This is a genomic window from uncultured Gelidibacter sp. (assembly GCF_947500795.1).
Lineage (GTDB): Bacteria > Bacteroidota > Bacteroidia > Flavobacteriales > Flavobacteriaceae > Gelidibacter.
On the sequence record NZ_CANMTE010000001.1, the window covers coordinates 980418 to 1038088 of the forward strand.

The window sequence follows — 57671 nt, forward strand, 5'->3', positions numbered from 1 at the left end:
TTAAGTTCTCATTTACCTGCAACTGACCTAGCCAATGCCCCTGCGGGATTTTTTTTGAAAAATCTTTATTACAAGACATCATAGTGAATGCAGATAAAATGATTAGAAAGTACTTCATATAGAATTTGGGACTAATGTTGAGGGACCAATTTAACTAGAAAAACCTAAAAATAATATAATTTACAATTTCCATAACTATATACTATTATTATCTTTACGCCAAATTTAAAACAAGACGCAACACCAGGCCATTTATATTATTCTGTTTGCGAAAATTTGAATTAACCGTAACTACCTTAAGCATAACAATTAAAAAATGAAAATTTCCTACAATTGGTTAAAGCAATTTGTCAATATTAATTGGACTCCTGAAGAAACGGGGGAACTCCTAACAGATTTAGGCCTTGAAGTTGAAGGCATCCAAACTTTTCAATCTGTAAAAGGCGGATTAGAGGGCATTGTTGTGGGCGAAGTATTGACGTGCATCCAACACCCTAATGCGGACCGTCTTAAAATTACCACGGTAAACATTGGTACCGAAGCACCTTTACAAATTGTATGTGGCGCTCCAAATGTTGCGGCCGGTCAAAAGGTACCTGTAGCCACTATTGGGGCAACACTTTACACAGATAAAGGTGAAGCCTGGACCATTAAAAAAGGAAAAATCAGAGGCGAAGAAAGTCACGGAATGATTTGCGCAGAAGACGAATTAGGTCTTGGCAAATCTCACGATGGCATCTTGGTTTTAAATGATGATGTTGCTGTAGGCACTTTATTGGCGGACCTTTACGAAGTAGAAAATGACCAAGTTTTCGAAATTGGCTTAACTCCAAACAGAGCTGACGCCATGAGTCATTTTGGAACCGCAAGAGATCTTAAGGCTGGATTGTTGCAAAAAGACATTCACGTGGAGTTGATTACACCATCAGTAAGCGCTTTTCGTGTAGATAACAATATATTAAAAGTTGATGTTGAAGTTGAAAACAAAGAATTGGCGCCACGCTACTGCGGACTTACCATTTCGGACGTTAAAGTAAGCGAATCGCCGGCATGGCTTCAAAACAGACTTAAAGCAATAGGCCTAACGCCAAAAAACAATATTATTGACGTTACCAATTATGTGTTACACGAATTGGGACAACCGTTGCACGCATTTGATGCCAATAAAATTGAAGGCCATAAAGTAATCGTTAAAACATTACCAAAAGGCACCAAATTCAAAACTTTAGACGGGATTGAACGTGAGCTTCATGAGGAAGATTTAATGATTTGTGACGTTTCTAAACCAATGTGTCTTGCTGGTGTATTTGGTGGCGAAATTTCAGGTGTTACTGAACATACCACCAGTATTTTCTTAGAAAGTGCTTATTTTAATCCGGTGAGCATTAGAAAATCGGCTAAAAGACACGGCTTAAATACCGATGCATCTTTTAGATTTGAGAGAGGTATTGACCCAAACATTACAGAATACGCACTAAAACGTGCAGCCTTATTGATACAGGAAGTTGCAGGCGGTCATGTTACCAGCAACTTGGTGGACTTTTATCCTAAGAAAATTGAGGATTTTCAGGTGCGTTTAACTTTTGAGAACGCACAGAAATTGATTGGTGAGGAAATCCCTAAAGATATTATCAAAAGAATTTTGATGTCCTTAGATATCAAAATCAACAATGTTACGGAAACCGGATTAGGACTTACAGTTCCTGCCTACCGTAATGATGTGGTGCGTGAAGCTGATATAATTGAGGAAATCTTGAGAGTTTACGGGTATAACAATGTCAATACCACAGAAAAACTCAACGCTTCCATTTCCAACACCTCTAAATTTGAGGATTTCAAACTTCAAAATGTGGTTGGAAATCAATTGGTATCCCAAGGATTTTATGAAATCTTATCCAATTCCTTAACCACTCCTGATTATGTAAAATTAACAGACAGTTTAAAGGAAGAACATAATGTGGAGATGCTTAATCCGTTGAGCAATGATTTAAGCGTGATGCGTCAGAGTTTGTTGTTCTCAGGATTAGAAGCAGTAAGCCGAAATGTCAACAGAAGACGTTCAGACCTTAAATTATTTGAATTCGGTAAAACGTACCATAGCTATCCTGACAACCGTGTTGAAAACAAGCATCTGACTTTGTTTTTAACAGGAAACAAAAATGCTGAACGTTGGAATTCTCCTGAACAACCTAGCGACTTTTTCTATTTAAAAGGTCTTATTACAGCAATTTTAGAGCGTTTAGGTTTGAATAAAGTGAAGACTGCACCTATCCAAAATGATGTGTTTAGCGAAGGGATTAGCCTAACATTAGGAAAAAAGACCTTAGTGGAGTTTGGGTTGATCAATAAAAAAATAATGAAACACTTTGATATTTCACAAGATGTTTTATTTGCTGATTTCCATTGGGATCATGTAATCGACATGGCAAAACACAACAGTGTGAGTTTTAAAGAGCTTCCAAAATACCCATCAATCCGTCGTGATTTCGCACTATTGCTTAACGAAGGCATCACTTTTGAAGAAATTGACACCATCGCTAACCAAACTGAAAAACGCTTATTAAAAGAGGTGGATTTATTTGATGTGTATCAAGGTAAAAACCTTCCAGAAGGCAAAAAAAGTTATGCGGTGAGTTTTAAATTTCAAGATGAACACAGCACACTAACTGACAAGCAAGTAGACAAAATTATGAGCAAGCTACAATCCAATTTTGAAGAACAACTTGGTGCGGAGCTAAGATAGATTACTAAACAAAGGCTTTTTAAAGCAAAAGATCGAGATCATTTTCGGTCTTTACAATTGTTAATATTATGTTTTAATTGGTAGTACACATTCAAATTATTCTTAATTTTAACATTTAAACCAAACACGATTAACTATGGCTACTGTAACACTTAAAGGCAAACCGATAACTACCTCTGGAGAACTTCCAAAAATAGGTGCTAACGCTCCTAATTTCAAATTAGTAGCTTCTGATTTAACTTCAAAATCACTAAATAACTATTTAGGACATAAAGTAGTTCTCAACATATTCCCAAGTATCGACACAGGAACTTGTGCGCAATCTGTAAGAACATTTAACAGAAAAGCTAGCGAACTTCCTAATACCAAAGTACTTTGCATTTCTAAAGATTTACCATTCGCACACTCACGTTTTTGTGCTGCAGAAGGTTTAGAAAATGTGGAAAGTCTTTCTGATTTTAGAGATGGTAATTTCGGAAAATCCTATGGCTTAACATTTGTTGATGGTCCTTTAGAAGGCTTACATTCAAGATGTGTTGTTGTTCTTAATGAGGATGCCGAAGTAATTTATACTGAACAGGTTGACGAAACTACAGAAGAGCCTGATTATGAAGCTGCCATAAATTCGCTTTCTTAGTTTTAACTTATGTCCGATAAAAAAGATTCCTTTCTGGTCAATCGCTTAAAAAGTGTGGGTTGGGCATTTAAAGGCGCATGGATTTTACTGCGGACTGAATCGAGCATTCAAATTCAATTTTTCATTGCCATTGCTGTCACAATTGCAGGATTTTACTTTGACATATCCAAAACGGAATGGCTATTTCAAGTCACAATGATTGGATTGGTCATGAGTATTGAAGGTGTCAACACGTCTATTGAATACATTGCCGACTTTATCCACCCAGAACTTCATGCCAGTATTGGACGTATAAAAGATGTTGCTGCTGGAGCTGTATTTATAGCTTCAATAGCAGCGATAATCGTGGCTGCCATCATTTATTATCCGAAGCTTTTTTAATACTATTTCCGTTAGGATTAACGTTAGTAATTTGTATTTTTGTTTCCTTAGGCAAACAAAGCATCCTAACGTTTTTTACTAGTAAAATTAAAAATTAATAGATTTCCGTGGTCACGGAAAGGCACTATGGCGAAGAAGAAAACCAAGACTAAAAGCAGCACTACAACCAAAACTAAAAAACCAAGCTTCAAACTTACAAGTCAACAAAAACTCATTTTTGGTAGCTTGTTAATGATTCTTGGCATTTTGCTTTCTATTGCCTTCCTATCATTTTTCTTCACTGGAAAAGCAGATCAAAGTACACTTACAGAAATTGGTACGCGCGAGGTTGTTGCCGAGAACTGGCTTAATAAATTAGGCGCTTGGGTAAGCGACTTTTTCATTATGAAAGGCTTCGGTGTAGGGTCCTTTATATTTGCTGGACTCGTATTTCTTTCGGGAATTTATGTCACTTTAGATATCAATAAAGCAAAACTAAGAAGCAATTGGATTTGGGGAACATTAAGTGCCATTTGGATGTCCATTTTCTTCGGTTTCTTTGCTCACAAATACGACGCACTTGGCGGTACGATTGGCTTTGAAATGAATTCCTTTATTCAAGATTATATTGGGATTATAGGCACCGCCCTCCTACTCTTTTTCGGATTGATCATTTACGCTGCTGTTAAATTCAAATTGACGGGCGAAGCGATTGTCAATTTTTTCAAATCGGCCAAAAAAGACATTGCATCGGATTATGACACGGATTCACCATCTAAAGAATCCTATACCGCTCTAGATAATGATTTAACTGCAGAAGCAGAAGATATCAAGGCCGCTTTCGATTTAAAACCAGCAAAACAAAAGGAATACGTTGAACCCGTTAAGCCCAAGCCGCAACCTGAAGCTCCTGTAACCGTACCAAGTCTTAATATAGAAGTTCCGCAAGCCAAAAAAGAGCCTGTTGAAATTGAAGAAGTGGCTATGGAAGTTGAGCATGTTGCTGAAGAAGCTTCTGAAAGCGATAATCTTTCCGATAGATTGGTGGCCGATTTCGGGAAATTTGATCCGACGCTTGAATTGAGTAAATATCAATTCCCTCCTTTAGATCTCCTTAAAAAATATGATTCTGAAGGCATCACCATCGATCAAGATGAGCTTGAGGAAAATAAAAATCGAATTGTTGAAACGCTTAACAATTACAATATTGGTATCAGCAGCATTAAAGCGACTATTGGCCCAACAGTCACCTTATATGAGATTGTTCCTAATGCTGGTGTCCGCATCTCAAAAATCAAGAATTTAGAAGACGATATTGCTTTATCATTAGCCGCTTTGGGGATTCGTATTATTGCGCCAATTCCGGGAAAAGGAACTATTGGTATTGAAGTCCCTAATAAAAACTCGACCATCGTTTCGATGCGCTCGGTTATCGCCTCACAAAAATTCCAGAAATCAGAGATGGAATTGCCAATTGCTTTTGGGAAAACCATTAGCAATGAAACTTTTGTGGTCGATTTAGCAAAAATGCCGCATTTATTGATGGCTGGAGCAACTGGTCAAGGTAAATCTGTAGGTTTAAATGCCGTATTAACGTCGCTACTTTACAAAAAACATCCTGCAGAAGTGAAGTTTGTTTTGGTCGATCCTAAAAAAGTGGAGCTTACTTTATTCAATAAAATTGAGCGCCATTATTTAGCAAAATTACCAGATAGTGAGGATGCAATTATCACTGACAACACTAAGGTGATCAATACGTTGAATTCGTTGTGTATTGAGATGGATAACAGGTATGAGATGTTGAAAAATGCCATGTGCCGTAACATTAAAGAGTACAACGATAAATTTAGAGCACGTAAACTCAATCCTGAAGAAGGGCATCAATTTTTACCATATATCGTACTTGTTGTGGACGAGTTTGCTGATTTGATTATGACGGCGGGGAAAGAAGTTGAAACGCCTATCGCTCGTTTGGCGCAATTAGCACGTGCTATTGGTATTCACTTAATTATTGCCACCCAAAGACCATCTGTAAACGTTATTACGGGAATTATTAAAGCGAATTTCCCTGCACGACTTGCATTTAGGGTGACATCAAAAATCGATTCAAGAACTATTTTAGATAATTCTGGTGCGGATCAATTAATTGGTCGTGGAGATATGTTATTTACACAAGGAAACGAATTGACTCGTATTCAGTGTGCATTTGTTGATACCCCAGAAGTGGAAATAATCACAGAATATATCGGAAATCAGAAAGCTTATCCAGACGCTTATTTGCTCCCAGAATATGTTGGTGAAGAGAATGGCACAAGTCTTGATGTAGACATATCCGACAGAGATAAACTGTTTAGAGAAGCCGCTGAAGTTATCGTAACAGCACAGCAAGGATCGGCTTCTTTATTGCAACGTAAATTGAAATTAGGGTACAATAGAGCGGGTCGATTGATTGACCAATTGGAAGCTGCCGGAATTGTTGGACAATTTGAAGGCAGTAAGGCACGACAAGTGTTGGTTCCAGATTTGGTAGCTTTAGATCAACTATTGGCCAATGAAATTCAATAATACGTTTCATAACAGCATTAAATCAGATAAAGGATTTTAAAAAACAGAATAATGAAAAAACTATTTGTATTAGCGATTGCCTTATTAACATTTTCAACCTACGCTCAAGACGCAGCAAAAGCAAAAGTCTTGTTGAATGAAGTGAATGCTAAAGTTAAAGGCTACCAGAACATCGGAATTGATTTTAAATATGTTCTTAAAAATACGAGCGAGAATATCAATCAAGAAACCCGTGGTGACGTGGTCATTGAAGGAGACAAGTATTTATTGAATATCCTTGGTGTGACACGTATTTATGATGGAAAAACACTTTACACCGTCAATCCTGAGGATGAAGAGGTGACTATTTCGAAGAACAACACAGAAGACGAGAACACCATTACACCTAGCAAAATGCTATCCTTTTATAAAGAAGGCTACAACTACGCGATGGACATTGTTCAAAATGTAAATGGCCGTAAAATTCAGTATGTAAAATTGACACCAATAGATACAAAATCTGAAATTAAGCACGTGTTATTGGGGATTGATGCACAGACAAAACACATTTATAATTTGATAGAAGTAGGCAAAAACGGCACACAAACTACTTTAACTGTAAATAGTTTTAAAACTAATGAGCCTATTTCAAAAACCTTATTTACTTTTGACGCCAATAAGTACAAGGGCTATTATATCAATAAGCTCGACTAGATAAGGCGTACACTTTATGAAAATACTGGATAGGTATATACTTAAGACCTACTTGAAAACATTTTTGAGCGTGTTTATTATACTCATGCTCATTTTTGTTTTACAAGCTGTTTGGCTTTATATTTCAGAATTGGCAGGAAAAGATTTGGACATAGATGTCATCTTCAAATTCCTCCTCTACATTACACCTACCCTAATCCCATTAATCTTACCACTGACCATCTTATTGGTTTCCATTATGGTATTCGGCAGTTTTGCTGAAAACTATGAGTTTGCCGCTATGAAATCGACTGGGATTTCATTGCAACGCGCCATGAGAGGCCTCAGTATCTTTATTGTTTTACTTTCCGTAACAACCTTTTTATTTGCTAATAATGTTATTCCGTGGGCAGAATTCAATGCCTATAATCTGCGAAAAAACATTGCTAAGGTAAAACCTCAAATGGCCATTGCCGAAGGTCAGTTTAATGAACTTGGCGATTTCAATATTAAGGTGGATAAAAAAAGTGGCGACCGCGGGCAGTTTTTATCTAAAGTGATTATGCACCAAGCCAAAAGTAACAGACCAGGAAATTACACGGTCATTATTGCTGACTCTGGCGAATTGAAAAGTAGTCCAACTTCCAATATTCTTCAATTAGTATTGTTTAACGGGAACTATTACGAGGAAATCTACAGTAAGAAGCCTAAGGAAATTGAGAAAAAACCACATGCCAAGAGCTATTTTGAGACCTACACGATGAATGTAGATCTTGAAGCTTTAAATGATGTGGATTTAGATGAGAAAACCTATACCACCCGATATAATATGTTGGATGTTAGCGGACTTAATTACACCATAGATAGTTTGTATAATAACAAATCTGTTGAATATAAAAACTTCGCACAGACGTTGTATACCAGAACTTCTATCAGCACGATTAATTCCAACCTACTTCCTGATAGAAAGATAATTCCAGAAACCGTCCCAGAATCAGACAGTATTTCGAACAAGGACACAACTCCAACTAAAGTAGTTCCTTTTGAAGGTAACGTCACTGATCTTTATGACACTAAGACCAAGCTGCAATTAATAAATTTGGCTTTGAATACTGTTAATAGTACTTCCCAAATTATTGACACCAAAAAGCAATTTTTAGAGGTTTCAGAAAAGAACTTGAACAAACACCTTATCGCATTACATGAAAAGTATGTGTTAGGTTTTGCTTGTTTTATATTGTTCTTTGTGGGTGCACCCTTGGGCGCATTAATACGCAAAGGCGGAATCGGATTGCCATTGGTTATTGCCATCCTCCTATTCCTTACCTATCATTTTATAGGGATATTTGCCAAAAACAGTGCTGAGGACGGAACTTTGAATCCGATATTAGCCACTTGGCTTTCCACATTAATTATGCTGCCGCTCGGCGTTTACCTTACCACACGTGCCACTAACGATAAAGGTCTGTTCGATTTTGACAGTTATCTCAATCCGATTAAGAACTTCTTAAATCTACGTCCTAAAAACTCCGTTATGGTTGATGGCGAATTGGTGCAATATAGTTTTCTGGATGGTTATAACAATGAAAAGTTAATCGACATCATCAAGAATCACGATGCATTGGATTTTGATAAAAGCGTAAAACCATTCGCCTTAAATCAATTATTAAAGCGCAATCAAAGTATTGAAGACCTTCAAAAGCAGGGTATCGATATCAACGACACCTTTATCAACTCCCAAAAAAAAGCGACAGACACTATAGGGTATTCTAAGTTTGCGGTTACTTTCTATTGTACAGGAATCGCATTGATTGTTGTACACTTTATTCTTAAAAATAATGGACTTCCTGAAATAGCGAATTCGGCTAAAGATTTAGGCTTCATTTCCCTTTTAGTGTATGCGTTATATTATGTTGTGACGTTCATTAAAGCCACGGCATTCTATAAACATCTTGGCTTAAACATCAAACCTTTAAACCCATTATTAATGCTCATCGGACTTCCATTTTATGGCGTGTCCCACTTTTTACTCAAAAATAAAATCAAAGAAGACTTAGATAGAAGCGCTATCCTAAATGTAAAATAAGCCATATCTTTGCATATAATTTCAAAAAAACATGACTACAAGTACATACACATCACCAATAACGTTACATACCATTGAGGAAGCCATTGAGGATATCAAGAAGGGTAAAGTCATAATTGTTGTAGATGATGCCGATAGAGAAAATGAAGGTGATTTTGTAGCCGCTGCAGAAATGGTAACGCCAGAAATGATCAATTTCATGGCCACCCATGGTCGCGGATTAATTTGTACACCCCTAACTGAAAAGCGTTGTAAGGAGTTGGATTTACATCCGATGGTACACAACAATACAGATCCGATGGAGACTGCGTTTACCGTTTCGGTAGATTTACGAGGAAATGGAGTGACCACAGGAATATCAGCAAGTGATAGAGCTAAAACAGTGAAAGCACTTATTGATTCAGATACCAAACCTCACGATTTAGGTCGCCCTGGCCATATCTTTCCACTGGTAGCAAAACAAGGCGGTGTTTTAAGACGTACAGGACATACTGAAGCTGCAATAGATTTCGCACGATTAGCGGGCTTAAAACCTGCTGGAGTGATTGTGGAAATCATGAATGAAGATGGTACAATGGCACGTTTGCCACAATTAATGAAAGTTGCTGAGAAATTTGACCTTAAGATTGTCTCTATTGAAGATCTTGTGGCCTATAGAATGCAACACGACTCTTTAATTGAAAAGAAAGAGGATTTTGAAATTGTGACGCGTTTTGGAAAATTCAGATTGAGAGCTTACCAACAAACCACCAATAGCCAGGTGCACATTGCACTTACCAAAGGTGCTTGGAAAACGAATGAACCGGTGTTAACCAGAGTGAATTCAACTTTGGTAAACAATGATGTTTTAGGGACACTAACCAATAACGCGGATAAGAAGTTGGATAACATGTTCAAGTTGATTAATGAGGAAGGCAAAGGCGCCATTCTTTTCATCAATCAGCAACACCAATCTACCGACTTATTAAACCGTTTAAAAACGTTAAGACAAGGCCAGAATCACACCGATGTTATCAAGGCACCGAGCATTGCCATGGACAATAAAGATTTTGGAATTGGCGCTCAAATTCTACACGATTTAAACATTCATAAACTACTTATAATGTCCAATAGCGAACATACAAAACGTGTTGGGATTATAGGTTATGGATTGGAAATTGTGGACTACATGACGTACTAATTCTTAGTGCAAAATACCTTACCCGAGTATTAAATAAAAGTGATTCCTAGTTTGAATTTGCAATTTTGCAAGTTCAAACTAGCGCTTCATTGTGCCCTATAAGTTTCAATAATTTATCTGATAGGTTATGAAAAAAGGTCACAACCTAAAAGCAAAATAGCTTCAACTATTATCAATAAAAAATTGAAATCAAATACTTATCAATCAGCAACTTGGTTGTATTTATCTAAATTGAAGATTTAATGATTTCCACCATCTTTTGAGCGCGTTGCAGCACTTCTTCTTCCGTCCACGACAGCTTTATGAGACACGAAATATTTCGCCCTATAAAGTGATCCGACTGATCGAAAGTTTTGGTTTCAAGATACGTCAAACCATCCTTTATTTCTTTTGAAATTGGGAACAAACTTTTAACATTTTTTAGATGGTCCCACTTGCGCACGTAGTGCCAATTGTTATCAAAATAATGAAAACAACCATCAACCCCACCTTCTTTTAAATTCTTAGAAGCGATACGTGCAGTTTCCAAATCAGGAAGGAAAAAATTCAAAAATGCATAGCTTTCTTCACCTCCATCAGGTACCGTTCTAAAGGTTACTTCTGGTAGTTCCGAAAGTGCATTTCTTAATACTGTATAATTTTTCTTTTGGATGGCTAAAAAGTCAGGTAAGCGTCTTACTTGCGCCAACCCAACAGCGGCATGAAGTTCTGAAATCCTAAAATTATAACCTAAAAACGGATGCCCTTCAGCACCTCTATCGTTTCCTTCATGGTCATGTCCGTGATCAGAATAGTGGTCTGCATTAACATAGTAATCCTTATTATTGGTGATAACGGCACCGCCCTCTCCACTTGTAATGGTTTTAACAAAATCGAATGAAAAACACCCTAAATGGCCAATCGTACCAAGTGCCTTTCCTTTATAAGTAGCACCAATGGCCTGACAAGCGTCCTCAATTAGAATTAAATCATGTTCCGAACTGATTTTTTGCAAAGCATCCATGTCGCCCATACTACCACACATCTGAACCACCATAATGGCTTTGGTTTTGGACGTAATGGCATTTTTAACAGCCTTTGGATCGAGCGCTAAGGTATCATCAATATCAACCAACACCGGTATCGCTCCTACCATTAAAATAGCTTCAAAACTCGCCACAAACGTGAACGACGGCATAATCACCTCGTCACCTGCACCAATACCTGAGGCTGCAAGCGCGACAGAAACTGCTGCTGTACCACTAGATACCAATTGGACATATTCGGTTTTAAATGTTGATTGCAATTCCGCTTCCAGTTGCTTGGCCTTCCAATGTCCGTTACGCATGCCGTCAAAGCCGTAGCGCATCAGCACACCACTTTCTAAAACATCATTTACTTCTTTACGTTCAGCACTTCCAAATAATTCAAATCCTGGCATAGCAATCAAATATTATAATTAAATCAAATTTAGTAATCTTAACTCTGTCTTTAAGTTTTAGGAACTATAGTTCCAACACTGCATCATTCAGTTTTTTCCTAACTTTTTTGAAACCAGAAAACATATCATCAGCAGCCCTATACCCTACTGGCAATAATAAAACAGATTTTAGTTCTTTTTCCTCAAGTTGCAATATCGCATCAAATTGCGCGCGATCAAAACCTTCCATCGGACAGGAATCGATATGTTCTACAGCACAAACAGTCATTAAATTCCCAAGCGCAATATAAGCCTGTTTAATGGACCACTCCTGCTGTTGCTCCTGAGTCATGTTGGTCATCATCGATTTTAAGTCGTTCCTATAAGGCTCTAAGATGGTTTCAGGTGTATTCCTCAGCTCACTTACATTATTAAACAAATCATCCACATCATCCGTGTTAATATGGTCTTTGATACACAGCACCAATAAATGCGACGCCTCAACAATTTGACGCTGGCCATAAGCCGCCGGCAACAATTTAGTGCGCAATGCTTCGTTCGAAACGATGAGCATTGAAATGGTTTGCAACCCAAAAGAGGTCGCGGTTAGGTTAAAAGCCTGTTTAAGGGTATGCAACTTCTGTTTGGTCAGAAGTTTGGTAGGGTCAAATTTTTTAGTTGCATAGCGCCACTGTAAACGTTCTATTATATCCATTGGTAATCATTTCAAATTAAGACAAAAATAAGGGATGTGCTTTACAATTATAGTCCATTTTGATCATTAAATTCTATGGTGAAATTTATTTGATTAAAAAATTGTGATTTTATTTGAAAGAATAAAAAAAGGGTTCTATATTTGCACCCGCATTCAGGGCATACCTGATGAGACACTCGGAGAAATGGCAGAGCGGTCGAATGCGGCAGTCTTGAAAACTGTTGAGGGTCACACCTCCGGGGGTTCGAATCCCTCTTTCTCCGCAAAAGGAAACCCACGACTTTTAGTCGTGGGTTTTTTATTTATAGCAACGACTCAAGCCCCTTTAGCTTGAAGGAGTGGCTATAAATAAAAAAATAGCATCGTCTTTTTTGACGATGCGAGGGTTTCTATGCTTGCTCAGGATTTCCTTTTGGGTTCAATTTATTAATCCTCTTTCTGCGGAACGGTGCTGATATGGGATACCTCCTGAACGCAGTAATATCAAACCCAAAAGATTGATAATGAACGTCATTCACATTTTTGTCATGTCGAATGTAATGAGACATCACATCATCTTTTTACCATAGAGCCTCCACTGTAATGGGATTCCTCCTAAAGTCGGAATGACAAATTGGAATGGAATGAGAGAGCATATAAATCCCCCAACTTTATGGAATTCATCCCTCTTTATCCGCAATAAAAAAATAGCATCGTCTTTTTTTGACGATGCGAGGGTTTCTCTGCTTGCTCAGGACTTTTTCTGGGATCAATTTATCAATCCTCTTTCTGCGGAACGGTGCTGACATGGGATAACTCCTGAACGCAGTAATAACAAAACCACAAGGTTGATAATGAACGTCATTCACATTTTTGTCATGTCGAATGTAATGAGACATCACATCATCTTTTTACCATAGGGCCTCCACTGTAATGGGATTCCTCCTAACGTCGGAATGACAAATTGGAATGGAATGAGAGAGCATATAAATCCCCCAACTTTTTGGAATTCATCCCTCTTTATCCCCAATAAAAAAACAGCATCGTCTTTTTTGACGATGCGTGGGTTTCTATGCTTGCTCAGGATTTCCTTTTGGGATCAATTTATTAATCCTCTTTCTGCGGAACGGTGCTGATATGGGATACCTCCTGAACACAGTAATAACAAAACCACAAGATTGATAATGAACGTCATTCACATTTTTGTCATGTCGAATGTAATGAGACATCACATCATCTTTTTACCATAGGGCCTCCACTGTAATGGGATTCCTCCTAACGTCGGAATGACAAATTGGAATGGAATGAGAGAGCATATAAATCCCCCAACTTTTGGAATTCATCCCTCTTTATCCGCAATAAAAAAACAGCATCGTCTTTTTTGACGATGCGTGGGTTTCTATGCTTGCTCAGGATTTCCTTTTGGGATCAATTTATTAATCCTCTTGCTCCGCAAATAGAAACCTGTAACGAAAGTTGCAGGTTTTTGTTTTCCATACCACACCTAAACCTTTAGTCATCAAGAACAATTCTAATAAATCTGCTGCAAATTTTATAATTCTAAAAATGTTGATCATTAAATGAAATGGATACGGTCAGTTTAGTAGCTACAAATAAATTACAAACCACACTCGACATCGCTATCATACAGCATCTTAACAAAACCACATCAAAAGCAAAAGATTGGGCAACAACTAAATATTTTCATTAAAGATATAATTACCTTTGCATCAATTATAACAACTCTAGTCTTAAAGGGTCGGATTCAACATTGATTAGCATTTAGATATTATGGAACAGTTTTTTTATGAAAATTTCGGCGTGAGTGAGAATATATTAAACTACGTCATTATTCCGCTATTAATATTTTTAGCTAGAATTTGTGATGTTTCCATCTCTACCATCAGAATCTTATTTGTGATGAGTGGCAAAAGGAACATTGCGCCTTTTTTAGGGTTCTTTGAAGCATTAATCTGGTTGTTGGCCATAGGGCAGATTATTAGCAATATAGATAATGTGTTCTCCTACGTGGCTTATGCGAGTGGCTTTGCTGTTGGAACTTTTGTGGGGATGTACATTGAAGAGAAACTGGCCATTGGCCGTGTGGTATTAAGGTTAATCACCAAAGAACCTGTACATGAATTTATAACCTTCTTGCATGATAACAATTACCGTTATTCCATATTGGATGCGGAAGGCAGAAACGGAAAAGTTAACGTGGTATTCCTGGTATTAAAAAGAGAAAATTTAAAACACTTAACAGACGCTATTAACACCTATCACCCAAGTGCATTCTACACCATTGAAGGCGTTAAAATGGTAAATGAAGTCAACCTCATCGATGACAGTCCAAGGCAAATAGGTTTATGGGGCCTACAATTGAAACGAAAATAGCTAGAAGTAAAACTGCTTAAGACATGAGCGTTTCAAATAGCAGAATTTAGCCCTCGCTTATGATGTTTTTTATGACATTAGAGTACTACGTCTTTTTTGAAATTAGCTTACTGACTACAAAAACAATAGGGTTGTGAATTAAATCCCTTGCCATGCGAAGTATGCCATCTATAAAAGCAAGTTTAATTGCTGAATTTGTTTATAAAAAACATTGTCCCAGTATAAATTGTATATTTTATATTCCGTCAACAAACTCCAAGAACACCTTCTTATGACGTTCTAAATTCAATTGTGGCGACAAGGACACACGGACGATATAATCTTTATCCCCTTCTTTAGTAGTGCCCTGTGTAGAGGTGGCTGGTATGGTCCAGTAACTTCCTTGTAATTGCCCATAACTCACACAAAATTTACTTTCATCAGGAATTTCTGTAATCATTAAATTAATCAATTTCAGGTTCAATGCGCGTTTGTAGTCTTCTCGCTCTTCATCTGTAGCTCCTTTAGTAGGAAGCCCTAGTGAAAACACTGATGGCGTAAACCCTTGAGATGCTAAGTCGTCTGAAACAAAATTAATTTTCGCTTCTGGCAACACCTCATTAATAAAGTGTACAAACTCACGCGTATGGTCATAAGCATCCTTGATGCGTTGATTCATTGATGGCAACTTTGCTGCTAAGATTTTATATTGTAATGGTGTCGCTTCGTTATCACAAAGCGTCAAATGAGTTGCTATTTTGTCCATCAACCCTTGAGTTTTTTGATTTCCTACACAATAGCCAGCAGTACATTTTCCACCGCTCGGGAATTTAGAACCACTCGCATAAGAGAGCGCTCTCACTTCGGAAAGAATATCACCTTCACCTAAAAAATGGATATTAGGGCAAAATGTTTGATCCAAGACAAATACCGGATCTATTGCTACAGTTCCGGAAGCCGTATGTCGGACTTTACTTAAAGCAGCTTGCAAAGCTTCCAGGTTTGGAACTTCAACCCTAGGATTGGTCGGAATCTCAGCAATGATATAGGGCACAGCATCTTCCTTAGCAACCTTAGTCAATATGGTTTCAATACTGCTTACCATATCATTAGTGCCATCCACGGGTAAATCTACCACCTCTACAATATCAAGAACTTCTGCCACACGTCTAGCCTGATCATTGGTACCGCCATAACAGTTTGGCGGGACGATAAACTTAATGGCTTTTCCTTTATGATGCTCCATTGCATCGTGGACGAGACCCATCATTATTGCATATTGCATCGATAGTCCGCTAGATGCTACCAAAGCGGTAGTTGGTGAATTAGTGACTTCTTTAATCGTCTCTAAAACCAAAGCCTTGTTAGTCTGTAAATGAAGCTCGGGAGCATCTTTCATTTCCGATGTCTCAACGAATAATTTCAATGCTGTCAGACAGTTATATGGCGTCATGGCAATGGACTCTCGTCTTCTGACATGTTGGATATCTGAAACATATTTGTCATTCTGACTGCCATTAACCATCAATATACTGCCAAGTTGAGCATAAAGACTTATGTAAAAGTCAATAGCTTCTGAATGTGCCAAAACGCCGAGTTTATCGTACTGTGCTATAAAAATTGTGCTACCATCAAAACTATCTACAGATGCAACGTCATCAACTCTTTCTACATGAAAATTGTAGCCATACACAGATTTCAAAAGATCAAGATCCAAGGCCTGTGGTAAAGCGTCAGTATATAAAATTCTGGTGCTTTTACCGTCTAATGCATTCGTTCTTAAGATGGCTAGCACAGGCATTGTCTGAGAAGAAAACGTGGTCACATTTTTTGCCTCGATCCCATCCAAATTAGCAATCCCCCACTCCAAAATACAGGATAACGGGTGTCCCAATCGAATATAATCATATGCTGTTGGGAGTTGGCTTAATGCAGAAGTTTGAGAGTTATTGTGGTTAAATAAGTTTTCAAATTCCTTTAAAAATTCCGTTTTGGCTAAGTCTTCATTGTAAATATCTAACCGGTGTGTCGTTAATGTCAGCCAATCAGAAGGCATATGTTCTATAACCTCCTTTATATAGTGTAGCATTTCAGTTGCTTTCATAAGTATCCGCTTTTAATAAGTTGGCAAGATACATCAATTAGCGATTTCTGAAAAAATTTAGAAGTCTCCTTTAGCTGATAATTTAGACTGAAAAGTTATCTATAACCATTCCAGTGCCCATGTTGCAATGCTTAATCCCATAATTTTTCCCATTACGGAAATCACATTATACCCTACCAATTTGACAATATACTTACTCATCCAAAAGGTAATGTTGGTTAATTGCCAAAGAACCCGTGCATGAATTTAAAACCTTTTTGAACGATAACATTTCCCGCTATTCCATATTGGATGCTGAAGGCAGAGTTAAAATCACTTCTGCCCAGCAAATGTAAGGCATTCTATACCAAGCACTATGAGAAATGGGGTGTTAAACACCCCAATACATAATTTCATTTCTGACTTCTGCAGTACTTCTTTTGGTACGCGTGGCAATATGAGATAACATTTTATCAAATTCACCTAAAAGGTAGTCGGTATCTCTTTCAGTTACATTGGGGTATTTACGCATAAAGTCATCCTTTATTTCCGCCCATTTTTTCTGCAAATCGCCAACGGGCTCTTTATTTGAACTGACGATTGTTTGGTAATCATCGTTTCTATCTGGATCTTTTGGTTTTGTGCTCATAACAGTTTTTTATTTAGAGAAAAGATAAGACATAAACCTCAGTCCGATTAACTCAATTGCTAATATTTTGAATCTATAAAATCCCTTAACCTTAATTTCATAGTTTGCAATCGAAACAAAGTAGGAACAAAATACCTAGAAACAAAAAACCCCATCTCATCAGATGGGGTTTCTATATCAAAGGTTGCAAATGCTTTAACAGGGTAACTGTAAATTCCTTTGATATTCTAGATTAATGATTCGGCCAGTTTATAATTTCGTCCACAACCTCATCCTGAGTCCTGTTGGTACGTTTAGCAATCTGGTCCGTTAGCGTATGAAATTCGCCCTCTCGAAAGTTGACATCCATATCCGTAAGGTTTGTATGACGTCTTCTATAATCGCTTTCAATATCCATCCATCGACTTTCAATATCGCGAGAGTCCATGCTACCTGAGCGGTCTCGTTGCTCTTCATTTTGCCTTCCGCCACGGTGTTCATCACGTGATGAATAATCTTGGTTTTGGTTTTGGCCTTGATTCTGGCTTTGGTTTTGGTTTTGATCGCGATCGTTTCCTTGCTGATCGTAGTCACGATCATAATTACGGTTATCATTGTTTGTGCTCATAACTTATTTTTTTAGAAATTATTAAATCCTTTATTCGAATTTATAACTTCTTCAAAAAGAAGAATGGCCCTAAATGGAGTAATAATTGCCCAATAAAAAGCGAGTGCCTTTTCTGTAAAAATTACTTTAAGAAATCCGAAACAATTAATAATACAATCTAAAATCGAGTAACTTACAGAGACTATAATGTTTTTGAAACAACTCCTCTACCACTTCCTTGAGGTCATCATTATCTTGATACAAACTAAAAAAGACCCTATCTAACGTACTTGCACTAGAAATTTCGCTGACGTCAACACCATAACCCGATATGGCTCGCGCACCTGTAACATCTAAAAAATACTGCGATTCTTCATCGGTAAGGTCCAGCATCTTTCTATTCGCAAAATGAATCACCTTTCCTTTCATTTTACCTTCAAAAAGTTCAGCGATTTCCTCCATACTATAATAATAGTCATTCAGACGAATAGTGTTTGGTTCCCCAGGCAATACAAGGTAGATAATTTCATAATCCTTAAAATTATGATCATCATAAAGCAACGTACTTAAACTCTCCTCCATACTTTCGATGGTATCACAAGCTTTGTAGATACTAGCAATACCTTGTCGCATAGCAATGTCTTCTAAAATTTTGACTACTTCAGTGGCATCAGAACTATCAACATCCGGAACGGCTTCGAGACAGAAAATAAACTTTTCGCTCTCCATGTAAATTGCTGCTTTCATTTTGCAAAATTCTTGCTTTTGATTGTGATTCACAACTATTTTGTTAACTCAAAAGATTTGTAGCAGGTGTTCAGAATTAGGAATTAAATTGTGAAAGGCCATATAAATCTTCACGTTCATATCATTATATCCATGTAAAAAATTATCTTCATCCTCGGTAACAATTAGAAACATCTAATATGTATATTTAGCATTAACCCCTATCAGAGTAGTACAAAAAAATATAACGACTTTAAACTTTCGGCTTGACCACTAATGTGAAATCAAATAGAATCCGCACTATAGATATCTTGCGAGCATTGACGATGTTCCTAATGATTTTTGTAAACGACATTTGGTCTTTAACAGGAATCCCGGTGTGGTTAGGCCATACCGAAGCCACTGAAGACGGGATGGGGTTTTCCGATGTCATATTTCCATTGTTCCTATTTATTGTTGGCTTATCAATTCCTTTGGCCATCAATATCCGACTTCAAAAAGGCGATTCCAAAATTAGCATTCTAGCCCATATTTGCGGACGAACAGCCGCTTTACTAATCATGGGATTTTACATGGTTAATTACGGTGTGATTTATGATACCGACATGCCAATAAATAAAAATATTTGGCAGATGATGATGGCTTTAGGAATCTTTCTCATCTGGATGGATTATAAGCGACTTCCCAAATTTAAGAAAGGTCTGGTTTGGGGCTTAAAATCCATTGGCGTGCTATTACTAATGTATTTAGCGTGGATTTATCAAGGTGGTCGTCCGCCACAATTAACAGGCATGCAAGTCCGATGGTGGGGAATTTTAGGCTTGATCGGTTGGGCATATTTGCTCAACAGTGCACTCTACCTCTACCTTGGACAAAGAGTCTGGTATCTTATCGTAATATTTTTAGGCTTGCTCTTTTTAAACATCCAAGAAAACCACTATTTTGAAAGTATTCCGGCATTTAAATTAGTCATCAGCGCCTCCAATCATGTGCTTATTATGTCAGGCGTACTTTGCACTATATTTTATCTGAAGTTTAATAAACATGCATTTCCTCAATTCCAATTTCTTTCCATAATCTTTGGATTAGGACTTCTTTTTATAGGCTTTGGTTTATTTTTAAGACCTGAATTTATTATCTCGAAAATCTTAGCGACACCTTCCTGGACATCCATTTGTATTGGCATTAGTTTAATTTCCTACGTTGCATTATATCTTCTTGTTGATGTATTAGGAATCTACAATTGGACTCAACCTATAAAGCCAGCGGGAACAAGCACACTAACATGTTACCTAATGCCTTTTTTCATCTATCCTATTATAGCGTTGACAGGATTTCAGTGGCCAACGCCATTAACAGATGGCCTCTTGGGCATACTAAAATCCTTATTATTTTCATTAGTCATCATTCTACTTGTAGGCGTTTTAGAAAAAAGAAACCTCCGATTAAAAATATAGTGGCATTGTAGAATATAACCCTCAACATCATCCTTATACAATGGTTTTTTAAAGGTCTTTGCCGAGCCCTTTCTACCTATCAAATTAAGGACATCGAAAGGTCATAAATAAATCTTAAATCGGCGCAATCATTATAAAACTTACCCTAAATTCAGTATCTTGAGGGGTTGAAATTTCAATACATTGTAAACCTATAAAAACGTAGGTATTACACTACATGTATTTTTAAAAACACTATAAGAATCATTAAACATCCAAGATTAAAACGATATATAAAATGGAAAAACAAACCAATCCGCTATTATGCGATATAGAAACCGGAATGTGTGAAACAACAGAAGGCACTACAGACACAGCACCTCAAAGCTCTGTAAAGTCTACTAAAAAATCAGTGAAAATTATTTACTATACTGATCCTATCTGTTCTTCTTGCTGGGGAATTGAGCCACAATTGCGTAAACTAAAGTTAGAATATGGTGATGCGGTTGAAATCGATTATAGAATGGGCGGTTTATTGCCAGATTGGAGCTACAACAGTGGCGGCATCGGAAAACCTTCAGATGTAGCACACCATTGGGACGAAGTGAGTGTTTATTACGACATGCCTATTGATGGCGATTTATGGTTAGAAGATCCTTTGGACTCCTCTTATCCACCATCCATTGCATTTAAGGCCGCACAAATGCAGGATCAGGACAAAGCAATTCTGTTTTTAAGAGAAATTAGAAAATTGGTATTTTTAGAAAAGAAAAATATTACCAAATGGGAACATATTGAAAATGCCGCTAAAAAAGCAGATCTTAATATAGACCAACTTAAGTCAGATTTTGAAGGTCCTGCAAAGGCATTATTTCAAGAAGATTTGACATTAGGAAGAGAATTGGGCGTGAGAGGATTTCCAACGATGTTCTTCTTGGATGAGGCCGGAAATAAAGAATTCGTTTACGGAACAAAACCGTATGTGTACTACGAAATGGCCATTCTAAAACTTAATCCTAATGTAAAGAAAAGCGAATACAGTAAAAACTGGGAAGCACTCTTCTCCACCTACCATTCGCTTACAGCAAAAGAGTTTTCGGAACTGTCTGGAACTCCTAGAGCCGAAAGCGAACAACAACTAAACGAACTATCCAACACAGGAGCATTGGAAAAATTGACTACGAAAAATGGTTCAATTTGGAGAATTGTCAACTAATCGATTCCTCAAAAGCAACTAATTTATAATGTCGTTGAGAGCAGTTGAAATTTTTAGGTTATAAAGGTTTCGACTGCGCTCAACCTGACATTTGCATTTAGCTGAAAGTGTCGTTAATCTATCGCTATCAACCTATTGATATATTACCCATTATTGGAGTTTATGGCTCTGAATGGCTGTCCTTCTATTTAACTTCCACTAAAGGAATCGCTAACAAAGGAATTTGAAGTTCATCAATCAAATCTTTTTTCTTGTTTTCAGTGAACAGTTCCAAAATCAAATTTCTCTTTTTATGACCCGCCACAATGAGGTCAATATTCTGCTCCTTAACAATCTTTTTTATCGACTTAACCATTGACCCTTCAATCAGGATACCTTCTGCTTGCACATTGTATTGAGCTACAACATCTAATGCTAATTGCTTGATCAATTCAGCGGATTTCTGATTGTCTTCTGTTCGTTTATCATAGATGTATTGAGGTCCCGCTTCACGACTCAGTAAATCTGTCGGGTTGGCTGCCGAAACATGGATGATCCAAATCTTGCCCCCAGTAAGCTTGGCAAGCTGCACCGCAGGAACGGTTAATTGATTGGCATATTTTGGACGGTCTACAGCGACAAGTATATTTTTCATAAAAATCTGATTTTAGTAAATTTAATCAAAATAAAACACATCCTTTTCAATTGGGCTGTGTAATTTAAAGATTACAGCTGCATTTGTCCATAGTACTCCGTTATCACCATCTTATAGCGTCTCATGTCAACTATTAGATGATGGTTGATAATTCAAACTTCCTACACTAAAGCAAAAAGGTGTCTTTCCAAAATCCATTTTATCTCCTACAGAATTTCATGAGTAACATTTATCATATTGATTAACAAATAGCTGAATAGAGAATCTACTCCTGATTTTATTAAGCTACTTTTAAATTAAAATACGTGGCTATGTATTACAGAAAAAAACGTGGAAAAGGGTTCACTTATCAAGACCAAAACGGTAAGACTATTACAGATTTGGATACCCGCAATTGGATAAAGTCGCTTGTGATCCCTCCAGCTTGGACTAAGGTTGAAATTTCAGAAAATAGAAAAGCTGATTTATTGGTTACTGGTCGCGATGATAAAGATCGAAAGCAATACATCTATCACCCCAAATACAGAGAACTGCAGAATTCCAAAAAATTCGACCGCATTATTGAATTCGCCGATCAATTAGAGCACATGCGCAGGGTTACGGGCCAACATCTTAGAAAGCGAAAACTGAACCGAGACAAAGTGATGGCTACGATGCTTAGGTTATTAGAATCGGCGTTTTTTAGACCTGGCTCTGAAACCTATTCCAAAGAAAATGCCACCTACGGGTTAACCACATTACGGCATAAACACCTCACTATAGATGGGGATGAAATTATATTCAAATACAGAGGAAAATCTGGCCAAGAACAAGAAAAACACATTATTGATAAAAAGTTAGCGGCCATCGTACAACAAATTGATGACATGCAGGGCTATGAGGTGTTCAAATACCTTGATGATGATGACAACATTATAGATGTAAAAAGTGATGACTTAAATGCCTATATACGCGAGGTCATGGGCGAGGATTTTTCCGCAAAGGATTTTAGAACGTGGGCCGGGACTATGATTGCCGCCATTGCTTTGGACGAATTGGGTGTTGTGGACAAGAAAGATCAGAAAGCATTAGATAAAAATATAAAAGAGGCCGTCAACCGTGTATCAGAACGCCTTGGTAATACGCCTTCCGTAGCCCGAAGTTCTTATATCGATCCAAGAATAATTGAAGATTATACGCAAGGCCGAACCTTGCAATATTTCGAAACAGAAATCACTCGATTGCTTAAGAAAGCCGAAAACCTATCCAAAGAAGAAATTGGTGTGTTATGTATGCTACGGAATCGCCTAAAAAAGAAGTGATTGCTTACTATTCCTCGCTCCTTCTTTCATCTCCAGAAAAACAATAGCCACAAACTTCTGGTGCATGATTCTGATTCAATCATCCAAAATAACATTCCCGAACCTCTACATTTCCATCAATACGCCTCCATCGCTATGAGGCCTATTAATTGTTTTTATTATCTAAACCTCTAAAATACAATTCAATTACGGTTAAATTCTTTCAACATAACATTCGTAAACTTAACATTATCATTAAATTTTAAATAAATAAGAACACATAACACTCATAAATGTGTTAAATTTGTTTCAATACAGCATTCAAAATATAATAGTTTATTGACAGGTTTGTGATTTCATACTTTCAAATCATATCACTAGTGCTATTTATTGGGTTGCTAACGCGAACCCATACACTACTGTCAATTCTACCTAAGAAACAGCTTTGCGATTTCGCACATTAGCTGTAGTCTGTATCGATATTTAGATATGGTTAATTTTTACTTGATCCAGTATGACACCTTAAACAACTAATAAACACTTAAGTCATTTTATCGATGACCTCACTAAGAGTAAAAGCTTAATTCAGATTCTAATACGATTAAAAGGATTCATTTAGCACCAATACACATTAACCCTTAAATATAGCACCTATGCATTTAACAGCTAGAGAAACAGAGAAACTTCTCATCTTCATGGCGGGTGAACTCGCCGAAAAACGCAAAGCTCGAGGCCTGAAATTAAACTACCCAGAATCTATAGCATTAATCAGCAACAGACTACAGGAAGCTGCACGAGATGGCAAATCCGTTGCCTCTTTAATGCAAGAAGGCGCCACCTATTTAACGCGAGATGATGTTATGGAAGGCGTTCCCGAAATGATTCACGATGTACAAATTGAAGCAACATTTCCCGACGGTACCAAGCTGGTAACCGTCCATAATCCTATTCGTTAACCTTAATTTATAAACTATGATACCAGGTGAATATATATTGAAGAAAGAAGATATTGTATGCAATCCCTTCCGAAAAGCTATCAAATTAAAGGTTATCAATAAGGGCGATAGACCGATTCAGGTTGGGTCCCACTATCACTTTTTTGAAGTGAATAGAGAGATGGAATTCGACCGTGAAAAGACGTTTGGCTACCGATTAAATATTCCATCAGGAACAGCCGTTCGTTTTGAACCGGGAGAAGCAACCAAAATAGAACTTATCAGTTTAGGCGGAAAACGCAACTCCTTCGGACTGAACAATCTTGCTATTGGAGACACCATGAATCCTCAAAACTTAAAGAGAGCAATGCTAAATGTAGAACGCGAATCCTTCAAAAACAAAAAGTCATGAGTTTTAAAATCGACAGAATTAAGTATGCCAATATGTACGGACCAACCGTTGGCGATAAAATAAGATTGGGAGACACCGAACTTTTTATTGAAATAGAAAAGGACTATACTTTCTATGGTGAGGAAAATAAATTTGGTGGCGGAAAAACGGTTCGTGATGGCATGGCGCAATCCAGTACAGCAACTCGTGATAGTGGCGTTTTGGATTTAGTGATTTTAAACTGCATTGTTTTAGACCACTGGGGAATTGTTAAAGGAGATATTGGTATTAAGGATGGTAAAATAGTGGGTGTCGGTAAAGCTGGAAACCCAGATACCATGGAAAATGTAGATCCAAACATGATTATTGGCGCCTCGACTGAAGTGCATGCTGGTGAAAATCTTATTGCGACTCCTGGAGGCATAGATACACACATCCATTTTCTTTCTCCACAACAAATTGAACACGCGCTTTTTAGCGGAATTACTACCATGATTGGTGGCGGAACAGGGCCCTTTGATGGCACCAACGCTACCACAGTAACACCTGGCGCTTGGAATATAGAACGAATGCTACAAGCTACAGATGATTTACCAATGAATTTAGGCTTCTTCGGAAAAGGAAACTGTTCATTTTTAGCACCTTTAAAAGAACAGGTGGAAGCAGGTGTTTTAGGGTTGAAGGTGCATGAAGACTGGGGAGCAACACCATCGGTAATTCACGCATCGTTACAAGTAGCAGATGAATATGATATTCAAATTGCTTTGCATTCTGACACTTTAAATGAAGCAGGATTTTTAGAAGATACTATGGACGCCATAAACGGTAGAACCATCCACACCTTCCATACCGAGGGCGCAGGCGGTGGCCACGCTCCAGACATTATTAAAGCAGCAATGTATCCGAATGTGTTGCCAGCATCAACAAATCCGACGCGACCTTTCACCAAAAACACGATTGATGAGCATTTAGATATGCTGATGGTGTGTCACCATTTAAGTAAAAACATTCCTGAGGATGTCGCTTTTGCTGATTCTAGAATTAGACCAGAAACTATTGCTGCTGAAGACCGACTTCACGATATGGGCGTTTTCAGTATTATGAGTTCCGACTCCCAAGCCATGGGACGTGTGGGTGAAACCATTTCAAGAACCTGGCAAACAGCTCATAAAAACAAGATTCAACAAGGTTTTTTGGAAGAGGACAAAAAAATGAAGGCAGATAATTTCCGTGCGAAACGTTATGTAGCGAAATACACCATCAACCCAGCAATTGCTCACGGTATTTCGCAACACGTTGGGTCTATTGAACCAGGTAAAATGGCCGATTTTGTATTATGGAAACCTGCCTTGTTTGGAGCCAAACCAGAAATGATTGTTAAAGGAGGTATGGCAATTGCCAGTAAAATGGGAGACCCAAACGGATCAATCCCTACACCACAACCTATTATGATGCGCCCAATGTTTGGCGCTCTAGGAGCTGCCGTACATAAAACCTGCGCCACTTTCGTATCTAAAGCCGCAATGAACAATAATATTAAAGAAAAATACGGACTCAAAAAACAATTATTCGCCGTTACCAATTGCAGAAGTATTTCTAAAAAGGATTTAATCCATAACGATAAAACACCTTTAATTGAAGTCAATCCAGAAACCTACGAAGTAAAAGTAGATGGCGTAAAAGTAACCTGCGACCCAATTGATGTGGTGCCTTTAGCACAACGTTATTTTTTATTTTAATAGGAATTTAAAGCTACGCAACGTCGCATAATCGTTGCGTATTTTTATTTTAAAACGAAATGCTCATATGCTTTGTAAAGAAGTTATTGGAAACATAGAATCTTACCCCATAGGAAACAAAACGGTAGACACACTACATCTGGAATGGTTTGAAATGACCAAACGCATCATGCGGAAAAGAACAGAACATGGTCGCGAGGTGGCGATCAAATTCCTAAAGGAAGGACAGCGGCTTCACCAAGGGGATATTCTTTTGGAGGATGATACAAGTGTGGTGGTTGTAGATGTGTTGCCTTGCGATAGCATTCAGGTAACACCAAGAAATATTGTGGAAATGGGTACGGTTTGTTATGAAATAGGAAACAAGCACTTGCCTATTTTTATTCAAGAGGAGAAAGTTTTGGTTCCTTATGAAAAACCTTTGGAACGTCTGCTGGAAGCGACAGGTTATATCGTAGAGAAGAGACATTGCAAACTGTTGAACATGTTAAAAGCCAACGTTGGCCATTCGCATGCAAGTGATACACCTTCCCTATTTTCAAGAATTTTAGACCTCACCACAAAACAATAATGAATATGACACACAACAAACAAAGGGTTCTATTGGAGTTGCTGCATATTTCAGATCCGACGTTGCCAATTGGTGGGTATTCGCATTCCAACGGATTGGAAACCTATATTCAGCAAAAAGTGGTGAAGGATGTGGACACAACGCGTGAATTTGTAGAAAATATGCTCATTTATAATTACAAATACAATGATGGGCTTTTTGTCCGTGATGCATTTAAATACGGAACAGAACAAAATCTAGAAGCACTTTTAGAGTTGGACAACGAGTCGCACGCCTTAAAAACACCTATGGAAGTCCGTGATGGCAGTTCAAAATTAGGCATGCGATTGCTTAAAATTTACGTGCGGCTACACGATTATGAATTGATGCATTCCTTTTTCGAAAAAGTGAAAAACAAAGAAACTCCTGGCCACTATGCAATAGTTTTCGGAATGATTACCGCTCTTTTAGGTGCTGAAATCAAATCGGTACTCAGTGCATTTTATTACAACGCCGCGGTTAATATGGTGACGAATAGTGTAAAAATGGTCCCCTTGGGGCAAATGGATGGACAGGAAATCTTGTACAACATGCACGATTTAATTGCCACCCTTGTGGACGACACCTTAACCTTAGACGAAGAGATGCGCGGCTTATGCAACCCAGCATTTGACATCAGATGCATGCAACACGAAACCTTGTATTCACGACTCTATATGTCTTAAAAAAGGGATTAGGTATGAGGTGCTAGGTGTTAGGTATGAGGAATGAGGAATGAGGAATGAGGAATGAGGTCAAGATTTAAGAAGTACAACTATTTACAAAATGGATTTTAAAGTAAATAAAAACAAAATATAAAATGTCAGAGAGAACATATATAAAAATAGGAGTAGCCGGACCTGTAGGCTCAGGGAAAACCGCTTTAATTGAAAAATTATCCCATAAAATAGCTAAAGACTATAGTATCGGTGTCATCACCAATGATATTTACACAAAGGAAGATGCGGAATACTTAACAAAAAACTCCTTATTACCAGCCGATCGTATTATTGGTGTCGAAACGGGTGGCTGTCCGCATACAGCCATTCGGGAAGATGCAAGTATGAATTTAGAGGCTGTAGATGAGATGGTCAACCGTCACCCAGAAATAGAAATTGTTTTTATCGAAAGCGGCGGAGATAACCTATCGGCAACCTTCAGTCCAAATTTAGCAGATGTCACCATTTTTGTGATTTCAGTGGCTGAAGGCGAGAAAATTCCACGAAAAGGAGGCCCCGGAATTACACGCTCCGATTTATTGGTTATTAACAAAACAGATTTAGCACCATATGTCAATGCGGATCTTGAAGTAATGCGTGCCGATTCCAGCAGAATGCGCCAAGGGGCACCTTTCGTCTTTACCGATTTGATGAGAGGCGACGGATTAGAAGATGTCATCAATTGGATTAAAAAATACGCCTTAATTGAAGAAGAAGCTCCAGAACCAGCATTACAATATTAAGGTATGGGGCAATACAGTATTGAAACCGGCTTGTACCAAGAGCGCACCATTTTAAAGGACACCTATTTTACGCCGCCATTTAACGTGGTTGAAATTCGTGAGGATAAAACCAACCCTTTAATGGAAGTGATGATTATGAGCTCTTCACCAGGCTTTTTTAATCTGGATGATTATAAAATTGAAATAAACGTTAAGACCAATACCTTGCTAAATCTACAAACACAATCCTACCAACGGGTGTACGACACGCCTGATGGCGCACGACAGGAAATGAAGGTAGTTATTGAAGAACATGCTTACTTCAGCCATGTGCCACATCCTTCCGTACCACATAAAGGCGCTATTTTTGAAAGTAAAAACAACATTAATCTCGCTAAAAACAGTGTGCTTATTTGGGGAGAAATATTGGCCTGTGGCCGAAAGCTTAATGGCGAATCCTTCGCTTTTACGAAATATAGCAGTCTGACGGAAATTTATCGCGAAGGGAAATTATTTTATAAAGACAATTTATATCTAAAACCATCTGCCGTAGATTTTAAGACCCTTGGACAATATGAAACGTTCACCTACCAAGCCAATTTTGTAAGTATTGATCCCTTTCATTCAGCAAAAGAACGGATGGCATTTATATCCACAGTGTTGGCCGAGGAAGAAGATATTCTATTTGGAGTATCACAACTTTCAGAAGACGCTTGCGCTTTAAGAGTTTTGGGTAATTCCGGAGAACAGCTTTTTTCAGCCTTAAAAAAAATTCAAAAACAATTAGACAAACACGCAAACGCTCTACGCAAAAAGGAAATAGAGCTCAAGTTAGTATAAGAATGGAATCAGAATTAAATGTATTATTAATGGCCGCTATATCCATTAGCGTGCTTCATACCTTAACAGGGCCAGATCATTATATCCCTTTTATTGCCATAGGAAAAGCTAAAAATTGGACCCTCAGACGCACTATTTTTTGGACTGTCGTTTGTGGCACTGGCCATGTCATGAGTTCCGTGCTCTTGGCTTTGGGAGGTGTGGCTCTAGGATTTTCATTAAACAAACTGACCTGGTTTGAAGAAGTAAGAGGCGGTTGGGCTGCCTGGGCATTATTCCTATTTGGAATTGTCTTTCTATTAATTGGAATATATCAAGTTTATAGAAATAAAAAACACAAACATTTTGACGTGTATGATAGTGGCGATGTGTATGTATATGAGCATAAACACGGTCAGGGACCAGTCATGCCAACGGAACGACGCAAAGTAACGCCATGGGTCATGTTCATCATCTTTTTGTTGGGACCTTGTGAACCTATGATTCCCCTACTTACCTATCCTGCCATTATGAATTCTACTTATGGCATTTATCTTATTACTGGGGTCTTTTTATTCTTCACCTTATTAATGATGGTAATGATGGTGGTTTTAGGGCATTATGGATTTAAATTAATAAAAACAGATTTCTTCGAAAAATATATGACTGCCATAGCAGGCGCAACGATTGCCATCTGTGGCGCAGGAATGATTTTCTTAGGTTGGTAGACACCAACATCAATGAAACAACAAAACCCCAGCATCTGCTGGGGTTTTGTATTATAAACTTATCTGATCAAGTTTTGACTAAAAGAATCCCATAGGTTTCTTGTCGTAAGAGATCAACATGTTTTTTACAACACGGTAATGATCTAAAGCCATTTTATGGTTTTCACGACCAAATCCTGATTCTTTCACACCACCAAAAGGAGCGTGAGCAGGATACGTATGGTATTGGTTTACCCAAACTCTACCAGCTTGGATAGCACGTGGAACTTGGTATAATTCGTGAGCGTCACGAGACCAAACACCAGCACCTAATCCGTAAGGCGTATCGTTTGCTATAGCGATAGCTTCTTCAGTAGAACTGAATGTTGTTAAAGCTACTACTGGGCCAAAAATTTCTTCCTGGAACACACGCATGTTGTTATCACCTTTTAATACGGTAGGTTGGATGTAATATCCTTCAGAAAGTTCACCTTCGTAGTTACCAGCGTCACCACCAGCTAATACTTCAGCGCCTTCTTCTTTACCAATATTGATGTAGCCTAAGATTTTTTCGTATTGTGCTTTCGACACTTGAGAACCAATCATTGTTTCAGGATCTAATGGGTTTCCTGTTTTAATTTTTCTCAAACGTTCTTGCATTCTTACGATGAAATCGTCAGCAATATCTTCGTGCACTAAAATACGCGTTGGGGCTGTACAAATCTCACCTTGGTTAAGTGCGAACATTAACGCGCCTTCAATAGCTTTGCTATAGAATTCATCGTCTTGATCGGCTACCGATGGGAAGAAAATGTTAGGAGATTTACCACCCAATTCCATGGTTACAGGAATGATGTTTTCTGCTGCGTTATGCAAAACTTTACGACCAGTTTCTGTAGAACCTGTGAAAGAAAGTTTAGCAATACGCTTAGATGTAGCTAATGCTGCACCAGCTTCTGCACCAAATCCAGTGACGATGTTCAATACACCTGCTGGTAAAATATCACCAATAAGTTCCATTAAAGCAATAACACTAGTCGGCGTTTGCTCTGCTGGTTTTACAACCGCTGTACAACCTGCCGCCAATGCTGGAGCAATTTTCCAAGCTAACATTAACATTGGGAAATTCCAAGGGATGATTTCACCAACCACACCAATAGGTTCGTGCAATACGATACTTACGGTATCTTTATCGTGTTCAGAAATTGATCCTTCGTCTGCACGGATAACACCTGCGAAATAACGGAAGTGATCAATACAGTAAGGGATATCTGCTGCACGTGACTCACGGATTGGTTTACCGTTGTCAATAGTTTCTAAAGTTGCAAGGTATTCGAAGTTGTCTTCCATTACCTGAGCGATTTTCAATAACGCATTACTACGTTCTGTAGCGGAAGAGGTGCTCCAAGATGGGAACGCTTCGTGAGCTGCATCTAGCGCAAGATCAATATCTTCTTGTGTTGAGCGTGCTGCTTGAGTGAATACTTTACCGTCTACTGGAGATACATTATCGAAATACTGACCTTTTACAGGTGCTACGAACTTACCACCAATAAAGTTCCCGTATCTTTCTTTGAATACAGGTTTTGTTACATTTGCCATAATTATATAGTTTTAATTTTAATTCTTGATTTATGCTTGCAAAACAACCGTTGTGTAATTACACTGCAAATGTATGTCGGCTTCTCTCCCTTCTATTTATTGATACGGTTCAATAACTTATGAAAAAAGTTCAATGTGAATAAAAGCAAAATAAAATTACCTTGAAATAGATACAAAATACTGTTTTTCAGATACTTAATTGATAAGCAAAATATTTAAGGATGTTTTATGGACTTTATGTGGACTAATAAAAGAGCGGTATCGTAAAGGAGCTCAGAGGTTTAATTAACCATTATGCTTTCGTGTTTAGTATCTTTTTTCTTAATACCATAACGCTGCTTTTAATTTTAGCATTACGCAGCAATAGGTCATAGAATCCCATAGTTGCAAGCAATGAAATAAAGGCTAAGGCACCAAGTGCTCCACCAAAACCTTCGAAGAAATGGCTCTTGTTCATATAGATTAAACTAAAGATAGTTCCAGCAACAGCCAAACGGAAATAGCCCACCTTCAGTTTAGAAGAAACCATCCCAATAAAAGAGGTCCCGAAAAACACTACAGGAATGTTTTTTGTTAGATATGCGTTTAACAGCTCCGGACACCAATAAAAAAACAACGCCACAACTAATGATAGTAAGGCTGATGATCTTACGGTACTCCACTTAAACTGTTGACTGGCATAAAAGGTTAGTATGCCCCCAAGGATTCCAAAAATGACAATTACGAAAATATTCATGAGATCCAATTGATTAATGCGACGACAACAACACCTCCAAAAGCAATGGTTCCCAGCTTCCCTCCCATGCCCACAAATAAATTTTTAGAAAGCATATAAAATAGTCCGGATACAAGTCCGCCAGCTATTACAAGATAAATTGAAGGGGCTATTTCTAAGCTGGACATGCCCACAAAAACACCACAGTAAATGGCAATGGGTACTTTTGAAAAATATTCAGATTCTTTATTTATAAGCGGGATAAATGAAGCCAAAACCCCAATCATTGTCGCAGAAATGACACTTCCCAAATCCGTAGAACTATGTAACAGATAACACATCACGGCTCCAATGGGCACCCAAATGGCTACTGAAAACCGTTCATATTCGTAATCTTCATGATGCAAATCCAGGTACTTGTAGCCAAACAATAAGGTCAATATAATAAGGACGAGCGATACAATTGCTGCAAAATTGCCTGCATCATATTTCTCTTTTGCAATCATGGTCAAAAATATAATTTGAACAATCACAACAGTAATAATCATAAAAAACCTTGCGGCTTTATGTCTTTTCATGGGGAATAATTAACTAAAAAGGATGATATCCTAAATCTCCGTTGGACTCAATCCAAACTTGTTTTTAAAGGCTACACTAAAATTAGACAGATTGTTATAGCCGATATCTAAATAAATATCAGACGCTTTTAATTCGCCTCCCTGCAACAGCTCCTTCGCTTTTTGAAGCCGTTTATCCTGAAGCCATTTTCCTGGTGGTTCGTTATATTCATTAGTAAAGTGTCGTTTAAAAGTTGACAGACTCATATTGCATAAAAATGCAATTTCTTCCAATTTCAAATTAGAATGCACATTGCTTTCAACAATGTTTTTAAAGGGAGAGACTTCTTTCGATATTAACGAATGCAAATAATGTTCAAAATGGCTGCCATATTTATTAAGCAGATAGAGCATAATTTCCTCAAATTTCAATACTAACAGCGCATCACTAAAACTATGATTTGTAAAAGTATCTGAAGATAAAGACGTTATAAAAGCAGCAAGATAATCATCATTTTCAATCACAAAATAAGGCACTTCCTCTTGATAGGGCTTTACATTATTAGTGTATTTACTCAAAAATTCAGTCAGTTTACTTTCAGAAAAGAAAAAGAGTTTACAATAATAAATCGCATCTGTATCCAACAACTCTGTCCATAGCCAATTTCCTTTCTTCAGTAATAGCGACTGTTTGTTGTTTACCGCTACTGATGTATTTGCAAAATGCACTTGTTTTTTCCCAACCTGAAGAAAACTAAACATATTCATGCTCAAATTAACCTTACTCTTAACCACATCACTCGTCATTTTAAAATCATAAACAAACAGATCTTGCGGTTTATTCTGATTCTGAAAATAGATTTCAGGAATGTTTTCTATTGGCATCATGTCGTGGTCTTGTGGTGATTTAAAATATTTGAGACTGCGAAATTACAGAAAAATGCAAGAGTACTTCTAGAAATCAGTGTTTAAGTAAATAGAAGGACTCAGTGAAAGCACTCTTAAGTTGAGGTCAACACGCGCTCTATATAAAAAAATGAGTTTCATAAAATGGTCATTCTTATCAATGGCTGTATATTAGCGAACTTAAAAATAATCTATAAAAAGACTGCGCATGTCTTTTGATAACCTACATTCATAATGAAGCATTTATTTTCGAACTTACTCTTTAAAGTTTTTTTGGCCATCGTATTAGGAATAGTTTTCGGGCTGTATTTGCCTGAATCCGTAAACCGAATATTCACCACCTTTAATGCGTTTTTCGGACAGTTTTTAAGTTTTTCTATTCCATTAATAATTATGGGATTAATTATGCCTGCCATTTCTGACTTAGGAAAAGGTGCCGGCAAACTGCTTTTAATTACTGCTGCCATTGCCTACGGATCCACCTTGTTTTCTGGGTTTATGACTTACTTTACGGCTTCCAGCATATTCCCACAACTTTTAGAATCGCATGTCAACGATGTTGCCCAAGTGACCGATTCCGGGCGTGAGCTTACCCCGTATTTTAGTATAACGATTCCGCCTTTATTAGATGTTATGACGGCTTTGGTATTCGCTTTTGTGGTTGGTTTAGGATTATCATTTCAAGAAAAATCAAGCTTAAAACTGGTGGTTAAAGATTTCGAAAAGATCATCATGCAACTCATAGAAAAGGTTATTGTGCCGCTTTTACCACTTTTTATTTTAGGCATTTTTGCAAGCATGGCCTTTAGCGGACAAGTGTTCTCCATATTAAAGGTGTTTGTCAGCATTATCGGCGTTATATTCGCTTTACATATTTTACTCTTATTACTGCAATACACCATTGCAGGAGCACTTACCAAGAAAAATCCAATCAAACTTTTAGCCACGATGATGCCGGCTTATTTTACGGCTTTAGGCACACAATCTTCCGCTGCAACAATTCCGGTGACGCTAGAACAAACGTTAAAAAATGGAGTATCAGAAAAAATTGCTGGTTTCGTTATTCCTTTATGTGCGACCATTCATTTATCTGGAAGTATCATGAAAATTACCGCTTGTGCGATGGCTTTAATGATTTTACAAGGTATTCCGTTTAGCTTCACGCTTTTTGCAGGCTTCATTTTTATGTTAGCCATCGCAATGGTTGCTGCCCCTGGCGTTCCTGGAGGCGCAATTATGGCAGCTGTCGGCATCCTACAATCGATGTTAGGTTTCAATGAAGAAATGATTGGTTTAATGATTGCTCTATATATTGCCATGGATAGTTTCGGAACTGCCTGTAATGTTACTGGCGATGGTGCCATTTCTTTAGTCGTAGATAAGATTACCAAAGAAAAATTAGTCGCTTAAAACTAAAAATCAACATCATTAAATGTTGCAATTTTCAAAGAATATCATCCATTCACCTTAAAAGATTATGATTATGAACAACATTCCCAAGTTACATTACATCTCGCAAGGTGATAGTCCTGAACAACATTTAAGCAACATAAAAGAAGCGTGTACGTCTGGCGTTGAGTTGGTGGAATTGCGCCTTCAAAACATGGATGAGGCTACAGTTTTAAAAACTGCCGAACAAACAAGGGAAATCACGGGAATGTACCACACCCGTTTGATTATTAGCGACTATTATCACATTGCCAAAACAGTTAAAGCCGACGGGGTATATTTTGAAAATTCAGAGGCTTGCCCATTGGACATTAGAGAACACTTATTTTCATGGCAAATTGTTGGAGGCGCAGCACATACTCTTGAAGATTGCAAACGCCTTTTAGATAAAAAAGTGGACTATATTGGCTTAGGACCTTATAAATTAACCACATCGGGACAAACCTCAGCGCCAAGAGTAAGTCTAGCAGAATACACCACAATTATGGAAGCAATTTACACAGAGACACCCATTTTTGCATTTGGCGATATTCAATTAGAAGATGTTTCCGAACTATTAAAGACCGGCATCTATGGCGTCGCGGTATCGGAAGGACTTTCTGACGATTTTAAAAAAATCAGTTCGTTCCATAAATTACTCGGCGGATCTTCTACGCAAGAACAAGTGTGGAATGTAAATGACAGTGAATAAAATCGGTTGGACCAATAAAAGAGTTTATAGTTACAATCACTTTCATTGGATTTCAATCTCAAATTGACCCATCTTTAAATTGATGAAATTTTCTTACATTCTAGCCACTATTTGCATCATTTTTAGCAATACTTTAACTCAGAAAATCTAAAAAATCACAATTAGTTTTTAAGGTTATTTTTGGGATTAATAAAGCACTTCATCGCACCATTATAACGGTAATTTTAAATTATAATCCATATTTAAAACGCCGATTATGAACGATTTAACAATTAAAAAACTCAATCCACCTCACAGACTAAAATTACTTTTAGCAAAACATAAAACTTCAGAAACCGTAGCCCCACCTAAGGCTGTTGCGTCCGTATTAATGCTTACGACATATCATCCTCGAGAATGTGGAATTGCAACGTATTCAAAAGATTTAAAACAGAGTTTTGATAACATATTTGGTGATTCTTGTACCATTGATATTTGTGCTTTATACGATTCAAAACACCCTTTACAAGATCCTCACAGCGTTACATACAGCCTAAATACAGATTGCAATCAGAGCTATGAGGCGTTATCGACAAATATAAATGGTGATCCTTCCATAAATGTGGTGATGATTCAGCATGAATTTGGATTGTTCAATGGGTATTCGGAGTTGTTTATTGACTTTCTAAAATCGGTAAAGAAACCTATTATCGTTACCTTCCATACGGTAATTCCAAAGCCTGATAAACCATTGATAGATCATGTAGTGGCCATATCAAAATATGTCACCTGTATTACCGTGATGACCAATACTTCAAAAAATATCTTAACGGATACGTACGGGATAGCACCTTCTAAAATTAAGGTTATTACGCATGGCACACATTTGATACAACATAAAAATAAATCGAAACTGAAGTTGAAATACGATCTTGAAGACAAAACCGTGCTCTCTACCTTCGGACTTTTAGGGCCTGGTAAAAGTATCGAGACCACTTTAGAAGCGCTTCCAGAAATCATAAAAGACTTTCCGAATATCATGTTCTTAGTTTTGGGAAAAACCCATCCAAATCAGGTTAAACACGAAGGGGAACTTTATAGAGAGTTTCTTGTTCAAAAAATTAAAGATTTAAAATTAGAAGCTCATGTCAGATTTGTCAACGAATTTCTGCCATTGAAAACCTTGCTTGAATACCTTCAACTTACCGATATTTATCTGTTCACTTCTAAAGATCCCAATCAGGCAGTTAGCGGCACATTTTCTTATGCGATGAGTTGTGGTTGCCCAATTATTTCTACGCCAATTCCACATGCTAAAGAATTTCTTTCAGAAAATAAAGGACTCATGTTCGATTTTGAAGACAGCAAACAATTGGCGAAACATTTACATACGCTACTAAATGATAAACAGTATAGAAAAAATTTAGGCCTTAACGGACTCCATGCCTCAGCTGCAACGTCATGGGAAAATTCAGCCTTAGCACATGGGCATTTATTCCAAAATTATGCTCCTCAAATAAAATTGGACTATCCTAAACCTGAGATTAAGCTGGATCATCTTAATAAAATGACCACGGATTTAGGTATTATCCAATTTTCACATTTAAACCATCCTGATATAAGTTCTGGGTACACTTTAGATGATAATGCCAGGGCTTTAATTGTGATATGTGAACTTTATAAACTCACCCGAGACGAAGAGTTAGTCCCTTCTTTACTTACTTATTTTAGTTTTATAGTGAACTGTCAGCGGCATGATGGTCGATTTTTTAATTATGTAAATAGCAATGCACAGTTTACTCCTCAAAATGAAGTTGTAAATCTTGAAGATTCCAATGGACGTGGCATCTGGGCGATTGGACATCTTTTGGGAATTGCAGACTTACTACCAGAACATCAGGATTATTTAGGCATTAGAGCTAAGGAATGTTTTAAGGAATTTCTTCCCAACGCAATCCATATGCATTCGCCAAGAGCGATGGCATTTATCATAAAAGGTATTGCGGCTTCGGGAATGGCAACATCCGATTCTACTTATGGCTATATCATGTACGAATTGGGCACCAAACTTCTAAAAATGTACAAACACGAATCGCGAAAAAACTGGAAATGGTTTGAACCGTATTTAACCTATGGCAATAGTGTGCTGCCAGAAGCAATGTTTGAGATTTATAAATTGACCGAAGTCGAGGAATTTAAGGTGATAGCCTATGATTCATTCAACTTTTTGTTAGAGCATTTGTTTATCAATGATGAGTTTAGCGTTATTTCCAACCAAACCTGGTTTTTACGCGGAGATTGCATAAAAGAATGTTCGCTGGGTGGACAGCAACCGATAGATGTAGCCTATACGATTTTAGCGCTTAAAAATTTCCACCAGCTCTTTTCAAACGAAGGTTATGATCATAAAATGGAATTGGCATTCAGTTGGTTTTTAGGCAATAACCATCTCAATCAAATTGTATATAATCCTTGTACCACGGGATGTTTTGACGGATTGGAACTCAAGAATGTAAATCTTAATCAAGGTGCGGAATCGACCATAAGCTACTTGATGGCGCGCTTGGCTTTTGAAAAACCATCAATCTAAAGATTGTTTCAGCGCTTTTAAAAGTGTAGACAGTTGGACTGTAGCATAAGATGAGGCATAGTCTGACACGGCATAAGGAATAATAAGCGAATCGTTATGGATCATTCCTCCACAAGAATAGACAACGTTGGGCACATAACCTTCACGCTCCTCCTTGCTTGGTGACAATAACGGTTCTTTTAATCGGCCGATAACTTTGGTAGGATCCTCCAAATCGAGCAATGAAGCGCCAATACTATAGCGTCTCATGGGTCCGACGCCATGGGTTAAAATAAGCCAGCCGTCGTCTGTATAAATTGGAGATCCGCAATTGCCTATCTGCGTCAGGTCCCATGCAAATTTTGGTTCTTGGATTTTTATCGGATCGCTCCACAACGTAATTCGGTCAGAAAACATAACGTAATTATTATAGCCATCTATGCGAGCAAGCATGGCGTATTTGCCATTTATTTTACGTGGAAACAAGGCGAAATTCTTGTTTTGAGCCGCATTGCCATGGATTGGCATAATCCTAAAATTCAAAAAATCATGGGTGCTCAATAATTTAGGAATAATCGTGTGCCCGTTATAAGCGGTATAAGTAGCATAAATGGTTTCCTCTCCATTATCATCCGTAAATCTGACAAACCGAGCGTCCTCAATCCCCCTACTTTCAGCTATCGAATTTGGAAAAATAACGCGTTCCGTAATATCACTTTCCTCATGGAACTTCAAATCATAATAAGAATCGACTAACCATGTCATTTCTTGCAATGCCATTTTTTTGGTATCGTCTATCGCGTCATCTTCCAATAATTTATTTACAGCATGTTTAAGTTCAAAATATCCAAAGTGATCCGGCAAAGGATCCATGATTTCAGAAATATATACTTCTGGAATTTTCAATTCCTGCATTTTATTTACAAAGCGTTGCTTATCATAAGAGACTTTAAAACCAATTTCAGGAAGATCAATATGATTTTTAGCTTTTAAAACTTGAAGATTGTTGTTTTTGTCTAAAATGGCCCGTCTAAAAACGATGGATGACAAATGCCCTTCCCCAGTGGCCCTAAACGAAATGATAACTCTTTTCTCTCCTTCCTTTAAAAAGGATTGGTTGAAATCTTCTATTATTGAAGGATTAAAAAGTGCGGCAGATTCTATGGAATATTCCATGGTGCTATAGGAACCAATCAACATTTTTTGATTTGCTGTCAGATTATCATAAGACACTCCCATTGCGTTTATCAAACCTTCAAAATGTCCGCAATGCACTTTAAATGTTTTTTTGAGATTGCGGTGACGTCCTTTGAATTCTTCCAAGGTTTTTGAAAGTTCATTCGCTACTTTTTCATCAGAGAAATCTAATATTCTTCCTATGAGTTGTTTTGTACGTTCATCGCCATTATTAAAAAAGCGGGTGACCACGCGTTTTGAATCGGGAATAAACTTTAATGATTTGCGTTGCACCTTGACTTCCATACAAGTAAGTTATAAAAAAATTATAATACTTCTACCTTTTAAGGTGGTCAATTTAGCAAGTGAATACGCTAGCATTCGTTATAATTTTACCGTTGAAAAATGAGAAGGACAATAATTGAATTTTATTTAAGCGATTTATATCGCACTAACTTCCAGTCATTTCCCCTCCGTTAACATGGATAAACTGTCCTGTAATATAACTGCTGTCCTCACACGCCAAGAACACATAAGCTGGCGCCACTTCACTAGGCTGCCCTGCTCTACCCATGGGCGTATCTTGTCCAAAATCGGAAACATCATCAAATGTTGCCGGAATTAAAGGCGTCCAAATAGGTCCAGGAGCCACGCCATTAACACGAATATTTTGTTTGGCGAGTTGCGCTGATAAAGAGCGCGTAAAACTGGTAATTGCACCTTTAGTACTCGAATAGTCCACTAAATGATGACTCCCTCTATAGGCCGTCACGGAACCCGTATTGATAATCACATCTCCTTTCTTAAAATGCGGCAATACGGCTTTTACCATATAGAAATATGGATAAATATTGGTCTCAAAAGTCGTCTCTAATTGCTTTTTGGTAATGTCTTGAATAGAATCTTCAGGGAATTGCATCGCGGCGTTATTGACCAATATATTTAGTTTGTCGAATTTTTTGAGACACTTTTCAACACTGCTGTCACAGTTGGAACTTAATTTCAAATCGGTTTTAATCAATAAACACTCTCGACCCTCCTTTTCGACCATCTTTTTTGTTTCGTTAGCATCTTTGGTTTCCTTGTAATACACAATCGCAACATCAGCACCTTCCCTTGCAAAATGTACAGCAACACTACGGCCAATACCACTATCGCCACCGGTAATAAGCGCCACTTTTCCTTTCAATTTATCGGAGCCTTTATAAGATTTCCGTATGACTTCTGGTTCAGGATGCATTTTGTTTTCTTTGCCAGGTTGCGATTGTTGCTGTTCAGGAAATTTCTTCGGTTTTTTCATAATTCACGTTTTCGTTTTGCACTAAGATAGTTTTGATGACGCAGTCCGATAAACTGTAAAACATTAAAAAATATCTCAAAAAATGATAAATGACCTATAGTTTTAAGTTTTACATGATGCCTTTACTATTCATGTAAAAGCCATGAACTCACAATGAATCCACGGCTTTTAGCACGCTATTAAAAATAACAATTTCATTAAGGCTTAGGTATCCCAGTTTCGAATTTCGTTTTTGATGTCTTCTGTACTTCTGTTGGTCCTCCTTGCGATACTTGCAATCATATGATCAAATTCACCCGATTTAAAATCTAAATCTTCGTCAGTGATGTTGGGATTCTTTTTGCGATAATCTGCCTGAATATTACTCCATCTCCCTTCCAAACTGTCATCTGAATTGTTTAATTTACTGTCTTCGGTATAACCGCGATGTTTGTTATTATCTTTATCTAAACTCATAATATTTTATTTTTTAGTTTTATTTGGTTTAAAGCCGTCCTCTGTGGAATCGTCTTTTTCACTGTGCACTTTTTTACTGCCTCTGGCATGTTTGGTACTGGAATCTTTCCTATCAGTTTCCTGATCCTTTTGTTTGTCGCTCATGATTTCCTCTTTTTAAAATTTCTATGATTTCAATTTACGATCTATTCATAAAATACATTGTCTTGATTAACAGGTATTTTGACTTATACCGAAACACTTTTTTTATTTTTACTGCTTTCCATCTAAGTATCAGATAGAGGATTTTTTAACGTCAATTTTACAACGTTTAGGAATCTTTCTTATTGGTGCAAACTTCTAATTTCACCATATCAAAAATTAGAAATATTAGTTAATCCAAAATTCAAAATACTATGAAAACATTAGAAGATTTATTTGAACACCAATTAAAAGATTTATACAGCGCAGAGAAACAACTTATAAAAGCGTTGCCTAAAATGGTGGAAAGTGCAACAGATTCGAAATTAAAAAAAGCATTTGAAGACCATTTAAAGGAAACTAAAGAGCACAAAAAAAGGTTGGAAGATGTTTGCGATGAATTAGGGATTGATCCGGATGGAGAAACTTGTAAAGGAATGGAAGGCCTTATTAAAGAAGCCGAAAGTTTTATAAAAGAAAAAAAGGATGATGATGTCAATAATGCAGGATTAATTGCCGATGCACAACGTATTGAACATTATGAGATTTCTGGTTATGGCACTGCTGTGAGATATGCCAAAGAATTGGGACATAAAAGCGTGGCCACCAAACTTAAGAAAACTTTAGATGAAGAATATGGTGCTGATGACAAGCTTAATGACATGGCAGAACAGCGTCTTAATAGGAAAGCGAAAGCTTAGAACTTATATAAAAATCCCGAAAAAACAGTTCGGGATTTTTTTTTGAATAAAGTCAGCCAAAACAATGTGGATAATGAAAACAAATTAATTCTCATGTCAACCATTGATAGACCACAAATGCCGTAACGCTAAAAACAATATGGGCAAGAAAAATATGTACGTAATACTGCTGGTACTTAAATTGTGATGAGAAATTCACGATGCTAAACAAAATCTTCCAACCTAAAATACCCAAAACACCTAAAACACTTCCAAATATCACACTCCAAACAAGCGTTCTCGGAGCATTGGTGAATTTCCATAACAGTTGGTAAAATAGTAAAAATGCAACTCCAAACAGGAAATGGATCACCCAACCCCATACATAAGCACTTTGTTCAGACACATGGATACGAGGATGTTTTTGCATCAAAATAGAAAGCAGGGTTGGTTCCCTGAATTCATTCCCTGAAACCGCACTCCATATGGCACTGAAAAACGTCATGCACAATACAGCAACAATCCACGTTATTATTAATAGTATTACTAACGGCATCCCAATAAATTTGTGTTTATTTTATCGCTTATGTATGGTTAAAATGCAGTTTTAAAATCCCATTTATTTACAAACTCCCTCAGTTATGATATAATGGATTGGCTTGAATGTCCCGCCATTACTATCTTCCGCTGAACATGCGGTTAATGCCACAATAAGGTCCATTTCCGCTTGAAACCGCACTAAATCTCCAGGTTGAGATGTTGGTGGCAATACTTTCAATTTTCCTTTTTCGTCAAATTGAACATTCATAAATACATTAAATGCCGTAGGAATGTCGTCAACAGCAATACCGAATGGAAGTAAGTTTCGATATAGATTTTCCTGACAGCTCGGATGATAGTCAGGATTATCATACATAATCTGAAACGTTTCTGGACTACAGGGCGCTAAAAGAAAATCGTTACGACCGTTAGTGTCTTCAATAATTTCCATCATTTTTAGGGATCGGTTGCTCCATAAAAAATTTCCTGTGGTCAGAAGGATCGACTCTTCAAAATCCATAGATTTACCCGCAGAGATTTTTTCTTTTGGATCTTCCCGATTAAAAGCCACCATATCACTTACCTGCTGTCCCATAGGATCAATAATGGTCAGTTGATTTCCTTTCTTAAGTTCAAATGCAGCTCCAGATTGTGGAGGGATAATATGTAAAGTATTCATAAAGATTTCGTTTTTTGGTGAAAAGGACATTTCCATGCGTCACCTACAGCTCTTCCACTGTATTGTTTTGCTTCGGTTTCAGATCCAAAATCGCGTAAAACGGGATTGATTGACCCCTGCAATTTTATATCACGACGTCTTATTCTTTTTTTAACCGTTTGATATGTTCCCATTTCTCTCAGTTTTTCAAACTGCCAATGTAAATTCATAACCACTGTGCAATATGGTGCGCGTCTTGCCAGTCTTGAGCTTTTTAGATGCATGCCTACAATATAAAATGCCTTTCCTTTAAGGCTAAAACTAAAATTAGGACTATTAACGTAGTCACTAACCTCAGCATCCCACTCTGAATCATCATTGTCAAGTAATTTCTGCAGGAGATTCCATAGCGCTTTTTCAAACTCAAGCTCGGTATCAAATTCATTTTCCTTAAAGCAAAAGAGTAAGGATTCAAATTCGTTTGAATCGAAATCATAATGCTTCAAATAATGTTCTATGTTTTCCAACATAGGGTCAACCACCGCATCTGAGGTCATATCATCATAAATTTTAATATGATAATTATCCAATTTAAACACCGCATTGGCCATAATACAAGGATGTTTATCCTTAATTATAAAATTTTTATAGGCGCGTTCAATATTCTCTTGCTCTTTTAAATTCAATGTTCCCATAATTGTTTAGCTAACGTTGTACATCTTTTAATAACCAATCATCTATGGTGTCATTATTATCCTTGTGTAAAACAACCATATCTCCCGTAGATTCGAAGATGACGGCTTTAATTTCTGATAATTTAACCACGTTCGCTTCTCTTAATTTAGACCGAATATCGCCTTCTGTAACCCTAACGGCTTTCATATTGTCGAGTAATAATGTTGTACCATCCATTACTAATGTGGGCTGGTTATCAGTGAATGTTCGAAACCATTTATAACGTCTTAAAAATGCCGCAACCAATTGGAGGCTGTACACAATTAAGAGCGCTACAGCACCTTCTAAAAAGCTCACGCTGTCAGACAATATTGTTGTTGCAATCATAGAACCTACAGCAACGGTCATTGCAAAATCAAAACTTGACATTTTAGAAAAACTCCTTTTTCCAAAAATTCTGGTATAAAGAATCACCGCTACATAAATTAAAAATGTAGACAGGAGGATAAGAAAGAAGGTTTTTTGGTTTAATAGAAAGAGATCTTCTATTGCCTTTTCAAAATTATTTTCCCCATAAAGTAGTGATATGACCAAAAGCTGCTTCATAGTTTAAATACTTAATCATTGACGATAAAAGCATGGATAACACCGGGAATCCATCCTATTAAGGTCAGGATAATACTTACGAGAAGCGTTGTCCCAACACCATGCTTTAGAAAAACTGCTAAGGGTGGTAAAAAAATATTTAAGAGAATAGTTACTAATGACATAGGATGATTTTTTTGATTAGAATTATAATTTGTGTCCAAATAAATTGTGACAGACAACCATATTGATGCTTTAGGAATAGCACCGAAACCTGTGATTGTCTTGAATGGTTATAAAATTAAAGAGAATGGGAGAAGATCATTAGTGCATAACCCATAAATATGGACTCTATGAGTTATGGGAGATTAACAATGAAAAATCTAGCCGCTGCAGACTAGTATCCAGCAAAAGAGATATTTGACAAGGAATCCAATTTATAAGAGGGCTCACATTATGAACTTAATGTTGTTTTCTATTCTTTTTCCATGACCTTAGAACAATATAGAGCATGATGCCATTTAGAATAAAGGAAATGCCATTGGTGACTATAATTGGCCAATCCATTTTAAAAACCCCATAAACGGTCCATAGTCCTACGCCACCACAAAGAATAATATACATATACGGACTGACATCCTCAACCTCTCTAGTTTTAATAGCTTTGATTATTTGAGGTAAAACTGCAACAGTTGTAAGCACGCCCGCAACAATTCCAATAATTTCTTCCAATGTCATAAGGTTCTATTTAATGATTTGGGACTTTAAATGATACATTTACACGGTATTATTTGAACTGATTTTGGATAAAAAAGAACCAAGTATCGATAGTTTTACCTCCCAACGCTTGGTTCTTTATGTCCCGGAACAGAACTATAATCAGCTTCATTTAGTTCATAAAAGCAGATTCTTAAATTTAGACCGGAATTTTCTTGGCTTGCGCCATACGCTTCCAATTACGATGTTGCTTCATCGCATTTATAAATTTTGAAGGCTCGCTGTTTAAACAAATAGCAGCGTCATCTTTAAATTCCGACACATACGTGGTTTCTAACAATTCGACGCCTTCATGGTCTCCCGCAATAGCCTTACAGTGTTTTAAAGCTTCATTAATAAACTTGATAAATTTTGCTTCACCTTTTAATGCTTTTACCGAATCCTTTCCGCCAGGAACATAAAGCGCATCATAAAGTACGCTCTCCGTTGTAGCAATGGCAGCATCTACTTTTTGATCCTGACCATTTTCACTGGATACAGTCCCTCCATGTGGCGCGACAACCTTAATCATTGCACCTTCTTTTTCTAGTGCATCCTTCATTTTATTGAAATCAGCCATAGAGAATCCATCGCCTATTAAAACGGCCACTTGACGCGTCTCAATGGAATTAAATTTGGTGTTTGCCTGACTTAACGCAGGGTCTTTTTCCAAATACACTTTCTTTTTAGGTGGTTGAAATTTAGCAACCTCAGCATCCGCACCAATAGCTTGGTTCAATGGTTCTTCAACAGATTTAGGCACTTTAAGTCCTAATCCCTTGGCTACTTTTTGGGAAAGGTCTTCGTCAATTTGAGCTACGACATATAACATCCGTTCTTGAATGTATTGGTGCATACATTTCCCCAATTCGAAAATGTAAGCGTCAGTGACATGCTGTTTCTCCCAATCGGCTAAACTTCTATAAAACAAGGCAGGTTGCGAAAAATGGTCGCTAAAACTTTCACTTCTCGTCCTGATTTTTCGAGCATCAATACGTTCCTCATAATGGGTAAAAGCGCCTTCAGACATTTTAGCAAGATGCGGACAACCGCCACTTAAACTATTTGGAAAATAGGCAGTTTGACCTTTTGGAATATCCATTTGCATGTGCCCATCCCGCTGATTGTTATGCGTTGGCACTACAGGTTTGTTGATTGGAATTTGATGAAAATTAGGCGATCCCAATCTGGAAAGTTGTGTGTCTCGGTATGAAAAAAGTCGGCCTTGCAGCAGCGGATCATTGGTGAAATCTATGCCCGGAATGATATGCCCCGGAAGAAACGCCACTTGTTCTGTTTCGGCAAAAAAGTTTTCTGGATTTTTATTCAAGGTCATTTTGCCGATAATCTTGACCGGCACCATTTCTTCAGGAATTAACTTGGTAGGATCCAACAAATCGAAGTCGAATTTATGTTCGTCTTCCTGAGCTACAATTTGAATTCCTAATTCCCATTCCGGAAAATGGCCAGCTTCAATAGCATCCCATCAATCGCGACGGTGAAAGTCAGAATCGGCGCCACTAATTTTAACTGCTTCATCCCACGTAACGGAATGCACGCCCAATTTAGGTTTCCAATGGAATTTCACAAAATGGGATTCGCCTGCCTCATTAATCAGTCTGAAGGTATGGATCCCGAAACCTTCCATCATGCGTAAACTTCTCGGAATGGCCCGATCGCTCATCACCCATATCTGATTGTGCAGTGTTTCTGTAGTTCGGGAAATAAAATCATAAAACGTATCGTGCGCCGAAGCGGCTTGAGGGATTTCCTTGTTAGGTTCTGGTTTTACGGCATGCACTAAATCTGGGAATTTCATCGCATCCTGAATAAAGAAAATAGGCATATTATTACCTACCAAATCCCAAGTACCTTCATCCGTATAAAATTTGACTGCAAAACCACGTACATCACGAGCCAAATCTGTAGAACCTTTAGATCCTGCAACCGTTGAAAAGCGAACAAAAACAGGAGTTTTTCTAGCGGTATCTGTAAAAATACCTGCTTTACTATACTCGGCGATGCTTTCATACAATTCAAAATAACCATGTGCGCCACTCCCCCTCGCGTGTACAATACGTTCAGGAATTCTCTCATGATCAAAATGGGTTATTTTTTCCCTTAATAAAAAGTCCTCAAGCAAAGTAGAACCGCGTTCACCTGATTTTAAGGAGTTATTGGTGTCATTGACTTTGAGTCCTTGATTGGTGGTCATTATAGTATCCGCTGTTTCTTTTTCAAAGCGTTTCAAATCTTCTATTTTTTTAGAAGTGAAATTGTCAGGTTTCTTCTTAGCCATCAGATTTATATTTTAGAATGTCACACTATTGTGTACCCAGATAAAGGTTCTTTTAAAAAATAAGATTCTAAATTTGATGATTATCAACGACATAAGCGTTCTCTATAAAAAATATTTATGACCTAAAAAGAGGTAATATTTGACGCTCGTTTTACCTTAAATAGGTTTAATCAATCCTGAATATAGATTGCGTATCATTCGCCCATTCTATTGTAAGACATTTAAAAAGTCACTTTAAATGAATCTTTACATATTAAGAAACCATCATATTTCACGAATTTGACCTATATCAACTTTTATTAACTTTATCTTTCTGAAATTTGTTACTTATTACTATAGAAAATGGCGAACATTGGATTAGTACTTTCAGGTGGTGGCGCACGTGGCGCAGCGCATATTGGAGCAATAAAAGCATTTGAAGAGCACGGTATTGTACCCACTCATGTTTCGGGCACGAGTATTGGCGCCATAATAGGTGCCTTATATGCGGCGGGCGTGCATTGGTCGGAAATTTTAAAATTCTTTAAGAGCACCTCTATTTTCCATACAAAGCGATTTGCTTTTAGGAAGCCGGGGTTTTTAGACACTGAAAAGTTTTATGACGACCTCAAAGTATATTTTCCAGTGGATAATTTCGATGCGTTAGAGAAACCATTATTTGTAACCGCTACGAACGTTTTAAATGGAAAATTAAAAATTTTCAGTAAAGGGCAGCTTATAAAACCAGTGATTGCTTCAGCATCATTTCCAGGGGTTTTTACGCCAACTGAAATCAATGGCTCGTATTATATTGATGGTGGCATTTTAAATAATTTCCCAATAGAACCGCTTAAAAAACACTGCGACAAAATGATTGGTGTCCACATCAATTCCTTAAAAAAAATCAGCATTAAAGATTTGAATCACTCATACACCGTTGCAGACAGGGCGCTTAAAATAAGAACAGCTGCTGAATATTTTCAAAAAGCATCAGAATTCGATTTACTGATTTCCCCTAAAGACTTGGGTGAATATTCCGTTTTCGGATTGAGCAATACCGACGCTATTTTCGAAATGGGATATCTTACAACGATAGAAGCCATTAACGCAAATCAATCTTTTTTAAGTGATATTTCAGTTTAAATTTGAAGTATTCGTTTAAGTATAAGATTCAGAAAAATAAAACCTAATTACAAGGTCAATTTAAGTTGGATTGGACAATGATCTGAACCATAATATTCTGACAATATTGCAACCTTCTCAATTTTAGAAAGCAACGCTTCACTCACTATAAAATAATCGATTCTCCAACCCGTATTGCGCTCTCTGGCTTTAAAGCGATAGCTCCAGTAGGTGTAAGCAACGGTATCAGGATGAAAATGCCTGTAAGTATCTACAAAGCCTTCATTGAGAAGGTTGTCCATTCCGTCAATTTCAATTTGAGTATAGCCTGCGGTTTTGTTATAATTAGACTTATCATTCTTAAGATCGATAGCACGATGCGCCACATTTAAATCGCCACAAAGAATAACAGGTTTTGTCTTTTCTAAATTTTTCAGATAATTACGAAAATCGATGTCCCATTGCTGTCTATAATCGAGGCGTTCCAATTTTTGTCCGGAATTAGGCACATAGACATTCACCACATAAAATCCATCGAATTCTGCGCAGATGACGCGTCCTTCATCATCATGTTCAGCCACGCCCATATCGTAAGTTACTGAAATGGGTTCTTTCTTAGTCAAAACAGCTACACCTGAATATCCTTTTCTATTAGCCGAATTATAAAAATGGTGATAATTGCTCAACTTAGCCAATGCCTTTTCGACTTCGCTATCTTGAGCTTTGGTTTCCTGAAGGCAAAGCATATCTGGATCCATTTTTGAAATATCATCAAAAAAATCCTTTTGCGTTATGGCGCGTATCCCATTAATATTCCAAGAAATTATAGTCATCGTTGTTGAATTGTTTTTGTAAATATTAGAAAGGTGCGATGAATTTCCAATAAATAATCACATCATTATTGACGAAACTGAAGAAGTCGTTCGTTCCATCCATCGAAAAGCAGCTGAAGGAAATCAAATGAAATTGATAATCAACCTATTTCAGTTGCGTCCTTATCTGGCATAAAAAAGCCTCTCAGAATAGTTCAGAGAGGCTCATATCAACAGTAAAAATTTAGCTTAATGGATCACCAATAATGGCATTTTTCTATTTCTAATCAGTAAATCATTCGTCACACTTCCAACAAATAGTGACGTGATGTTATTACTTCCTCGAGCAGAGGTCACAATAATATCAAAATCATCCTTTTCAGCGTGAATTTCAATAGCTTCTACAACGGATAACCCGCGTCTATCAATATATTTAAAAGGAATCTCCTCTCTAATTTTAAACTTCTTACGGAATTGAACCACCTTCTCCTTTAAATGGAGTTTCGTTTTATCAATTGCTTTTTCAGTGTTGATATACGGGAAAAAAAACGAAGGAATATTATAGACGTGCAACGCTTCAATCTTCCCGCCAGAACGTTCCACAAGACTATCGGCTACTTCAAAACACTTTGCCGAAGCCGAACTAAAATCGGTTGGAATTAGTACATTATCCATGCCGCGTCGCGCTTCCTCAGGCACTAATAACACGCTAGCATCCAGCATACGCACCAATTTTTGAGTCAACGCACCCGTACCTTGTAATTCATCCTTATTGCCCGTAACCATGATGTCAATTTTATACTCTTTGGCAAGATGGCTGAGAATACTTTCAGTGTAATCATCAGAAGTAATAATCACCGTATACGGAACCGATGCCGTGTAATGTTCTTCCACGGCTTTATTCAATGCTCTGTCCACTATATCTTCAACAGTAATGCCTTCTTCCAAGAATTCATCATACAGATCATACAATTTATACTGTTTGATATTATGTGTAAAATACAGATGCTCAATATTCCAAACCTTACAGAGAAAACTCACATATCTCAAGAGTATAGGATCCATTTCAGTAAGATCTAGAGCTACCATCAAAATCAGTTCGTTCTCTAATTTTATTTTCTTTTTCATGTTTTAACTTAACTTTTTATATGAGGACTATGTTCTCTTATGGTCAATTTACAAATCGTTTATAGTTGGTTTCTTTTTAGGTTCTTTTTCTGGATCTATTCGCTTTAAATTTTTCTCTTCACGTTCCTTATTTACCAAGTCGAGAATATTCTTTCTATAGCTTTCACGCTCCAAAAGCTTTTCTTTCCGTTCGGCTTTATCATAATCTTCATTCATGCCTCGATACAATGAAAAACACATCATCGCCAACAAAATTGCAAAGGGCAATCCGGAAATGGTGACGACGGTCTGCAGCGCATTTAAGCCACCGCCATACATTAAAACAGATGCAATAACACCAATGGAAACGGCCCAAATAACGCGCTGATACTTTGGGGTTTTTAATTTTCCGCCAGAAGTAATACTATCCACAACGATAGCTCCTGAATCGGCCGATGTAATAATAAAACTACAAATTAAAATAACGCCCAATACCTTAAACACAATGGCTAATGGGAATTTATCAAAAAACACATAAAGTGCGGTAGAAATATTGTCATTAACCACAGCAATCATTGCGGTATCGCCAAGCAGAATGTCGCGCATGGTTGTTCCGCCAAAGGCACTAAACCACAAGAACGTCACTAACGCAGGCAAAATTAAAACACATAAAATAAATTCTTTTATCGTTCTTCCTTTGGAGATACGGGCGATAAAAGTCCCAACGAATGGCGACCAGGAAATCCACCATCCCCAATACATAATGGTTCTTGTTTTTTGCCAATCGGTGCCTTGTAAGGATTCCGTCCATGTGGACATATCAATAAAATGCACCAGATAACTTCCTATATTTTGAATGTATGATTTAAAGATAAATGTTGTAGGTCCTAAAATAAGTACGAGCAAAAAGATGGCAGACGCGACTCTTACGTTGAGTTTACTCAGCATCTGAACCCCTTTATTCACACCACTAAAGGCTGAAATAGTAGCGGCTAAGGTCACTGCTATAATTATGATGACCTGGTAAAATAATGAACTCGGGATTCCGAAGACGTGTGTCAATCCTGAGTTGATTTGCCCTACTCCAAAGCCTATAGTTGTTGCCAGGCCAAAGAGTGTTGTAATAACCGCCATAATATCTATGACATCGCCCATCCACCCATGAATTCTATTTCCTAAAAGTGGGTAAAATGCGGAGCGTAAGGTGAGCGGCATTTTTCTATTAAAGGTAAAATACGCTAATGAAAGTCCTACAACTGAGTAGATTGCCCACCCGTGAATTCCGTGATGTAGAAATGAAAAATTGATGGCTTCCTGAGCAATTAATGCAGGTTCATGCCCTGCCAAACGCGGTGGATTCAAGTAATCACGAACAGGATCGGCAATACTAAACAACACCAACCCGTTACCAATACCTGCACTAAAAAGCATCGCAAACCACGCCCATAAGCTGAACTCTGGTTTCGCACTATGACCTCCAATCCGGATTTTTCCAAATTTACTGAAGGCCATGTATAAGCCAAATACAATAAACAGGTTGACTACCAAAGTATAAATCCATCCACCATGAGCAGATACGAAGGTCTGCGCCATCCCAAAATAGTAATTGGCCTGTTCCTTAAATATCAGGGTAAATCCTACCGTAAAAATGATGACCGCAATGGCGGCTAAAAACACGGTTTTATTGACAACGAGACCTAAAAATTTAGATGCACTTTCTTTTCTAGCGACTTTTATCGACATATAAAAATTGATTTATTGAAAAATGACTGTATTTCTTTGAATGCTTATAAAATGAACATATCAGCGGCCACAGAATTGGGATCTGATAAATAAGCGACCCCATTATAACATTTTAAATATACTTTGCAAATTTTTGGCTGAAATATTCAATAAATACGGTAGACTATGTAACCTAGGTTACTTTAAAACTTAAGAAGATGCTTTAGATTTGTATGGAAATGGTGACTCAAAAACCACAAATTCAACCTAAAAAACAAACATCATGAATAACACTTCAATAACAGTACAGAATTTAAAATGCGGCGGTTGTGCCAACACCATCACCTCTAAATTATCAAGCTTAAAAAACATCACCAATGTACAAGTTGATGTTATTGAAAATAAAGTTTCTTTTAATTATGTAGATGATGCTGACACTGTTGCTGTAAAAGAAAGGTTAAAAAATCTTGGGTATCCTTCCTTGGAAGATTCAAATTCATTAACTTCAATGGCAAAATCTTTTGTGAGTTGTGCTTCAGGTAAACTTTCAAAATAAAAACTGTCCAATCATGAAAAATACTGTTTTAATTGCCATCGTAGTAGCGACATTTTTCAGCTGTAATCAGGATAAAAAGAGCAAGTATATTTCAGTCGAAAAGAAAATAGAGCAACCAAAAGTTCAAGAAAAAATTCCAACCTTGACAAATGTTGATACGTTATCTTACGCTGATCGGGGCCTAAAATACGCTCTGAACACTCAAGCTGTTTTAGGAAATAACTTAATGAAGGCAATTGAAAGCAGTGGCACCTCGGGAGCCTTAACCTTTTGTAATATAAAAGCATATCCATTAACGGACAGTATGGCTAAATTGGAAAAAGTCAATCTTAAGCGCATAACTGATAAACCCAGAAATCCGGACAATCAGGCTAATGCTGCAGAATTGGAGCATATTGAAACATATAAAGAAATTATTGCAAACCAAGAGTTACCAAACCCAGTTATAAGTGAATCTGGAGGCAAGGTGTTGGTATATTATCCTATTCTTACCAACTCCATGTGCTTGCAGTGTCACGGAAAACCGAATAAAAACATTGCGTCTTCAACACTATCTAAATTAAAAATACTTTACCCAGAAGATAAAGCCATTGGTTATGGGGTCAATGAAGTAAGAGGTCTTTGGAGTGTCACATTTAATAAATAGTTAGTTGGCTACAACACACATTAAAACAACTTAAAGGAATGGAATTATCAGAAGAATTTTGGGACAATCGTTACAAAACCAATGATATTGGATGGGATTTAGGTGAAGTTTCACCACCGCTTAAAGCATATTTTGATCAATTGACAGATAAGGAATTGAATATATTAATTCCGGGTGGTGGCAATTCCTATGAAGCAGAATATTTACACCAGCAAGGTTTCACAAATGTATATGTTGCAGATCTGTCTAAAACCGCTTTAAACAATATAAAACAGCGGGTGCCTTCCTTTCCTGCCTCGCATTTAATTCACCAAAATTTCTTCGATTTAACACAGAAATTTGATTTGATTATCGAGCAGACTTTTGTCAGCGCTATTGATCCGTCTTTAAGAACCAAATACGTTTCAAAAGCTGCTGAACTGTTACATAAAAATGGCAAATTAGTAGGTCTGCTATTTGATGCGCCTCTAAATACTGATAAACCACCTTTTGGAGGAAATAAAGCAGAATATCAAGCGTATTTTGAGCCTTATTTTAATATTTTGAAGATGGAGCCAGCATATAATTCACATCCTAATAGACCAGGCAAAGAACTGTTTATCAACCTTCAAAAGAAAGACTAAGATTATTTAAAATTTTCACAAGGTTTTAGATGATCCATAATATTATTCATCTGTTGTGTAACTTAGGTTACAGATATTTCATTGAATATGAAGTACCTTTAATCGAGAAAGCTGAATTTATTGCATTTCTCAATTCAGCTTGACTGTCAAATCAAAAGCACTCAAAAGAAGAGCGCATAAAATCACATATAAACCTAGTACATGAATATAAAAGACCATTGGGAAACCGTTTACAAAACTAAAAATCCGGATCAGGTAAGCTGGACCCAAGCTAAACCTACGGTCTCATTGCAACTCATCGGCAATAGAAATCTGCCAAAAACAGCTAAAATCATTGATATTGGTGGAGGCGACAGCAAGCTCGTCGATTTTTTATTGGATGAAGGTTATACGGATATTACCGTATTGGACATTTCAGCCAAAGCTATCGAGAAAGCAAAATCAAGATTAGGAGAAAAAGCCAATAAAGTGCAGTGGATTGTAAGCGATATTACCACCTTTAAACCGACGCACACGTATGATTTATGGCATGATCGGGCAGCTTTTCATTTTTTAACCTCACAGGAGCACATTCAAACCTATGTTAACCTAGTGAATACTTATGTAAACAACAGTGTGATTATTGGCACCTTTTCAAAGCAAGGCCCACTAAAATGCAGCGGGCTAGAAATCACCCAATATGATGCGGAAGGATTAACAACAGTGTTCGGTGATTCTTTTGAAAATATAGAATGTCTCACTACTGATCACACCACACCATTTAATACCGTGCAAAACTTTCAATTTTGTAGTTTTAAAAAGCAAAATGGACAGAAATAAATAAAGATCTCGCACAGATCTTAAAAAAATATAACACTATGACTATTAAACAATTTGAATACAAACCGCTCTCCCATTACTCTTATGCAATTATTAGTGATGGCAAAATGGCGGTTATAGACCCAGAACGTGATCCACAACAATATCTTGATTACGCAAAATCAAATAATGCCAAAATTGTTGCGATACTTGAAACCCATCCGCATGCCGATTTTGTGAGTTCGCATCTCGAATTGCATAAAGTGACAGGCGCTACGATCTATAATAGCGAAAAATTAGGTGCTGATTATCCACACCAATCGTTTGATAATGGGGATAGTATTTCACTCGGCAGTATCACTTTAAAAGCAATCAATACACCTGGACATTCTCCGGACAGTATTACCATTGTAGCTACAGAGGGTGATAAAACAGCTTTGTTTACAGGCGACACGCTATTTATTGGCGATGTAGGCCGTCCTGATCTTAGAGAAAAATCCGGAAAAACACAGGCCAAACGTGAAGAATTGGCTGAAATGATGTATGATACAATCACAACAAAATTTAATGATCTACCTGATAATGCGGTGGTATACCCTGCACACGGTGCAGGCTCCCTTTGCGGAAAGAGTTTGAGCGATGCCGCTAGTAGTACATTAGGTATGGAGCGACAATCAAATTGGGCCTTTAAAAAACAAACTAAAGAAGAATTTATTAGCACACTACTCGACGGGCAACCATTTATTCCAGCGTATTTTGGCTTTAATGTTGATATTAATAAAGTTGGAGCTGATAACTTAGATCCTTCCATTGCCGAAATTCCGTTTACTGAAAACACTACGGTTAAAGGACTTATAGTGGATATGAGAAGTGAAGACGCCTTTAAAAACGGACATTTAAAAGGAAGTTTTAATATTCAAGCAGCATCAGACACAGCCAAATTTGAAACTTGGTTAGGTGCCATTGTAAAGCCAAAAGAAACATTCACCTTGGTGATTGACGCTAAAGAGAACAAGGACAAGCTTTTAAATCGTTTGGCAAAAATTGGTTATGAAAAACAGGTCAAACAAGTCATTACCTTGGCAGATGAAAACCTAAAAAAATCTGAGGAATTGGATTTGGAAGATTTTAAAAACAATCCTGATAAGTATACAATTGTTGATGTTCGCAATACAAGCGAAATTAACAACGGAAAGTTTTTTGAAAATGCGCTAGCCCATCCCCTCCCAGAGTTACGAGATACCGCGGAGCATATCCCAACAGATAAACCTATCGTGGTGCATTGTGCGGGTGGTTACAGGAGTGCTGCCGGAAGTAGCATACTCGAAACCAAATTGGAGGGCGCAACAATCTATGATTTAAGTGATGCTGTAGAACAATTTAAAAATTGAGTCTAAAAACTCCCATAAAAGATTATGGTTTTGTAGTGGTCCAACTGCTGCTTTTTGTAGCTTATATTTTACCGCTCAAATTATATGAAATTCAACTTCCCGAATGGCTGCGCTATTCGGGATTGTTTGTTTTAAGTATAGGTGTAGTATTAGGAATCGTGGCAACCTTGCAGTTAAACACGAAACTCTCTCCGTTCCCATCGCCGGTAGAAGATGGCAAACTGATTACCACAGGTGCTTTTCGTATTTCTCGGCATCCCATATATACCGCTCTGTTGTTTTCAGGATTTGGATACGCGCTTTACAACCTGTCACTTTACCAAATGTTAATCACCGGATTTCTGCTTCTATTATTTTATTATAAATCCGAATATGAGGAGACCTTATTGATGCGGAAATATCCAGAGTATAACACTTATAAAAAAAGCACGCGACGCTTCATTTAACATTAGTAGTCTCGAGATTTCCTGATCATAAAATTTAGTCATGGGCATTTGCAGCAATCAAAAGTTGGGCAATGGTATTCATCCCTCCCTTTTTAGCGTGTTGAAGTGGCGTGATGCCATCATTATCGGGAATATTGACATCAGCTCCCGCCTTTATCAACATGTCCACAATGGCAATTTGGGTTTCGCCTGTTGTGCCCAAAACAATCGCCTCCATAAGTGCTGTCCATCCCAGATTATTAATATGATCTATAGGATACTTTGGAACCTCGGTGAGTAATTTTACAACCTCTAAATGGCGTTTTTCTGCTGCGGGGATCAGCGCAGTGCCCCCATACCGATTATAAATATCGAAACGCGCTCCATGGGAAAGTGTCATTTTTAAAATTGCTAAGTTGCCACTTGCACCAGCATATAAGTGGGGACTGTTCAGCATATTGTCCTGCGCATTGACATCGGCACCTGAAGCCATGAGCATTTCAGCAATGGCATTATCGTTATTGTAAGTCGCCAACATTAATGGCGTTCTGCCTTTATGGTCCTTCACTTCCAAGTCTGGCTGCGATTTTAAAATTTCTGCAACGCGTTCAACGTTTCTTTCCGAAACAGCTTTTAATAGAGAAGTCGAATCTTGTGTGGAATGTTCCATACTTTTAGTATTGCTTGAGTTGCCACAGCCTTGTAACGGCAAGCATCCCATTAAAATTAATAGTAAAATTCTTTGAGTAACCTTCATAGCGCATCAATTAAGGTGAA

The 57671-nt window shown here is 37.5% G+C and carries 56 protein-coding genes, 1 tRNA gene and 1 pseudogene (1 of these 58 only partly in view); 31 read left to right on the top strand and 27 right to left on the bottom strand.

Annotation, left to right across the window (positions count from 1 at the left end; translation table 11 throughout):
* Positions 1-118, bottom strand: the 5' end (the start) of a protein-coding gene (locus Q0947_RS04285) for a TlpA disulfide reductase family protein (protein ID WP_299391943.1). 1094 nt of this gene lie to the left of the window's left edge; only the first 118 of its 1212 coding nucleotides appear in the window; its start codon is at positions 116-118; its stop codon lies off the left edge, out of view.
* A 198-nt stretch (positions 119-316) separates the two neighbouring features.
* On the opposite strand from Q0947_RS04285, the gene pheT reads away from it, so the two are divergent.
* The 7 genes from pheT (at position 317) to ribB (ending at position 10243) form a co-directional block, all read left to right on the top strand.
* Positions 317-2743: a phenylalanine--tRNA ligase subunit beta gene (gene pheT / locus Q0947_RS04290; RefSeq protein ID WP_299391948.1), complete on the top strand. Its 2427-nt coding sequence runs from the start codon at positions 317-319 to the stop codon at positions 2741-2743.
* Between the two features lie 136 nt (positions 2744-2879).
* Positions 2880-3380: a thiol peroxidase gene (tpx, locus tag Q0947_RS04295; RefSeq protein WP_299391952.1), complete on the top strand. Its 501-nt coding sequence runs from the start codon at positions 2880-2882 to the stop codon at positions 3378-3380.
* Between the two features lie 9 nt (positions 3381-3389).
* Positions 3390-3761, top strand: a complete 372-nt coding sequence (locus Q0947_RS04300; protein WP_299391957.1) for a diacylglycerol kinase family protein — start codon at positions 3390-3392, stop codon at positions 3759-3761.
* Positions 3762-3887: 126 nt separating this feature from the next.
* Complete coding sequence (locus tag Q0947_RS04305) at positions 3888-6305, top strand: DNA translocase FtsK (RefSeq protein ID WP_299391960.1); 2418 nt, start codon at positions 3888-3890, stop codon at positions 6303-6305.
* Positions 6306-6356: 51 nt separating this feature from the next.
* Entirely contained in the window at positions 6357-6998 is a 642-nt protein-coding gene (locus tag Q0947_RS04310; RefSeq protein WP_299391961.1) for an outer membrane lipoprotein carrier protein LolA, read from the top strand.
* A gap of 16 nt (positions 6999-7014) precedes the next feature.
* Positions 7015-9063 (top strand): LptF/LptG family permease, encoded by a 2049-nt coding sequence (locus Q0947_RS04315; protein ID WP_299391966.1) that lies wholly within the window; start codon positions 7015-7017, stop codon positions 9061-9063.
* Between the two features lie 31 nt (positions 9064-9094).
* A complete protein-coding gene (gene ribB / locus Q0947_RS04320; RefSeq protein ID WP_299391970.1) occupies positions 9095-10243 on the top strand; it encodes a 3,4-dihydroxy-2-butanone-4-phosphate synthase in 1149 nt (382 codons plus the stop codon).
* Positions 10244-10469: 226 nt separating this feature from the next.
* Here the strand turns inward: ribB and Q0947_RS04325 are convergent, their stop codons facing one another.
* Together Q0947_RS04325 and Q0947_RS04330 are read right to left on the bottom strand one after the other, a co-directional pair.
* On the bottom strand, positions 10470-11663 hold the full coding sequence (locus tag Q0947_RS04325) for a DegT/DnrJ/EryC1/StrS family aminotransferase (protein ID WP_299391975.1): 1194 nt from the start codon (positions 11661-11663) through the stop codon (positions 10470-10472).
* A 64-nt stretch (positions 11664-11727) separates the two neighbouring features.
* Positions 11728-12357, bottom strand: coding sequence for an NAD(P)H-dependent oxidoreductase (locus Q0947_RS04330; protein WP_299391980.1), 630 nt, complete (start codon positions 12355-12357; stop codon positions 11728-11730).
* 178 nt (positions 12358-12535) lie between these two features.
* Between Q0947_RS04330 and Q0947_RS04335 the strand changes: the two genes are divergently transcribed.
* Positions 12536-12620, top strand: a tRNA-Ser gene (locus Q0947_RS04335).
* 1507 nt (positions 12621-14127) lie between these two features.
* Positions 14128-14730 carry a DUF2179 domain-containing protein gene (locus tag Q0947_RS04340; RefSeq protein ID WP_299391985.1) on the top strand — a complete coding sequence of 201 codons (603 nt, stop codon included), beginning with the start codon at positions 14128-14130 and terminating at the stop codon, positions 14728-14730.
* Positions 14731-14965: 235 nt separating this feature from the next.
* On the opposite strand, the gene Q0947_RS04345 is transcribed toward Q0947_RS04340, so the two are convergent.
* From Q0947_RS04345 to Q0947_RS04360, 4 genes are all read right to left on the bottom strand, one after another.
* Positions 14966-16813 carry a PLP-dependent transferase gene (locus Q0947_RS04345; protein WP_299391989.1) on the bottom strand — a complete coding sequence of 616 codons (1848 nt, stop codon included), beginning with the start codon at positions 16811-16813 and terminating at the stop codon, positions 14966-14968.
* 370 nt (positions 16814-17183) lie between these two features.
* Positions 17184-17441 carry a hypothetical protein gene (locus Q0947_RS04350; protein WP_299391993.1) on the bottom strand — a complete coding sequence of 86 codons (258 nt, stop codon included), beginning with the start codon at positions 17439-17441 and terminating at the stop codon, positions 17184-17186.
* 232 nt (positions 17442-17673) lie between these two features.
* Positions 17674-18048, bottom strand: a complete 375-nt coding sequence (locus Q0947_RS04355) for a hypothetical protein (RefSeq protein WP_299391998.1) — start codon at positions 18046-18048, stop codon at positions 17674-17676.
* 144 nt (positions 18049-18192) lie between these two features.
* Positions 18193-18756, bottom strand: coding sequence for a DUF6642 family protein (locus Q0947_RS04360; RefSeq protein ID WP_299392798.1), 564 nt, complete (start codon positions 18754-18756; stop codon positions 18193-18195).
* A gap of 275 nt (positions 18757-19031) precedes the next feature.
* Between Q0947_RS04360 and Q0947_RS04365 the strand changes: the two genes are divergently transcribed.
* Together Q0947_RS04365 and Q0947_RS04370 are read left to right on the top strand one after the other, a co-directional pair.
* Positions 19032-20210 (top strand): DUF5009 domain-containing protein, encoded by a 1179-nt coding sequence (locus Q0947_RS04365; protein ID WP_299392802.1) that lies wholly within the window; start codon positions 19032-19034, stop codon positions 20208-20210.
* Between the two features lie 277 nt (positions 20211-20487).
* Positions 20488-21405, top strand: coding sequence for a DsbA family protein (locus Q0947_RS04370; RefSeq protein ID WP_299392003.1), 918 nt, complete (start codon positions 20488-20490; stop codon positions 21403-21405).
* A 184-nt stretch (positions 21406-21589) separates the two neighbouring features.
* On the opposite strand, the gene Q0947_RS04375 is transcribed toward Q0947_RS04370, so the two are convergent.
* Positions 21590-22039 (bottom strand): universal stress protein, encoded by a 450-nt coding sequence (locus tag Q0947_RS04375; protein WP_299392007.1) that lies wholly within the window; start codon positions 22037-22039, stop codon positions 21590-21592.
* A 311-nt stretch (positions 22040-22350) separates the two neighbouring features.
* Here Q0947_RS04375 and Q0947_RS04380 point away from each other — a divergent pair, with 311 nt between their 5' ends.
* The 9 genes from Q0947_RS04380 (at position 22351) to Q0947_RS04420 (ending at position 29961) form a co-directional block, all read left to right on the top strand.
* A complete protein-coding gene (locus Q0947_RS04380; RefSeq protein WP_299392010.1) occupies positions 22351-23340 on the top strand; it encodes a DNA topoisomerase IB in 990 nt (329 codons plus the stop codon).
* Between the two features lie 632 nt (positions 23341-23972).
* Positions 23973-24275, top strand: coding sequence for an urease subunit gamma (gene ureA, locus Q0947_RS04385; protein WP_133758448.1), 303 nt, complete (start codon positions 23973-23975; stop codon positions 24273-24275).
* Positions 24276-24291: 16 nt separating this feature from the next.
* Entirely contained in the window at positions 24292-24666 is a 375-nt protein-coding gene (locus tag Q0947_RS04390) for an urease subunit beta (RefSeq protein WP_299392022.1), read from the top strand.
* Positions 24663-26384 (top strand): urease subunit alpha, encoded by a 1722-nt coding sequence (gene ureC, locus Q0947_RS04395; protein ID WP_299392027.1) that lies wholly within the window; start codon positions 24663-24665, stop codon positions 26382-26384. The genes Q0947_RS04390 and ureC overlap by 4 nt, the downstream gene beginning before the upstream one ends.
* 67 nt (positions 26385-26451) lie before the next feature.
* Positions 26452-26955 carry an urease accessory protein UreE gene (gene ureE / locus Q0947_RS04400; RefSeq protein ID WP_299392030.1) on the top strand — a complete coding sequence of 168 codons (504 nt, stop codon included), beginning with the start codon at positions 26452-26454 and terminating at the stop codon, positions 26953-26955.
* A 5-nt stretch (positions 26956-26960) separates the two neighbouring features.
* Complete coding sequence (locus Q0947_RS04405) at positions 26961-27659, top strand: urease accessory protein UreF (protein WP_133758452.1); 699 nt, start codon at positions 26961-26963, stop codon at positions 27657-27659.
* Positions 27660-27793: 134 nt separating this feature from the next.
* On the top strand, positions 27794-28435 hold the full coding sequence (gene ureG, locus Q0947_RS04410; protein ID WP_299392037.1) for an urease accessory protein UreG: 642 nt from the start codon (positions 27794-27796) through the stop codon (positions 28433-28435).
* A 3-nt stretch (positions 28436-28438) separates the two neighbouring features.
* On the top strand, positions 28439-29254 hold the full coding sequence (locus tag Q0947_RS04415; RefSeq protein WP_299392041.1) for an urease accessory protein UreD: 816 nt from the start codon (positions 28439-28441) through the stop codon (positions 29252-29254).
* Between the two features lie 2 nt (positions 29255-29256).
* On the top strand, positions 29257-29961 hold the full coding sequence (locus tag Q0947_RS04420; RefSeq protein ID WP_299392046.1) for a hypothetical protein: 705 nt from the start codon (positions 29257-29259) through the stop codon (positions 29959-29961).
* A gap of 78 nt (positions 29962-30039) precedes the next feature.
* On the opposite strand, the gene Q0947_RS04425 is transcribed toward Q0947_RS04420, so the two are convergent.
* From Q0947_RS04425 to Q0947_RS04440, 4 genes are all read right to left on the bottom strand, one after another.
* Positions 30040-31542 carry an aldehyde dehydrogenase family protein gene (locus tag Q0947_RS04425; protein ID WP_299392049.1) on the bottom strand — a complete coding sequence of 501 codons (1503 nt, stop codon included), beginning with the start codon at positions 31540-31542 and terminating at the stop codon, positions 30040-30042.
* A 292-nt stretch (positions 31543-31834) separates the two neighbouring features.
* Positions 31835-32278, bottom strand: coding sequence for a hypothetical protein (locus Q0947_RS04430; protein WP_299392053.1), 444 nt, complete (start codon positions 32276-32278; stop codon positions 31835-31837).
* A complete protein-coding gene (locus tag Q0947_RS04435) occupies positions 32275-32835 on the bottom strand; it encodes a hypothetical protein (protein WP_299392056.1) in 561 nt (186 codons plus the stop codon). The genes Q0947_RS04430 and Q0947_RS04435 overlap by 4 nt, the downstream gene beginning before the upstream one ends.
* Positions 32836-32865: 30 nt before the next feature.
* Positions 32866-33699, bottom strand: a complete 834-nt coding sequence (locus tag Q0947_RS04440) for an AraC family transcriptional regulator (RefSeq protein WP_299392806.1) — start codon at positions 33697-33699, stop codon at positions 32866-32868.
* Positions 33700-33954: 255 nt separating this feature from the next.
* Between Q0947_RS04440 and Q0947_RS04445 the strand changes: the two genes are divergently transcribed.
* The 3 genes from Q0947_RS04445 (at position 33955) to Q0947_RS04455 (ending at position 38429) form a co-directional block, all read left to right on the top strand.
* The gene (locus Q0947_RS04445) at positions 33955-35130 is read left to right on the top strand and encodes a dicarboxylate/amino acid:cation symporter (RefSeq protein WP_299392060.1); all 1176 of its coding nucleotides are present in this window, start codon (positions 33955-33957) and stop codon (positions 35128-35130) included.
* A gap of 73 nt (positions 35131-35203) precedes the next feature.
* Complete coding sequence (locus Q0947_RS04450) at positions 35204-35860, top strand: thiamine phosphate synthase (RefSeq protein WP_366915488.1); 657 nt, start codon at positions 35204-35206, stop codon at positions 35858-35860.
* A gap of 256 nt (positions 35861-36116) precedes the next feature.
* Positions 36117-38429, top strand: coding sequence for a glycosyltransferase (locus Q0947_RS04455; RefSeq protein ID WP_299392067.1), 2313 nt, complete (start codon positions 36117-36119; stop codon positions 38427-38429).
* On the opposite strand, the gene Q0947_RS04460 is transcribed toward Q0947_RS04455, so the two are convergent.
* The 4 genes from Q0947_RS04460 to Q0947_RS04475 all read right to left on the bottom strand — a co-directional run bounded on the left by Q0947_RS04460 (position 38421) and on the right by Q0947_RS04475 (position 41484).
* Positions 38421-39890 carry a glycoside hydrolase family 130 protein gene (locus Q0947_RS04460; RefSeq protein WP_299392072.1) on the bottom strand — a complete coding sequence of 490 codons (1470 nt, stop codon included), beginning with the start codon at positions 39888-39890 and terminating at the stop codon, positions 38421-38423. The two genes, Q0947_RS04455 and Q0947_RS04460, sit on opposite strands and share 9 nt — an antisense overlap.
* Positions 39891-40035: 145 nt before the next feature.
* Positions 40036-40884, bottom strand: a complete 849-nt coding sequence (locus tag Q0947_RS04465; RefSeq protein ID WP_299392076.1) for an SDR family oxidoreductase — start codon at positions 40882-40884, stop codon at positions 40036-40038.
* Positions 40885-41088: 204 nt separating this feature from the next.
* Entirely contained in the window at positions 41089-41340 is a 252-nt protein-coding gene (locus Q0947_RS04470) for a hypothetical protein (RefSeq protein ID WP_299392080.1), read from the bottom strand.
* A gap of 6 nt (positions 41341-41346) precedes the next feature.
* A complete protein-coding gene (locus tag Q0947_RS04475; protein WP_299392085.1) occupies positions 41347-41484 on the bottom strand; it encodes a hypothetical protein in 138 nt (45 codons plus the stop codon).
* A 251-nt stretch (positions 41485-41735) separates the two neighbouring features.
* Here Q0947_RS04475 and Q0947_RS04480 point away from each other — a divergent pair, with 251 nt between their 5' ends.
* Entirely contained in the window at positions 41736-42221 is a 486-nt protein-coding gene (locus Q0947_RS04480) for a ferritin-like domain-containing protein (protein ID WP_299392090.1), read from the top strand.
* 91 nt (positions 42222-42312) lie between these two features.
* Here the strand turns inward: Q0947_RS04480 and Q0947_RS04485 are convergent, their stop codons facing one another.
* The 7 genes and pseudogenes from Q0947_RS04485 to Q0947_RS04515 form a co-directional block, all read right to left on the bottom strand.
* Complete coding sequence (locus Q0947_RS04485; RefSeq protein ID WP_299392095.1) at positions 42313-42756, bottom strand: hypothetical protein; 444 nt, start codon at positions 42754-42756, stop codon at positions 42313-42315.
* Positions 42757-42819: 63 nt separating this feature from the next.
* Positions 42820-43419 carry an urea carboxylase-associated family protein gene (locus Q0947_RS04490; protein ID WP_299392099.1) on the bottom strand — a complete coding sequence of 200 codons (600 nt, stop codon included), beginning with the start codon at positions 43417-43419 and terminating at the stop codon, positions 42820-42822.
* Positions 43416-44093, bottom strand: a complete 678-nt coding sequence (gene gntA, locus Q0947_RS04495; protein ID WP_299392104.1) for a guanitoxin biosynthesis heme-dependent pre-guanitoxin N-hydroxylase GntA — start codon at positions 44091-44093, stop codon at positions 43416-43418. Before gntA ends, Q0947_RS04490 begins: the two co-directional genes overlap by 4 nt.
* 10 nt (positions 44094-44103) lie before the next feature.
* On the bottom strand, positions 44104-44679 hold the full coding sequence (locus Q0947_RS04500; RefSeq protein ID WP_299392108.1) for a YetF domain-containing protein: 576 nt from the start codon (positions 44677-44679) through the stop codon (positions 44104-44106).
* A gap of 11 nt (positions 44680-44690) precedes the next feature.
* Positions 44691-44843: a YqaE/Pmp3 family membrane protein gene (locus tag Q0947_RS04505; protein ID WP_299392112.1), complete on the bottom strand. Its 153-nt coding sequence runs from the start codon at positions 44841-44843 to the stop codon at positions 44691-44693.
* Between the two features lie 277 nt (positions 44844-45120).
* Complete coding sequence (locus Q0947_RS04510) at positions 45121-45396, bottom strand: SemiSWEET transporter (protein WP_299392115.1); 276 nt, start codon at positions 45394-45396, stop codon at positions 45121-45123.
* 178 nt (positions 45397-45574) lie between these two features.
* A pseudogene (locus Q0947_RS04515) lies at positions 45575-47713 on the bottom strand (catalase).
* A 342-nt stretch (positions 47714-48055) separates the two neighbouring features.
* On the opposite strand from Q0947_RS04515, the gene Q0947_RS04520 reads away from it, so the two are divergent.
* On the top strand, positions 48056-48835 hold the full coding sequence (locus Q0947_RS04520) for a patatin-like phospholipase family protein (RefSeq protein WP_299392121.1): 780 nt from the start codon (positions 48056-48058) through the stop codon (positions 48833-48835).
* Between the two features lie 47 nt (positions 48836-48882).
* Here Q0947_RS04520 and Q0947_RS04525 read toward each other — a convergent pair whose 3' ends face one another.
* From Q0947_RS04525 to Q0947_RS04535, 3 genes are all read right to left on the bottom strand, one after another.
* Positions 48883-49647 carry an exodeoxyribonuclease III gene (locus Q0947_RS04525; protein ID WP_299392125.1) on the bottom strand — a complete coding sequence of 255 codons (765 nt, stop codon included), beginning with the start codon at positions 49645-49647 and terminating at the stop codon, positions 48883-48885.
* 228 nt (positions 49648-49875) lie between these two features.
* Positions 49876-50754, bottom strand: a complete 879-nt coding sequence (locus tag Q0947_RS04530; RefSeq protein ID WP_299392129.1) for a universal stress protein — start codon at positions 50752-50754, stop codon at positions 49876-49878.
* Positions 50755-50802: 48 nt separating this feature from the next.
* The gene (locus Q0947_RS04535) at positions 50803-52476 is read right to left on the bottom strand and encodes a BCCT family transporter (protein ID WP_299392133.1); all 1674 of its coding nucleotides are present in this window, start codon (positions 52474-52476) and stop codon (positions 50803-50805) included.
* Positions 52477-52738: 262 nt separating this feature from the next.
* Here Q0947_RS04535 and Q0947_RS04540 point away from each other — a divergent pair, with 262 nt between their 5' ends.
* From Q0947_RS04540 to Q0947_RS04565, 6 genes are all read left to right on the top strand, one after another.
* A complete protein-coding gene (locus Q0947_RS04540; RefSeq protein WP_299392138.1) occupies positions 52739-53011 on the top strand; it encodes a heavy metal-associated domain-containing protein in 273 nt (90 codons plus the stop codon).
* A 13-nt stretch (positions 53012-53024) separates the two neighbouring features.
* Entirely contained in the window at positions 53025-53657 is a 633-nt protein-coding gene (locus tag Q0947_RS04545) for a DUF3365 domain-containing protein (protein ID WP_299392142.1), read from the top strand.
* A 38-nt stretch (positions 53658-53695) separates the two neighbouring features.
* On the top strand, positions 53696-54280 hold the full coding sequence (locus tag Q0947_RS04550) for a methyltransferase domain-containing protein (RefSeq protein WP_299392147.1): 585 nt from the start codon (positions 53696-53698) through the stop codon (positions 54278-54280).
* Positions 54281-54481: 201 nt separating this feature from the next.
* Positions 54482-55099: a class I SAM-dependent methyltransferase gene (locus tag Q0947_RS04555; protein WP_299392150.1), complete on the top strand. Its 618-nt coding sequence runs from the start codon at positions 54482-54484 to the stop codon at positions 55097-55099.
* 38 nt (positions 55100-55137) lie between these two features.
* Positions 55138-56469, top strand: a complete 1332-nt coding sequence (locus tag Q0947_RS04560) for an MBL fold metallo-hydrolase (RefSeq protein ID WP_299392154.1) — start codon at positions 55138-55140, stop codon at positions 56467-56469.
* Complete coding sequence (locus Q0947_RS04565) at positions 56466-56915, top strand: isoprenylcysteine carboxylmethyltransferase family protein (protein ID WP_299392158.1); 450 nt, start codon at positions 56466-56468, stop codon at positions 56913-56915. The genes Q0947_RS04560 and Q0947_RS04565 overlap by 4 nt, the downstream gene beginning before the upstream one ends.
* A 34-nt stretch (positions 56916-56949) precedes the next feature.
* Here the strand turns inward: Q0947_RS04565 and Q0947_RS04570 are convergent, their stop codons facing one another.
* Positions 56950-57651: an ankyrin repeat domain-containing protein gene (locus Q0947_RS04570; RefSeq protein ID WP_299392163.1), complete on the bottom strand. Its 702-nt coding sequence runs from the start codon at positions 57649-57651 to the stop codon at positions 56950-56952.
* Positions 57652-57671: the final 20 nt, after the last annotated feature.

Bases quoted from the DNA above. Each gene is read 5' to 3' on its own strand.
- Q0947_RS04370 (WP_299392003.1), top strand. From the start codon at position 20,488: ATGGAAAAACAAACCAATCCGCTATTATGCGATATAGAAACCGGAATG.
- Q0947_RS04340 (WP_299391985.1), top strand. From the start codon at position 14,128: ATGGAACAGTTTTTTTATGAAAATTTCGGCGTGAGTGAGAATATATTA.
- Q0947_RS04380 (WP_299392010.1), top strand. From the start codon at position 22,351: ATGTATTACAGAAAAAAACGTGGAAAAGGGTTCACTTATCAAGACCAA.
- Q0947_RS04510 (WP_299392115.1), bottom strand. From the start codon at position 45,396: ATGACATTGGAAGAAATTATTGGAATTGTTGCGGGCGTGCTTACAACT.
- Q0947_RS04505 (WP_299392112.1), bottom strand. From the start codon at position 44,843: ATGTCATTAGTAACTATTCTCTTAAATATTTTTTTACCACCCTTAGCA.
- Q0947_RS04405 (WP_133758452.1), top strand. From the start codon at position 26,961: ATGACACACAACAAACAAAGGGTTCTATTGGAGTTGCTGCATATTTCA.
- pheT (WP_299391948.1), top strand. From the start codon at position 317: ATGAAAATTTCCTACAATTGGTTAAAGCAATTTGTCAATATTAATTGG.
- Q0947_RS04455 (WP_299392067.1), top strand. From the start codon at position 36,117: ATGAACGATTTAACAATTAAAAAACTCAATCCACCTCACAGACTAAAA.
- Q0947_RS04550 (WP_299392147.1), top strand. From the start codon at position 53,696: ATGGAATTATCAGAAGAATTTTGGGACAATCGTTACAAAACCAATGAT.
- Q0947_RS04440 (WP_299392806.1), bottom strand. From the start codon at position 33,699: ATGCCAATAGAAAACATTCCTGAAATCTATTTTCAGAATCAGAATAAA.
- Q0947_RS04330 (WP_299391980.1), bottom strand. From the start codon at position 12,357: ATGGATATAATAGAACGTTTACAGTGGCGCTATGCAACTAAAAAATTT.
- ribB (WP_299391970.1), top strand. From the start codon at position 9,095: ATGACTACAAGTACATACACATCACCAATAACGTTACATACCATTGAG.
- Q0947_RS04425 (WP_299392049.1), bottom strand. From the start codon at position 31,542: ATGGCAAATGTAACAAAACCTGTATTCAAAGAAAGATACGGGAACTTT.
- Q0947_RS04430 (WP_299392053.1), bottom strand. From the start codon at position 32,278: ATGAATATTTTCGTAATTGTCATTTTTGGAATCCTTGGGGGCATACTA.
- Q0947_RS04465 (WP_299392076.1), bottom strand. From the start codon at position 40,884: ATGAAAAAACCGAAGAAATTTCCTGAACAGCAACAATCGCAACCTGGC.
- Q0947_RS04435 (WP_299392056.1), bottom strand. From the start codon at position 32,835: ATGAAAAGACATAAAGCCGCAAGGTTTTTTATGATTATTACTGTTGTG.
- Q0947_RS04415 (WP_299392041.1), top strand. From the start codon at position 28,439: ATGGGGCAATACAGTATTGAAACCGGCTTGTACCAAGAGCGCACCATT.
- Q0947_RS04485 (WP_299392095.1), bottom strand. From the start codon at position 42,756: ATGCCGTTAGTAATACTATTAATAATAACGTGGATTGTTGCTGTATTG.
- Q0947_RS04345 (WP_299391989.1), bottom strand. From the start codon at position 16,813: ATGAAAGCAACTGAAATGCTACACTATATAAAGGAGGTTATAGAACAT.
- Q0947_RS04560 (WP_299392154.1), top strand. From the start codon at position 55,138: ATGACTATTAAACAATTTGAATACAAACCGCTCTCCCATTACTCTTAT.
- Q0947_RS04390 (WP_299392022.1), top strand. From the start codon at position 24,292: ATGATACCAGGTGAATATATATTGAAGAAAGAAGATATTGTATGCAAT.
- gntA (WP_299392104.1), bottom strand. From the start codon at position 44,093: ATGGGAACATTGAATTTAAAAGAGCAAGAGAATATTGAACGCGCCTAT.
- Q0947_RS04545 (WP_299392142.1), top strand. From the start codon at position 53,025: ATGAAAAATACTGTTTTAATTGCCATCGTAGTAGCGACATTTTTCAGC.
- Q0947_RS04540 (WP_299392138.1), top strand. From the start codon at position 52,739: ATGAATAACACTTCAATAACAGTACAGAATTTAAAATGCGGCGGTTGT.
- ureG (WP_299392037.1), top strand. From the start codon at position 27,794: ATGTCAGAGAGAACATATATAAAAATAGGAGTAGCCGGACCTGTAGGC.
- Q0947_RS04520 (WP_299392121.1), top strand. From the start codon at position 48,056: ATGGCGAACATTGGATTAGTACTTTCAGGTGGTGGCGCACGTGGCGCA.
- Q0947_RS04500 (WP_299392108.1), bottom strand. From the start codon at position 44,679: ATGAAGCAGCTTTTGGTCATATCACTACTTTATGGGGAAAATAATTTT.
- Q0947_RS04475 (WP_299392085.1), bottom strand. From the start codon at position 41,484: ATGAGCGACAAACAAAAGGATCAGGAAACTGATAGGAAAGATTCCAGT.
- ureC (WP_299392027.1), top strand. From the start codon at position 24,663: ATGAGTTTTAAAATCGACAGAATTAAGTATGCCAATATGTACGGACCA.
- Q0947_RS04570 (WP_299392163.1), bottom strand. From the start codon at position 57,651: ATGAAGGTTACTCAAAGAATTTTACTATTAATTTTAATGGGATGCTTG.
- Q0947_RS04530 (WP_299392129.1), bottom strand. From the start codon at position 50,754: ATGAAAAAGAAAATAAAATTAGAGAACGAACTGATTTTGATGGTAGCT.
- Q0947_RS04375 (WP_299392007.1), bottom strand. From the start codon at position 22,039: ATGAAAAATATACTTGTCGCTGTAGACCGTCCAAAATATGCCAATCAA.
- Q0947_RS04325 (WP_299391975.1), bottom strand. From the start codon at position 11,663: ATGCCAGGATTTGAATTATTTGGAAGTGCTGAACGTAAAGAAGTAAAT.
- Q0947_RS04300 (WP_299391957.1), top strand. From the start codon at position 3,390: ATGTCCGATAAAAAAGATTCCTTTCTGGTCAATCGCTTAAAAAGTGTG.
- Q0947_RS04555 (WP_299392150.1), top strand. From the start codon at position 54,482: ATGAATATAAAAGACCATTGGGAAACCGTTTACAAAACTAAAAATCCG.
- Q0947_RS04480 (WP_299392090.1), top strand. From the start codon at position 41,736: ATGAAAACATTAGAAGATTTATTTGAACACCAATTAAAAGATTTATAC.
- Q0947_RS04450 (WP_366915488.1), top strand. From the start codon at position 35,204: ATGAACAACATTCCCAAGTTACATTACATCTCGCAAGGTGATAGTCCT.
- Q0947_RS04535 (WP_299392133.1), bottom strand. From the start codon at position 52,476: ATGTCGATAAAAGTCGCTAGAAAAGAAAGTGCATCTAAATTTTTAGGT.
- ureE (WP_299392030.1), top strand. From the start codon at position 26,452: ATGCTTTGTAAAGAAGTTATTGGAAACATAGAATCTTACCCCATAGGA.
- Q0947_RS04460 (WP_299392072.1), bottom strand. From the start codon at position 39,890: ATGGAAGTCAAGGTGCAACGCAAATCATTAAAGTTTATTCCCGATTCA.
- Q0947_RS04360 (WP_299392798.1), bottom strand. From the start codon at position 18,756: ATGGAGAGCGAAAAGTTTATTTTCTGTCTCGAAGCCGTTCCGGATGTT.
- Q0947_RS04350 (WP_299391993.1), bottom strand. From the start codon at position 17,441: ATGAGCACAAAACCAAAAGATCCAGATAGAAACGATGATTACCAAACA.
- ureA (WP_133758448.1), top strand. From the start codon at position 23,973: ATGCATTTAACAGCTAGAGAAACAGAGAAACTTCTCATCTTCATGGCG.
- Q0947_RS04355 (WP_299391998.1), bottom strand. From the start codon at position 18,048: ATGAGCACAAACAATGATAACCGTAATTATGATCGTGACTACGATCAG.
- Q0947_RS04525 (WP_299392125.1), bottom strand. From the start codon at position 49,647: ATGACTATAATTTCTTGGAATATTAATGGGATACGCGCCATAACGCAA.
- Q0947_RS04305 (WP_299391960.1), top strand. From the start codon at position 3,888: ATGGCGAAGAAGAAAACCAAGACTAAAAGCAGCACTACAACCAAAACT.
- Q0947_RS04315 (WP_299391966.1), top strand. From the start codon at position 7,015: ATGAAAATACTGGATAGGTATATACTTAAGACCTACTTGAAAACATTT.
- Q0947_RS04445 (WP_299392060.1), top strand. From the start codon at position 33,955: ATGAAGCATTTATTTTCGAACTTACTCTTTAAAGTTTTTTTGGCCATC.
- tpx (WP_299391952.1), top strand. From the start codon at position 2,880: ATGGCTACTGTAACACTTAAAGGCAAACCGATAACTACCTCTGGAGAA.
- Q0947_RS04470 (WP_299392080.1), bottom strand. From the start codon at position 41,340: ATGAGTTTAGATAAAGATAATAACAAACATCGCGGTTATACCGAAGAC.
- Q0947_RS04490 (WP_299392099.1), bottom strand. From the start codon at position 43,419: ATGAATACTTTACATATTATCCCTCCACAATCTGGAGCTGCATTTGAA.
- Q0947_RS04420 (WP_299392046.1), top strand. From the start codon at position 29,257: ATGGAATCAGAATTAAATGTATTATTAATGGCCGCTATATCCATTAGC.
- Q0947_RS04310 (WP_299391961.1), top strand. From the start codon at position 6,357: ATGAAAAAACTATTTGTATTAGCGATTGCCTTATTAACATTTTCAACC.